Source organism: Paenibacillus plantarum (assembly GCF_013141695.1).
Lineage (GTDB): Bacteria > Bacillota > Bacilli > Paenibacillales > NBRC-103111 > Paenibacillus_E > Paenibacillus_E plantarum.
Genome location: NZ_WHNY01000005.1, coordinates 230,687 through 288,357 on the forward strand (window position 1 = coordinate 230,687; position 57,671 = coordinate 288,357).

At 45.2% G+C, this 57,671-nt stretch carries 36 protein-coding genes and 2 pseudogenes (2 of these 38 running past the window's edge); 29 read left to right on the forward strand and 9 right to left on the reverse strand.

Features of this window, described 5'->3' with window-relative positions:
- Positions 1–275, forward strand: the final stretch of a protein-coding gene (locus tag GC096_RS02225) for a glycosyl hydrolase family 28 protein (RefSeq protein WP_171628675.1). The gene continues 1,273 nt to the left of window position 1, outside the view; only the last 275 of its 1,548 coding nucleotides appear in the window; the start codon falls outside the window, past its left edge; its stop codon occupies positions 273–275.
- 582 nt (positions 276–857) lie between these two features.
- Here the strand turns inward: GC096_RS02225 and GC096_RS02230 are convergent.
- Positions 858–1,598, reverse strand: coding sequence for an STM1630 family protein (locus tag GC096_RS02230; RefSeq protein ID WP_171628676.1), 741 nt, complete (start codon positions 1,596–1,598; stop codon positions 858–860).
- Between the two features lie 178 nt (positions 1,599–1,776).
- Between GC096_RS02230 and GC096_RS02235 the strand changes: the two genes are divergently transcribed.
- Positions 1,777–2,274, forward strand: a complete 498-nt coding sequence (locus tag GC096_RS02235) for an ATP-binding protein (protein ID WP_171628677.1) — start codon at positions 1,777–1,779, stop codon at positions 2,272–2,274.
- A 161-nt stretch (positions 2,275–2,435) separates the two neighbouring features.
- Here the strand turns inward: GC096_RS02235 and GC096_RS02240 are convergent, their stop codons facing one another.
- On the reverse strand, positions 2,436–4,031 hold the full coding sequence (locus GC096_RS02240; RefSeq protein WP_171628678.1) for a hypothetical protein: 1,596 nt from the start codon (positions 4,029–4,031) through the stop codon (positions 2,436–2,438).
- Between the two features lie 494 nt (positions 4,032–4,525).
- Between GC096_RS02240 and GC096_RS02245 the strand changes: the two genes are divergently transcribed.
- On the forward strand, positions 4,526–5,560 hold the full coding sequence (locus GC096_RS02245; RefSeq protein WP_171628679.1) for a hypothetical protein: 1,035 nt from the start codon (positions 4,526–4,528) through the stop codon (positions 5,558–5,560).
- An 84-nt stretch (positions 5,561–5,644) separates the two neighbouring features.
- Here the strand turns inward: GC096_RS02245 and GC096_RS02250 are convergent, their stop codons facing one another.
- Positions 5,645–6,463 (reverse strand): hypothetical protein, encoded by an 819-nt coding sequence (locus GC096_RS02250; RefSeq protein ID WP_171628680.1) that lies wholly within the window; start codon positions 6,461–6,463, stop codon positions 5,645–5,647.
- Positions 6,464–6,817: 354 nt separating this feature from the next.
- On the opposite strand from GC096_RS02250, the gene GC096_RS38565 reads away from it, so the two are divergent.
- The 13 genes and pseudogenes from GC096_RS38565 (at position 6,818) to GC096_RS02310 (ending at position 28,401) form a co-directional block, all read left to right on the forward strand.
- Positions 6,818–7,459, forward strand: coding sequence for a hypothetical protein (locus GC096_RS38565; RefSeq protein WP_246302520.1), 642 nt, complete (start codon positions 6,818–6,820; stop codon positions 7,457–7,459).
- Positions 7,410–8,468 carry a DUF6119 family protein gene (locus GC096_RS02255; RefSeq protein WP_246302521.1) on the forward strand — a complete coding sequence of 353 codons (1,059 nt, stop codon included), beginning with the start codon at positions 7,410–7,412 and terminating at the stop codon, positions 8,466–8,468. The genes GC096_RS38565 and GC096_RS02255 overlap by 50 nt, the downstream gene beginning before the upstream one ends.
- Positions 8,469–8,625: 157 nt before the next feature.
- Positions 8,626–8,771, forward strand: a pseudogene (locus GC096_RS39640) (GMP synthase (glutamine-hydrolyzing)); the annotation flags it as partial.
- Between the two features lie 1,018 nt (positions 8,772–9,789).
- The gene (locus GC096_RS02265) at positions 9,790–11,979 is read left to right on the forward strand and encodes a helix-turn-helix domain-containing protein (protein WP_171628681.1); all 2,190 of its coding nucleotides are present in this window, start codon (positions 9,790–9,792) and stop codon (positions 11,977–11,979) included.
- 349 nt (positions 11,980–12,328) lie between these two features.
- Positions 12,329–13,948 carry a DUF3502 domain-containing protein gene (locus tag GC096_RS02270; RefSeq protein ID WP_171628682.1) on the forward strand — a complete coding sequence of 540 codons (1,620 nt, stop codon included), beginning with the start codon at positions 12,329–12,331 and terminating at the stop codon, positions 13,946–13,948.
- A gap of 29 nt (positions 13,949–13,977) precedes the next feature.
- Entirely contained in the window at positions 13,978–14,934 is a 957-nt protein-coding gene (locus GC096_RS02275) for an ABC transporter permease (RefSeq protein WP_246302522.1), read from the forward strand.
- Positions 14,935–14,947: 13 nt separating this feature from the next.
- The gene (locus GC096_RS02280; RefSeq protein ID WP_171628683.1) at positions 14,948–15,826 is read left to right on the forward strand and encodes a carbohydrate ABC transporter permease; all 879 of its coding nucleotides are present in this window, start codon (positions 14,948–14,950) and stop codon (positions 15,824–15,826) included.
- 44 nt (positions 15,827–15,870) lie between these two features.
- Positions 15,871–18,951: an Ig-like domain-containing protein gene (locus GC096_RS02285; protein ID WP_171628684.1), complete on the forward strand. Its 3,081-nt coding sequence runs from the start codon at positions 15,871–15,873 to the stop codon at positions 18,949–18,951.
- A gap of 114 nt (positions 18,952–19,065) precedes the next feature.
- Positions 19,066–20,460 (forward strand): family 4 glycosyl hydrolase, encoded by a 1,395-nt coding sequence (locus tag GC096_RS02290; RefSeq protein WP_171628685.1) that lies wholly within the window; start codon positions 19,066–19,068, stop codon positions 20,458–20,460.
- A 55-nt stretch (positions 20,461–20,515) separates the two neighbouring features.
- On the forward strand, positions 20,516–21,730 hold the full coding sequence (locus tag GC096_RS02295) for an amylo-alpha-1,6-glucosidase (RefSeq protein ID WP_171628686.1): 1,215 nt from the start codon (positions 20,516–20,518) through the stop codon (positions 21,728–21,730).
- Complete coding sequence (locus GC096_RS39280; protein ID WP_171628687.1) at positions 21,730–23,841, forward strand: beta-galactosidase; 2,112 nt, start codon at positions 21,730–21,732, stop codon at positions 23,839–23,841. Before GC096_RS02295 ends, GC096_RS39280 begins: the two co-directional genes overlap by 1 nt.
- 8 nt (positions 23,842–23,849) lie before the next feature.
- A complete protein-coding gene (locus GC096_RS02305; protein WP_171628688.1) occupies positions 23,850–26,921 on the forward strand; it encodes an FAD-dependent oxidoreductase in 3,072 nt (1,023 codons plus the stop codon).
- A gap of 307 nt (positions 26,922–27,228) precedes the next feature.
- A complete protein-coding gene (locus GC096_RS02310) occupies positions 27,229–28,401 on the forward strand; it encodes a Gfo/Idh/MocA family protein (protein WP_246302523.1) in 1,173 nt (390 codons plus the stop codon).
- Between the two features lie 970 nt (positions 28,402–29,371).
- Here GC096_RS02310 and GC096_RS02315 read toward each other — a convergent pair.
- From GC096_RS02315 to GC096_RS02325, 3 genes are all read right to left on the reverse strand, one after another.
- The gene (locus GC096_RS02315) at positions 29,372–30,202 is read right to left on the reverse strand and encodes a carbohydrate ABC transporter permease (RefSeq protein ID WP_171628689.1); all 831 of its coding nucleotides are present in this window, start codon (positions 30,200–30,202) and stop codon (positions 29,372–29,374) included.
- Positions 30,203–30,204: 2 nt separating this feature from the next.
- Positions 30,205–31,092, reverse strand: a complete 888-nt coding sequence (locus tag GC096_RS02320; protein WP_171628690.1) for a carbohydrate ABC transporter permease — start codon at positions 31,090–31,092, stop codon at positions 30,205–30,207.
- 67 nt (positions 31,093–31,159) lie between these two features.
- The gene (locus tag GC096_RS02325; RefSeq protein ID WP_171628691.1) at positions 31,160–32,479 is read right to left on the reverse strand and encodes an ABC transporter substrate-binding protein; all 1,320 of its coding nucleotides are present in this window, start codon (positions 32,477–32,479) and stop codon (positions 31,160–31,162) included.
- Positions 32,480–32,696: 217 nt separating this feature from the next.
- Here GC096_RS02325 and GC096_RS02330 point away from each other — a divergent pair, with 217 nt between their 5' ends.
- The 5 genes and pseudogenes from GC096_RS02330 to GC096_RS39475 form a co-directional block, all read left to right on the forward strand.
- On the forward strand, positions 32,697–34,268 hold the full coding sequence (locus GC096_RS02330; RefSeq protein WP_171628692.1) for a response regulator transcription factor: 1,572 nt from the start codon (positions 32,697–32,699) through the stop codon (positions 34,266–34,268).
- Positions 34,265–35,977 (forward strand): sensor histidine kinase, encoded by a 1,713-nt coding sequence (locus GC096_RS02335; protein ID WP_171628693.1) that lies wholly within the window; start codon positions 34,265–34,267, stop codon positions 35,975–35,977. Before GC096_RS02330 ends, GC096_RS02335 begins: the two co-directional genes overlap by 4 nt.
- Before the next feature lie 220 nt (positions 35,978–36,197).
- Positions 36,198–41,612, forward strand: a complete 5,415-nt coding sequence (locus GC096_RS02340; RefSeq protein ID WP_171628694.1) for a glycoside hydrolase domain-containing protein — start codon at positions 36,198–36,200, stop codon at positions 41,610–41,612.
- A gap of 177 nt (positions 41,613–41,789) precedes the next feature.
- Positions 41,790–43,205 carry an alpha-L-fucosidase gene (locus GC096_RS02345; RefSeq protein WP_171628695.1) on the forward strand — a complete coding sequence of 472 codons (1,416 nt, stop codon included), beginning with the start codon at positions 41,790–41,792 and terminating at the stop codon, positions 43,203–43,205.
- A gap of 729 nt (positions 43,206–43,934) precedes the next feature.
- A pseudogene (locus GC096_RS39475) lies at positions 43,935–44,248 on the forward strand (cupin domain-containing protein); the annotation flags it as partial.
- Positions 44,249–44,862: 614 nt separating this feature from the next.
- Here GC096_RS39475 and GC096_RS02355 read toward each other — a convergent pair.
- Both GC096_RS02355 and GC096_RS02360 read right to left on the reverse strand, forming a co-directional pair.
- Positions 44,863–45,147 (reverse strand): hypothetical protein, encoded by a 285-nt coding sequence (locus tag GC096_RS02355; RefSeq protein ID WP_171628696.1) that lies wholly within the window; start codon positions 45,145–45,147, stop codon positions 44,863–44,865.
- A gap of 30 nt (positions 45,148–45,177) precedes the next feature.
- On the reverse strand, positions 45,178–46,062 hold the full coding sequence (locus GC096_RS02360) for a helix-turn-helix domain-containing protein (RefSeq protein ID WP_171628697.1): 885 nt from the start codon (positions 46,060–46,062) through the stop codon (positions 45,178–45,180).
- A 196-nt stretch (positions 46,063–46,258) separates the two neighbouring features.
- On the opposite strand from GC096_RS02360, the gene GC096_RS02365 reads away from it, so the two are divergent.
- Together GC096_RS02365 and GC096_RS02370 are read left to right on the forward strand one after the other, a co-directional pair.
- The gene (locus GC096_RS02365) at positions 46,259–47,227 is read left to right on the forward strand and encodes a zinc-dependent alcohol dehydrogenase (protein WP_171628698.1); all 969 of its coding nucleotides are present in this window, start codon (positions 46,259–46,261) and stop codon (positions 47,225–47,227) included.
- Positions 47,224–48,072, forward strand: a complete 849-nt coding sequence (locus tag GC096_RS02370; RefSeq protein ID WP_171628699.1) for an NAD-dependent epimerase/dehydratase family protein — start codon at positions 47,224–47,226, stop codon at positions 48,070–48,072. The genes GC096_RS02365 and GC096_RS02370 overlap by 4 nt, the downstream gene beginning before the upstream one ends.
- A gap of 85 nt (positions 48,073–48,157) precedes the next feature.
- Here GC096_RS02370 and GC096_RS02375 read toward each other — a convergent pair whose 3' ends face one another.
- Positions 48,158–49,090, reverse strand: a complete 933-nt coding sequence (locus GC096_RS02375; protein WP_171628700.1) for an AraC family transcriptional regulator — start codon at positions 49,088–49,090, stop codon at positions 48,158–48,160.
- Between the two features lie 252 nt (positions 49,091–49,342).
- On the opposite strand from GC096_RS02375, the gene GC096_RS02380 reads away from it, so the two are divergent.
- From GC096_RS02380 to GC096_RS02405, 6 genes are all read left to right on the forward strand, one after another.
- Positions 49,343–50,593 (forward strand): sialidase family protein, encoded by a 1,251-nt coding sequence (locus GC096_RS02380; protein ID WP_171628701.1) that lies wholly within the window; start codon positions 49,343–49,345, stop codon positions 50,591–50,593.
- A gap of 76 nt (positions 50,594–50,669) precedes the next feature.
- Positions 50,670–52,433: an exo-alpha-sialidase gene (locus tag GC096_RS02385; RefSeq protein WP_171628702.1), complete on the forward strand. Its 1,764-nt coding sequence runs from the start codon at positions 50,670–50,672 to the stop codon at positions 52,431–52,433.
- A gap of 13 nt (positions 52,434–52,446) precedes the next feature.
- Positions 52,447–53,358, forward strand: a complete 912-nt coding sequence (locus tag GC096_RS02390; RefSeq protein WP_171628703.1) for a sugar phosphate isomerase/epimerase family protein — start codon at positions 52,447–52,449, stop codon at positions 53,356–53,358.
- 17 nt (positions 53,359–53,375) lie between these two features.
- Positions 53,376–54,182 (forward strand): M55 family metallopeptidase, encoded by an 807-nt coding sequence (locus tag GC096_RS02395; protein WP_171628704.1) that lies wholly within the window; start codon positions 53,376–53,378, stop codon positions 54,180–54,182.
- 212 nt (positions 54,183–54,394) lie between these two features.
- Positions 54,395–56,236: a cache domain-containing sensor histidine kinase gene (locus GC096_RS02400; protein ID WP_171628705.1), complete on the forward strand. Its 1,842-nt coding sequence runs from the start codon at positions 54,395–54,397 to the stop codon at positions 56,234–56,236.
- 18 nt (positions 56,237–56,254) lie between these two features.
- Positions 56,255–57,671, forward strand: partial view of a response regulator gene (locus GC096_RS02405; protein ID WP_171628706.1) — the 5' portion only. Its footprint extends 122 nt past the window's final position; 1,417 of the gene's 1,539 nt are visible here — the first part of the coding sequence; the start codon lies at positions 56,255–56,257; the stop codon falls past the right edge of the window.

A 57,671-nucleotide genomic window follows, 5' to 3' on the forward strand; every position in this document is an offset into this window, starting at 1 on the left:
CTGACTTGAAAGAAGAGGTCAATGAAGGTACACCTGTTATTCAAAATATATTTTTTAAAAACATAGTTTTGGATACTTATGGAGGGAATGCAATTTTTCTAGCAGGTTTGCCAGAAAGTCCTTTGCAGAATATTTATTTGGAAAATGTAACCGCCATTGGTAAGTACGGGCTTAAAGCATATAATGTACAAGGTTTTGTTATGAAAAATGTGTTAGTCAATTCACGTAATGATGAAGCTTACATGTTCCATTCTGCAGAACTGACGAAGGAATAGCAATTATGCGAAAGCGCAGGTAAGAAATCAAAGTGTGAGGTGCAGGTGATGCATCTCTTTTTTTATACCTCAGAAATCGAACGATTAAATGTCTTCAATGTTTGATAAATTGTTTAGGTGTGTCGCCATAGGTGCGTTTAAAAATTCGAATAAAATAACGGTCTCCATACCTAATTGATGTGCCACTTGTTCAACAGTGATACCTGGATTCTCTTGAAAAAGCTGAAGTGAATTTGCTAATTGGCTGTCCGTACTGAAAAATGATAAGCGCTTGATTGTAGCAGCCGTAGGAGCCGCGCAAAAAGTAGCTGATTACATACAAGGCAAAGCTGTGGAGAAGACGGAAGAACAGACCATCGCCAGCTAATGACTACGTTCACATTCATGGTTATTACTACAGTATCAAACTTTGAATTGCCGCCCCTGGAGTAGGGGGGCAATTCAATTACCATGGATGTTGTTTATCGATTAGAACTTGAAACGAACTCATTATTTAGTCAGTTTACCTAGTACTTCACTTTGTAGCGAAATTATAGACTGGTTTTTATCATCAGGTTTAACAATCTTAATGTTGTTAATTAATCAATACTTTCCATCTGCCAACTTTTCTACCTCTTCAAAAATATACGAGTCTTTATATGTATTTATAAGAACCATCTTCTTAGAATCAATAGTCGAAGTTAGATAGACAGATTCCTGAAATGCGTTTAAATGCCCAAAATAGCTAAATAAAAAGCATAAATAAGTAATTAGGATACTTAGAATTGCTAAAAAAATTGCAAAAAATGATGTGCTGCTATTTCTAGCATGCTCAGTAGCAATATCAATGCCATGATTAATTTTTAGAAATATCCATCTTCCCAAATAAGATAAGATTGTAAGAACAACTGCTACAAAAAAATAAATCCCATATGTTCCCCAGGTGATATCTCCATCTCTTAAGAAAAAGGCAGTTAACAATATAATAAATAGAAATACAATGAATAAAATGAATTTAAATTTATCTAACAATATAATGGCGCTGCGGATAATAACTCCACTTCTTATTGATATAAAGAAGAAAGTTGATAATGTAATTATTGTTGAGATTATTCCGACATAAAAAACGTTCTCCAGTATGCTAGTCATATTAATCTCAATAAACATATTAGGTATTGAGTAATAAGAGTAGAATCCTTCCTGATACTTGTAAGTGAATAAATAAGACAGGAAAGTAAACACAGGTACAAAGATTACTGTTATCTCACCAAGTATTCTTCCTATATGTTTCGAGTTATTTCTTTGATCTTCACTATTATTTGATTGTGTATTTTCGCTATCCATTAAGTCCCCTCCGTATAATTGTATACGCGAAGTATTATCTTTTGTTTCAATAAAAATCTTAAAGACATCTTGATTATATTTGTAAGCAATGAATCTAACAAACTATTAAAAAAGAATATTTTACTTATTTTTGGGCATAGTAGTAATGCAATAATAATTGAAAGGAGAGAGATTGCTAATGATTAGCTCAGGGAATTATACTGAATTTTCTAGAAAAGTAGAGTTATTTAGAAGTTCAGATCAGGATATTCTTTATGTAATTGGTGATTCTGGAGCTGGTAAGACAAGTGCTGCGTTAGAATACATTAAAGAAAATGGAAACAATCATGGGGTATTATATTCAGTGTTACCTCTTACTCCGACTCTTAAAACCTTTGGAACTGAACTATTATCAAGATTTGATATCCCTTCTCAGAAACATATTAATACTAATCAAATTATTGAGAGAGTCGTCATGGGTTTTAAAACAAAAGGGACAAAATTATTGATTATAGATGACTTCCAAAGAGTGCTAGTAGATCATAAGGTATATTCAGAGGAATTTATTAGCTTTATTAATATTTTGAGTGGAATTTCAGAGGTTAAGATAGTTTTACTAGGTCTTCCTGAGATTCGTAGGTTTAGTGGACGAAGAGAAGTTTTTGAACTGAATCAAATGATAATTGCAAGCAGTTAATCATTAAGTTGTTATTTCTCGTCAGTCCTGTAAAGTTAAAATAGGGATGGGCGAATGTTTGTTGTTTATATTTAAAAAAGTCAGTATGCCGCGGCATACTGACTTTTTTACAAAGAGTCGCTCAAGAATGAGAGTACCTTTATATTGGAGTTAAGGAGGTGCTAAGTAGCTGTACTTAACATTTTCTTCAAAGATAGAACAGGGCCTTCACAAATTAATTTCATCCTACCTTGTTCTAATGAATGAACACCGGAGAGTACACCTTGGCATAAATCATGTAAAAACACAGAATCTATAGCTGTAATATAATTATCAGCTAATCGATCATGAATATCTGAGCCCTTATAAAAATCGTGACGATACTGAGGATCTAGTTTAATTGAGTGATTCACGATTAGAAGTGCTGGAACATCAGTTGTTTTGAATTCACGCATATATCGATTAATATGTGTTTGAAGGTCTTGAATCATTTTTTCATTTGCACCTCTTTCAGTTGACTTAACTTCAACTAGTGCAAAGTATTGGTCATAATGGATACGGAAATCCTCACGTTTACGTTCTCCATCAGGAATTGTCTTATCCATATCAATTACATCAAAACCTAAAAATTTAAGAGCAGCAGAGACTGAAGCGGCAAATTCCTCGTCTTTACCAGTTAAAAGTATATCCATCCAAAAAAAATGTTCGTGTTGATTCTTAGACTCTTCTTCAAACATCTGAACTTTCTTTATAGCTTCTTCAAGATATTCTTCTCTATGTTGATTAGTTATTTTTACTGGATATGGTAAGTATTTTTCTAACCAATCATGATTAGGTTTTGAAAATAGATATGGTTCATTTTTCTTGATATCCTCATTTAATAGATCAATTATAAATTCTATCGTCTTATCATTAAAATGAGGGACTAATAATATCCTACCTTTTGTAGATTTCCCATTGAAATTTTCTATTTCTAAACAGAGACAACCGCGATCCGTACTTCTATCATCAGTTACAACCCAGTTTTGACACGATTGTATGATTTCTGCTCCGTTAATCTTAATATCTTTTCGCACACTAAATACTCGCTGGTCAGCTTTTGTAGCATAACGATTGTAGATAGATGATATAGAATTTCTTTCGTCCAACAATATTTGATTGCCTTTATATTCTGGGAAAGTTGGCAAAGGTGCTTTTTCTTTGCCTATTTCATCGATTGCAACTTTTAAGAAACTAGATGGAATATATCGCCTATTAATATTTAATACACCTGTATTATTTATCCCTAAGTATTCCATATCGGATGGATCTACATCTCCATCAACGATCAACACAACTACACCTCCCTTATTCCACACCTCCATTGTCAGGGCATTGAAGCAAGGAGACTCTTCTATTGATTCTTTAGATTTCTTTCTAAGTTCTAACCCATGGAATGTTTCCGGTCTAAGATGAATTAATAATATATCGACATCATTAATTGAACAAGGAATAGAAAAGAACCCCTTTTGACTTTCAAGGGAACCTGTCTGTGCATCCTTAACTGAATAACCAGCGATCCTTAATTTATCTATGCTTTTTAGTGAAAAGTCCACTGTTAGAATACGTGGCATTTCGAATTCAACCAAAGCTACAGGCTTTATCATTTGTTTATAAACGTTCCTTTCTTGAACAAGCTTTAGAATTAACATTACAGTATTTATTTGAATAAAAAAAGAAAGAAAATTCTCCATTATTCTTAATATGAAGTTTAGCCATTTCTTCACCCATACTTTCAATTGCGTACAGTTTCTTATGTCTAAGTTTTCATGTACCGTTTTATAGCTGGCTGATCTCTTCAGATATTCCTGAACAGCAGTTAACTTAAATGCCTATGTGTACTGATTAAATATTTGCCCTTTTATCCATAGAAAAATCCCCTCCAAGTTGCACTCACCTCCTTATGGTACCATAAGGTTTTTTTAGAATGTCTACTTAAAGGGGATATTATTTTATGACATCAAGTTCTTCAAGAGCCAATGAAAAGAATCTTGATGTTAGTTCCTACGGAACAGCTCTCAGCAAACTATCTTAATCTAATGACATCGAAAAATTACAATTCATGGTAAAATAATTGAGAAGATGAGTGCTAAACCAAGCTTAACTGAGAGTTAAATGCATTTGAATTTATCGATGACTGAACAAAAAGAAGCGAAACCAAACACATTTTGCTGAGAATTTATTTAAATATTAATATTTGAAGAAAGTATCTTCGTAATGGGGAGTTGAAGAAATGAGCGTGTTTTCATCAGCATGGGTTGATGGGAAAATAAGTAATATTGATAAGCTATTATCCGAAAATAGTGATAGAAAATTTATGTTTATCCTAGATACTAATTTTGCAATAATGTCTAGGTACTATATTACGGAAAGAGAACAATTTAACAAGTACTATGCAAATCAAATAAATGATTTTTTAAATGTAATAAACGTAATTAAAAATAAAGCCTCAAGAATTGTTTATACCTTGGCTTGTGAAGAGGCATCGAGATCAAAATTGACTGGAAATATTGACGTAGAAAAGTATAAGTTGATGGTAGAATGTGTAGGAAAAGTATTTGATATAGATTTTAGGAGTGACCTTATATCAAAAAACGAGTTAATTGAAGAGGATGTTAGCATTAGTAAAACACCCATTTTACTAAGAAACGGACTGTTTAAAGAACATACTGTGATAACATATACTACTTTGTTAAAGGCATTTTTATTCAAACAATTTGATAGTAGGGCAAGTAAAATAAAAATCAAAGAAATGTTTCATTATTTGGCTGATGAAATAAATGTATTTTCTCCGACAAGCATGTCATTTGTCATTCATTATTTAGGGAATGAACCTTCAATTTTGAAAGGGGTTAAACCCAATTTAGGCATTAAAGAGATTTTAAATAAATTATATGCGGCTTCAATAGATATGATTATGCCTACCCAAGCATCTCAACTTGCAGAACTAACTGATTATCAAGAAGTTCCTTTGTTTATTACTTTCGATAAAGGAATCAAGTTATTATTCGATTCATTGCTGATCATAGATGAACATTATCTAGGAGAGGGAACAAAGGTGCCAAAATACTCAACCATGATTTTTTACAGTTCAGGTTGGAAAGATAAAGATATTCATGAACTATATGGCTATGCCGAACAAGTACAAAAAGCCAATCGGAAAAAAGTAATTGATAAAGATTTTGAGTTGCGTAGACTTAATAAATTAGCAGGAAGATTAGAGCAAGAGTTATTACTTAAGATAGAAACACTTAATGAAAAAGAGTAATTAGTATATATCCTTTATCCATTAACACCTTTTTGCCGCATTGACTGTACAATCTTAACATAACATTCGTAACATGCTTGTGTGTTACATCGACAAACTGTCCTCATCTTTGAAAAACTGACTAATCCATTCTCTGTCTTCCTCGTTATGTTCAAACTTATACTCATTATCACTGATTTTAGTCCAATATTTATGTGTATCAAAGTAATCATAAAAAGCAAGTTCGCTTGTTACAAACAAACACCATATACAAATTTTTATCATGTTTAGATTTATTGTTAGTGGTGGTGTGATTTCTGTATGCTTTGTAATCCCATTTAGATCTGAATGCAATGAGCTAATATGTACAAAATGATTACTTAATAATCCCTGCAATTGCCCTAAATTAGGTATTAATTGCTTACCGTATTTAATAGTTTTGTTTACATCAAGTTTTCCATCTAGGTAAACCTGATAACCGTTCGATTCCATCATGAAATAAGCTATTGTACTTATGGTTTCAATGGCCGATCTAAGCAGCATACATGGTTGCAATGTGTACCCAATACGTAATAATTCGACTGATGCCTGAATTGTACTTATGGCATTCATTAATAATTTACTGCATGTTTCTTTCACTCTGTCTTCATCGTGGCTTGCTCTAAAAAAGCCGTTACTTATTAGATATGTAGTCTTGCTAAACAATTCCCCCATCTGTACCAATTCATCACCGCATAGTTTATCGAATGATTTTCCAATTACAAAAGAATCTCTTTGTATTCTCTTTTGGAGCATGTCATTTGAATATACACGAATTTGATTGTTTATATTGTCAACCACAGCTCCTAGAAAATTGCCTTTATGAATTCGTCCATCCAAAAACTTTTTTTGTTTAGCTTTTCTATTCTTCTTCATTCTTGTCATATTAATCTCCTTCAAAAATGATTTAAAGTGATTGTTCGGATTGAAAATTGTACAAGGCTGCTTCTTGGAAATTCGCTATTTAAATTATTTATCCTTTAATAATACGCACCATATAGTTTGTATTGATATGAAAACAGGTAACCTAAAAAATACATTTTATTCTGTTTTGGAGAATTGAGGATAGCTGCACTACTGAGAAAAAGTACAGGAATTTATAATCTTGTGCTTTTAATTTCGACAAAAACCACCTGTAATCAACACGTGGATGGTATAATTATGCTATAAATCCAAAATGGGTAAATTGATATTGTTTTATTCATCCCATACAAATAGATAAGGGGATTGGGTGATCTTGTGGAATTTAATATTTGTAAAATTGTAACTAGCAGAGAAAATTACATAGAGTTTTTACAAGAGAAGGATATGCGTAGAATTGGCCAACCGCAAATATATATTAGTCGCAAACTTGTTAGTGACCAAGAAGTAGTTGCTCAAATTACAACTGATTTTTTCTTTAAGACAGATTCAGAAGAAGTGGAGATTGAATGGATAAATTATTGGGGTGCTTTTTTTGGAGATGGCTCAAATAGAACAAAAACTGTTGAATCTACTTTCGGCATGATTATTATTCAACTGGATGATATTCTTTATGCGGTATCCCTAGGAAGAGCGCATAGTTATGCTAGTAGTTTATCAGATATGGACTTTGGATTTGATATTGCAGAGGTAATCCATGATGAAGATTCAATTGAGGTTAAGGCTGCAAAGTTTTTTAAGCAATCAAAAAATAAGTCTTTAACTCAATATAACAGAAACTCGTTTGTTACATCTGAAATAGGTGAAAGTCATGAGTTTTTGATTAGCAATATAACGTTAGATGCAAAATATTCTAATTTTCTTTTATACAAGTATGACGATAAGATGAAGTTTGGGTCATCTGTAAAGTTTGAAGCCAGCGCATACCAGGCCAGGGGATATTTTAGAGATTGTACATGAACTACATTACATTTCGTTACACGAAGAAAAGTCTGGTAAATTGCCGAGAATGTACTTTATAAAAAATAATGAAGATAATCAACCTGTGTTAGCAGATTTGAACAAAGAATTACTTGTGTCTGTAAAGGCAAACGATTCAAAAGTTTCGCTTGCTTACTTCATAGAAGATGATGGCGACATATTAATTGAACCCACTAAAGATGATGAAGTGGAAATTGTATATTCTAAAAGCTATACACTTGAAAATTACACTATAGAGTCAATCGCTAATAAACTTATTGAGATAGAATGTGAAGATATATCTAAAGTTTCAATAAGACCAAAATCCCATAAAGATAAGCAGGTTAATCTTGTTAGGGTATTAGATTTTAGCACTTACTATCGTAGTAAAAATTATTGTCTATTCAAAGGTAAATGGGCTATATTTAATAAATCTTATATAGAATTTATTAAACGTGAAATTCTTAAGGTGAATGAAGTTGCAATCTACAACGAAGAATACCATCTTAATAATCTTGTTCTTGAAGAAGGAAGAAAGATTCAGGCTTCTGATAAAGATGCGTATGACCAAGTAACTTATGCAGAATATCCTTTCAATATTTTTTTGCACAATAAATTCAACTATTTCTTATTGGATAGGAAAAAAGGGCAACAGTATTATAAAAGTGTAGAATTTGCAGACCTATTCGAAGAAGAAGAGAAAATGTTAATACATGTGAAAATAGGGGATACAGCCGATTTGCGGTATTGCATTCAACAGTCGATTCATAGCGCTGAAATATTTAATACACAAAGTGATGCGTTAGAAGTCCATGGTATCGATAAGGTTAGGATAATTTCGATGCTGTTTGTATTAAGTTCACCAAGTGTTATATGTGAAGACGGGTCAATAAATTTTCTTAATAACAAATCAATATACTTCCAAATTGAAATAATCGAATGGTTAATTAAAGTAAGAACATTAGGCTACATTCCACAAATAATTACTGCAAAAGATCTTAGAACGTAATCAAATCATAGAATCTGAAAGTGTGTAGAAGAACTTAATAACTTATATTGCAAAAGTGTTCTTTAGGCTGCATCTAGTTGAAAACACTCGGTTTACCGCTACAATTGATATATACAAAAATACCGTAATAATTGAATAGTAATTTAATCACTTGAAGCACACCGTAGGTAACCGCGCGGTTACTTCCATCGACGGTATGACTGCCGACTGGGCGCGTTTCCATCGGATGTGCTGGAGAAAATCCCGGTTCATATCGTGAACGACATTAAGTCCAAACCGCCTGCTATAATCGAGTTGGAATAGGCTGGGTCTGTAGATTTGTGCTTTGGGATTTAAGATTTAACGCTTCCGAATCATTAATAAGAGGGATCGGTTTGATAATGTAACTGAGATTTTGGAAGTTCGTAAAGTGACAAGTCGTCAGACTTCCATCAATTTGTAAGTAGTTTTTCAAAACTAATTTGTAATTTAAACAATTTAGGCCGAAATCTATTTCAAAACTTTATTTGTCATTATGATTTTCACGAAAAGGTCAGCAAACTCTTGTGTTTGCTGACTTTTTACATTTCAAAACCAATTTGTCATCCAACACACCTGTCGGGTGACAAATAAGTTTTGAAGTAGACAATAAAGTTTTGAAGTGACAAATAAAGTTCTGAAGTAACAAATAAAGTTTTGAAGTAACAAACATAGTTTTGAAGTATACAATACGTTCCGTTGGTGGCGAGATTATACAGTAAGAAATTGTCCTTATTAGTCAGCAGTTGCGTTCACTCTATTGGGTGAGCGCATATTTTATTTAGTAGTAGTTGAATTGGTTTGGCGCCCCTATCCAATTATTATTAAGGAGCTCATCTATTCTCTCTTCACAGCCGCCGCCGCAAATACGACTTCAAAATAATACCTTATTTGGGAATTATAATAAAATACTGGAAGAATACACTATACTGTATATTTGACAATATTTTAAACGACGAAGAAAGATCTCTTGCTAATACTGTGTTTTTCTTACAATGGGAAGGTATTCACCTTTTGAATAATAAAGAAAATATGTTGATGTTGGAAATATGTTTATAGGGTAATCATTGAGATTTTATGTGAACTGAATATAAAGACTTTATAAAGACTCTGGACCTTATTTAATGCATATGACGACTTCTTCTATGCTACAATGAACACAGGCATGGTACTACTGGATGAAAGGACTAAAGCGATGAGAATAATGGAGCGAAAAAGGTCCGTAAAAAATAAGTTTTTAGTTTCATATCTCATAATTTTAATTCTACCTTTGTTGCTGCTTGGAACGTGGGGCTATTGGTGGATGAGTACAGTTATCAAGGAGCAGACGGAAAAATTTTACATCAGCACGCTGAAGCAGGTCATTGATTCGATGGATAACAGCTTTCAGGGCATGAATGCGATGACCCAGACGTTATCCGAATCGCCTTGGGTACAGCGAATCGCTGCCATGGAAGGAAGCAACATCGATTATAGTCGTGTCACGCAAGAGCAACTGGCCGACTATGCAACCTACTTACAAAACTACCAGTCGATTAATACGATGATAGAGCGGATCGCTATTATTTTTAATACGAAAAAGCAAGTGCTGACCTCGAAGGGTTTGGACTCTTTCGATTGGTTTTTTACGAAAGATTATGCGTATGCGAACATGACTGTGGCTGAATGGGAGAAGTCCGTTTCGCAATATACGAGCGGTCAAATTTTAAGTGCGCGGCGTTTGAGCAGCTACGAACGGATAGATAATGTGGTAAGTTACGTCAAAACGATTCCGACATTACTGGATCAAACCCCGAGAGCAACCATCTTAATCGGCATCAAAGAAAGCCGTATTAAAGAACAGCTTAACAATACGTTTCAGCTGCCAGGTTCCTCGATTTACATTATGAACGGGCCTGATTCTTTCCTTACTGGCCAGAACATGCAGGAAAGCATTCAGAGAAAATTGGAATACAAGACAGATAAGAAAGTCGTTGTGGAGCAGCTCACGATGGACGATGGAAGCGCTTCCTACGCATTTTACGCTCCATCCAAGTTTAATGATTGGTATTACATTACAGTTGTGCCTAAAGCCGTCGTGCTGGATAAAGTGAATTATTTTAATTATGCAACGTGGATTTTGATCGCATTGATTCTCGTTTCCGGCATCATAGCCTCCTACTTCATGGCGTTTAACAATTATCGTCCAATACGAAGATTAATTGACAACGTTCAGGGAGAGCTAATTAGCGGTCAAAGAAAAGATGGTAAAGGTACTGCCAAATCCTACTATGAGTACGATGTCATTAAGTCGACGTTCGATCAAATGAAGTTGACTCGCCAAGAGTTGGAGAGCAAAGTGAACGATTATTTGCCGATGGCGGTCTATTCTTTGTTCATCAAACTGCTTTATAACACGTTAAGCTCTGACCAAATCGAGTACACGATGCGAATGATGCACATTGGAAACCGGAACAATAACTGGACAGTAGCTGTTATTTATTTGCCGAACGCTCAGGCGGATACGACGAACCTGCGGCAAAAAATTTCACAATGGACAGCTGCAGAAGGGGAAGAACTCTATATTATCGAGTTGGAAAACGGCCGGTTTGCTGTTGTCGTGAATACCGACAATGGGGACGAGATGAGGAACGCATTAAAGGAAATTAAGAAAAAAGTGTTCGCGAATGAATCTTGGGCTGGAATTGTTACAGGAATCGGGAGTCCGTATAGCGGGCTTGAAGGAATAAGCGCTTCTTATAGGGAAGCTGTAATCGTTATTAACCACACACTAGTCACGTCGGATAATTCGGAAGCCGTGCTTTCATTTAACGACATTTCCAGCAATAACGAACTCCGCTATTGGTTCCCGGCTGAAAAGCAACAAGAACTCCAGCATCGTCTTCGAATGGGCGACTTTGATAAAGTCGAGCCCATTCTCGACCAACTGCTCCGAGCTAATTTTGAACATCCGTCTTTCGGCGCCTTGCCAGCCCAATGTCTATTATACGATCTCATCTCGACGGCATTAAAGGTGCCGGAGAGTCAAGGGATGGGGAAAATGGTGCTGAATGACGAAGGACAATTCCCAGTAATAAGTACAGTCAACGAAATCAAAGCCTACGTCTATCAGCTGTACAAAGAGATCTGTACGATGTTTAAAGAGAGAAGAAAGCTGGAGTCGGCTAAGGCACATCAAGATATTCTTGATTATATAGACCTTCATTATTGCTTCAGTGAATTTTCGTTAAATGCGTTGGCCGAGCATTTCGGTATGTCCGCGTCCCAGATGAGCAAGTTATTCAAGGAATTGACTGGCATGACCTTCGTCGATTATCTTACGAAGAAAAGAATTACTACCGCCAAATCATTCATGGCAGCAAACGAGCTTACGCTGGAGGAGCTTGGCAAAAAAGTGGGGTATGAGAACACGTTGACGTTCAGAAGAGCATTTAAAAAAGTAGAAGGTGTGAATCCGAGCGAATTCAGAGACATGTCGGACGAGTCACAGTAGTTTACTTTCCTTGCGTTGCAAAGACCCCTCATTAATCAAAGCCTGTAAAGATCGCCTTGCGACCTCTACAGGCTTTGATTTTATTCGTTTTGAAAAATATGAACGCTCCTGAAAAAAGTGATCCTTGCCTGCCAGCAAAAAACGATGGCTTGCATTCGAATTTGATTGCAGCTCTTTTTCAAAAATGATCCTAAACACAAATAATGATCGTTGTGATTTGTCGAAAGAAACTTTAAGTTAGATTATGCAAGCGCTATCTTAACTGGATTTCAGGTAGCAAATGCAAGAATGCCCTTATGTCCTTTAATTAAGGAGAGGGAAGCTAGTCATTCAAGGGAGGGTAAAAGTAATGGTTAAAAAATCGTCACTAAGTTTGCTTAGCAGCTGTGTCGTACTGAGTATCGTTATGTCCGGATGCAGCAGCGACAACAAAGAGAAGAAGGTAGTCACATCGGCACAACCTTCAACAGGTGCGTCAGAATGGAAGCTGCCTCTAACGGATTCGGGAGAGACGCTTCGTATCGCGACACTGGATAATGAGGTGCCTGACTTATCGTTTACTACGGGCAACTATCCAGTTTTGCAGCAGATCGAGCAACGTACAGGTGTAAAATTGAAATGGGAAGTCAACAAAACGGACTATGACACGGTGATGAGAACACGTATCGCTGCGGCTTCCAACTTACCAGACATTATCATGCTGCCGAAGGACGCGGATCCTCTCCAATTAAGTGAGAACAAAGTGATTTTGAAGTTGAATGATTTAATTGACCAGTACGCCCCTCATTTGAAAAAGTTTCTAAACGACAATCCGGACGTTCGCAAAGCGTTGACAGCGCCTGATGGTTCGATTACCTATCTGCCGGGAAGCGTAGACTTCTACGCCAATGATTATAATGTGCTTGGGCTGGCGTACCGTCAGGACTGGGTCCAGAAACTGGGTCTTTCCGAACCGAAGACGATCGATGATTGGCATACTGTGCTGAAAGCATTTAAGGAAAAGGACCCTAACGGTAACGGTAAAGACGACGAGGTACCATTCGTTGCAGGCGGCATTGATGCGATCGGGTACTTCACTCAAGCTTATGGCATGGCACCTCGAAGTCAATGGTTCTCCGTAGATGCCAAAGGGAAAGTCGAATACTCGTGGACATCTCCGAAGGCAAAGCAATTTTTAACTGAAATGAATAAGTGGTGGAAGGAAGGTTTGATCGATCAAGGCATGATGACTGCCCACTATGACAAGGCGAAAGCGTATGTAGTCAGCAATATCGGGGGAGCGACAAGTGGATGGGCAAACCGCAACGATGAGAACAACAAGTCGATGCAAGGCAGCTATCCCGGCGCCAACTGGGTGCTGGCGATGCCGCCGAAAGGCCCGGAAGGCGATCAGGCCTATGAAGTCGATTATCCAGTGAAGGACAACAAATTCTCAATAACAAAGGAAGCTAAAAATCCGAAACTGGCGATTGAGTGGCTGGATTACATCTTTGCTAGCGATGAAGGCAAGCAACTCTTCAACTTCGGCGTCGAAGGCACGAACTACTCGCTCGTGAACGGCAAGCCCGTGTTGAACGGAACGATTCTCAAAAACGAAAAGTATCCTAACCCATCCGTTGCTTTGGCGGCATTAGGTGCATCACGACTTCCAAAGATAGTCATGAAGGAAGCGAAAGATCAATTCCAAGCAGCACTGTCTACGTCGGATTCGATCAAACTGGTGCAAAATACGAAGCCGTTTTATAAGTTTGTGTTCCCGCCAGTCATCAGCACGTCAGCTGAGTCGAATGCGATTACCTCAAAAATGGCGGATATCATGACGTATAGCAATGAAATGCAAGTGAAATTCATCATGGGGGCGGAACCGCTTTCGAATTACGATAAGTTTGTGGAGAAACTGAAAGCAATGGGAATCGATGACGTTGTGAAAATCAAGCAGCAGCAATACGATCGGTGGAAGCAAAACTAATTACATGCGGCCTTTGGAAGGAGCGCTTTATGAAAATGGATGCGATTACAGGCGCGCAAGCCAAACATGGCCAAACGAAAACAGCAAAATGGGTGACGCACTTCTCGAAAAACAAATATCTGTATGCTTTGCTGCTCCCAGGAACGATTTATTTGCTGATTTTTGATTATATCCCGTTGGCCGGTTTAGTTCTGGCATTTAAGGACTTCTCCCCAGGAGATTCATTCTTCGGCGGTGAATGGGTCGGTTTGAAATGGTTTAATGAGTTTTTTAATTCTATTTATTTTTTCCGTTTACTTAAAAATACGATCCTCCTGCACCTTTACGACCTGTTGTGGGGGTTCCCGATTCCAATTGTTTTTGCTTTGCTCTTGCATGAGCTTAGGCGGCAGTATTTCAAGCGGTTCGTGCAGACGGTCAGTTACTTTCCGCATTTTATATCGACAGTGATTATCGCGGGATTGATTGTCAATTTCCTGTCGCCTACGGATGGCATTATTACACGCCTCATCCATGCGTTGACGGGAAGTGAGACGAATCTGCTGGGAGATCAGGGCTGGTTCCGTACCATTTATGTCATATCGAATGTTTGGGCCAGCTTCGGTTGGAACTCTATCATTTATTTGGCCGCTTTGACGGCGGTCGACGTTCACCTTTACGAAGCGGCCGATATGGAAGGCGCAGGACGTTGGAAGAAGATGACCAGCATTACGCTGCCTTCTATTATGCCGACGATCGTGACGCTGCTAATTTTGAACATGGGGAAGCTGCTCAGCGTCGGTTATGAGAAAATCATTCTGCTTTATAATCCGGGGACATATGAGACGGCGGATGTCATCTCTACATATGTGTATCGGCGCGGTCTGCTCGGAGCCGATTACAGCTTCGGTGTAGCCGTTGGTTTGTTCAACTCGGTCGCAAGTTTCCTGATTTTAATCCTCATCAACTATATCAGCAAACGAGTCAATAATGTATCACTGTGGTAAAGGAGCATCACGTATGTCACGAAATGCAAGCCGAATTGGATGGGTGGAAGGCGTCATTATCCTGGTATTGTGTATCCTGGCGCTTGTGACGGCGTATCCATTTATTTATGTCGCCAGCATGTCGCTCAGCGATCCAAAGGCCGTCATCGAGTTGAAGGTATGGTTATGGCCGAAAGGTTTTTCGCTCGAGGCGTACGGTTTAATCTTTGAAAATTCTCGTATCTGGGTGAGTTATTATAACACAATTTGGTATACGGTCGTCGGCACGGCACTGAATATCTTTTTGACGCTTACTTTCGCTTACCCGCTATCGAGAAAAGACTTTTCCGCCCGTGGCATTTTTATGATTTTGCTGGCCGTTACGATGTTTTTTAACGGCGGGCTAATTACAAACTTTCTGTTGATTCAAAAGTTAGGGCTCTACAACACCCGCTGGGCGATCGTGCTTCCCGGCGCAATGGGTGCGATGAACGTGATCATGGCGCGCGTCTTTTTCCAAACGTCCATCCCGGATAGTCTTACGGAGGCCGCCAAAATCGATGGGGCTACCGACATTAAAATATTGATGCGAATTGTGGTTCCGTTGTCGCTGCCCATTATTAGCGTTGTAGCGATTTTCTCATCAGTCGGCTATTGGAACAACTACTTCAATGCCATGATTTATCTGATTGATAAAAATCTTCAGCCGTTACAAATCTACCTGATGGAAGTGCTCATTCAGAACAACGTCGATATCACTTCGGAATACAGCAGTTTCTCACAGCGGGAAGAACTGGCTACCCAATTGAAATACTGCATTATTATGGTATCGATTATTCCCATTATGTGCTTCTATCCAATCCTTCAAAAGTACTTCGTTAAAGGCGCGATGATCGGCGCGCTTAAAGAGTAAATGCTTAACATGTCTGTCCATCTATCGTCATGGGAGGTATTCCTTTGAAAATTAGCGTTGTCTGGAAAAGAATCTGTACGATCTTCTTCATCTTGTCTCTTCTGTTGCCAGTTCTTCCATTAATACCATCGGCTTCTGCAGCTGTACCGCTCTGGAGCGACGGATTTGAAAATGGGTTTAGTGAATGGACGACCGTGTATGGCACCCCGAGTGTAAGTACAGTGCAAAGGCATGAAGGCAGCAACAGCTATATCCTTAATGAGGAACGCGACGAAATTAAGAAAACCTGGACGTCCGCGTGGACGAATAAAGTCCTTTCCGTATGGTTCTACGACAATGCGGCGGATAACAGCATGCAAGCGGAAACGGTTGTACAAGAAAAAGCTTATCTCGGCGTTCGGACGCAGACCAGTACGTTGAACTACGCCTACAAGCTTGGCGGCAACGCATGGGCGGAATCGTCCGTGCCTAGGACAACGGGGTGGCATCAGTTTGTATGGGATATGCGTTCAGGCACCTCGTGCTTGCTGTATATCGATGGTACTCAGGTAGCGTCGACTTCGCTGGTGACGAACTTCACTGTGCTTCGCATCGGAGACGATACCAACGATGGCAGATCGGGGACCGTATACATTGACGATATTTCGATTCTTGATGAGTTGCCGTTGACGGTATCTCTGAACAAGACTGAAGGGACGGTCATAGAAGGCAGCACGGACACGCTCTTCGCAACGGTTGCTCCAAGTACAGCGAGTCAGTCCGTGATTTGGTCGACAAGCAATAGCAGCGTTGCGACAGTCAGCGGCGGCGTCATTTCTGGCGTATCACCAGGGATTGCGACGATAACGGCGACCAGCAGCGTCGACTCTTCTTATTTTGCCTCCTACACAGTCACGGTAGAAGCGCTTCATCCACCCGTAGGTGGTGTTCATCTGAACAAGGGAACAACCTCCATCATGGTAGGTTCCACGGACTCGTTGACGGCAACAGCGAAGCCGGCCCGTGCGGATCAGGATGTTGTTTGGTCGACGAGCGATAGCAGCGTCGCCACTGTTGCAAATGGCGTCGTAACCGCAGTTGATGTCGGCATTGCAACGATCACTGCGACGAGCGTTTCGAATGCCGTTTACACGGCTTCCACGTTCGTTGCCGTTACCTCCCCGATGTCGGGTACTAGCGACGTACTGCTTCAATATTTGGTGCCAGGTTTCGTGCAGCCGGCTGACAACTACACAGTCAAGGTGAATGGTCAGCCGGTCATTGTGCAGAAGACAGTCGAGGGCGGTTATGCGCACTTCGCTTTCTCAGGCACGGCTGATATTACGGTGACGGTAGCGGACGCTTCGGATTTTGACGACGACTGGACGCTCAGCCCAGAGAGCTACGAAATCGCGACGACGCAAAGCGGTCGTGATATCAGCTTCTCGATTGATCGTCCGATGCAGTTGCTGCTGCAAAAAGATAAATCGTATCACTACGATGCTCCATACGCCGACGCAGCGTCCGCCAAGGCGGCGAACGATGCAGATGTAATCGATAGGATCCGAGATAAGTTGTATCTGATCGCGGATCCGTTGGAGGATGGGGATACACCGCAGCTTGGGGACGCAGACGTGGTAAACGTGCTTGACTACGGCATCGACAACACGGGGGTTGTACCTGTCGCCGATGCGGTCTCGTCTGCCCTGACTTTGGCGACGGCTGACAGCAAAATACTCTATTTCCCTCCGGGTGTGTATAACTGGAGGAAGACGGTTTACGTCCCTGACCATGCGAGAATTTATTTGGCTGGCGGTGCTTATCTGTTCCTCGACACAGATGCGCTTCCGATTGTGGATGGGAAGATTCAGTTTACGGGATTTTTTGCGGTAGGCGGGAAAAGCGATGTCAAGATCTACGGCCGAGGCACGCTTTTCGGCAATAATCATGCGCGATCAGATGGCCTCTATTTCAGAACGGCCGCCATCAACGGTATCAACGAGTCGAAAGCTGAGGCGCTGTCCGATGACGTAACCATCGAAGGAATTACAATCACCGAGTTCTCGGGTCTTCCGGCCTCCATCCGAGGAAGCGACACGACGATTCGGAATGTTAAAGCAATTTTGGCCGCCAGAACGCACTTTGACCCTGTTGGTAACGGCCGTGATCGAACAGAGGGCTACAACTTCCAGGGAGGTTCATCCAATGTCTTGGTCGAGAACAGCCTCATCGTTGGCGAAGATGATGGGATCAACTTCTCGAATTCTATCGGCAGGGAGTTGCCGAACGACGGGTTGACGGTCCGCAATACGATCATCATCAATGGGTCGACGGGCAGTCCGATCAAGGTGATTGATCCATATGGAGGCTATATCCGCAATATCGCTTTCGATAGTGTCGATGTCCCGTACGCGGATCGAGCTGTGTCGATCTATTCGTGGCCTTCAAAGAACGCTGGCGATATCTATGACGTTTATTTTAAAGGGTATCGGGTTGAGGAGATCAGCTATAAAACGGGGAATGAATTTTTTGGAATCAAGGATTCAGCCCAGTCAGCCACGCCTCCGATTGTAGTCGGGCCTCTGCATGATATGTACTTTCAGAATACAGAAGTGGCACGAATTTCTGATTATCCGACACCGCAGAAGCTGTGGTTATACGGTTATAACAATGACGCCAAGACCGAAGACATTCATTTCTATAATCTCAAAATCAACGGCCAGACGGTAACGGAAACGAACAAATTTACGACGGGTAAGGTCAACACCTCAATGCCTTATACGACAAATATTACGTTCGAGGAGAACGATCCGAACGTTGTCTCGATTGAAGCGACTGACCCGTATGCCGGCAGCACTCTCTTAGATACTGGAGAATTCACAGTTAGCCGGACTGGCAGCACGACTGCAGCGCTCACGCTCCATTACCAGATCCGGGGCTCTGCCATGAACGGCACAGACTACACAACGATAACCGATTCCATTACGATACCGGCAGGACAGAGCTCCGCTGCAATCTCGATTAATCCGCTCCTACTTGGCAGTGGAGAGGCGAAGTCCGTGTATCTCAGCTTGCTCGGCAGCGGCTATAACCATGCGTATACGCTCGCTCCGAAATCGGAAGCCGTCGTGACGTTGGCACCATAAGCAGATCATGAAATCCGGCAAGGGGCGCTGTGAGCGACTCTTGCTGGATTCAGCCTGCCCGATATAGTGCGTACATACACGGCAACCAAATGTAAATAAGGGGGACATAGGAAGATGCATATGCAAAATGAACACGTATCTGAGCTTAAAATCGCTTATATCGGTGGAGGTTCTCGAAACTGGGCTAGGAAGCTAATGTGCGATCTGGCTCTTGAGCCGCAATTATCCGGCGTCGTTTCGTTATACGACATAGATGGGGGTGCGGCTGGGCATAATGCGCAGATTGGCAATACAATTACGGACTCAAACGAGGCAGTAGGCAAATGGCGTTACGAAGCGGCTACGACCATGGAAGAGGCGCTGACCGGTGCTGATTTTGTCATCTTGTCCATCCTGCCAGGCACATTTAAGGAGATGGCGGTGGACGTACACGCGCCGGAAAAGTACGGCATCTATCAATCCGTAGGCGATACGGTTGGGCCGGGCGGTATCCTAAGAGCTCTGCGAACCATTCCTCTCTACGTGAACTTTGCACGTCAGATTGAACGTTATTGCCCGACAGCCTGGGTTATCAATTACACAAATCCAATGACGCTCTGTACACGTACGCTTTACGAGATTTTTCCTGGCATTAAAGCATTCGGGTGCTGCCACGAGGTGTTCAGTACGCAAGAGGAACTATCCGCGATCCTTGAGATATTCGGAGGTGTCAGCGGAGTCGAACGGTACGAGATTGAAACGAATGTCAAAGGCATTAATCATTTTACCTGGATTGATCAAGCTTCTTATCGAGGCATTGATCTGTTTGAGCTCTATCGCGAAGCGGCGCAAAAATTCGATGCAGAAGGCTACAGGGCGAGCAAAGAAGGGCGGGCAACACGGCACTATGGCGACTGGCGCTGGCCCAAACCGCTGCACTTCGAGCTATTTGGCAGGTATGGCCTGATTCCAGCAGCCGGAGCTAGACATATGGTCGAGTTTATGCCCCACGACTGGTATATGAACCAAACGGATCCCGTCACCTTAAAAAACAAGTGGGGTTTTGAGCTCACTACTGTTCACAGCCGAATTGAATACCAGGATAAACAAATAGAAGAGACAGAACGCATTATTGCAGGCACTGACAGGGTTGAATTGAAGCCTTCAAAAGAAGAAGGTGTGCGCATTATCAAAGGATTGCTCGGTCTAGAGACATTCGTAACGAATATCAACTTCCCGAATCGGGGACAGTTGCCCGATATACCCGAAGGGGCGATCGTCGAAAGTAACGCACTGATCCAGGCAGGACGCATCACACCGGTCCATGCGGGCGAGTTACCGCTCGATTTGCTTAATTGGGTAGTGCGTCATGTCTATAACCAAGAGCTTGTTCTAAAGGCGGGCATCAGTCAAGACTATGCGCTCGGGTACAAAGCATTCGTGAACGACCCGCTTGTCGCGATGGATTTGAAGAGCAGCAAGGCGCTTTATGAAGAGATGCTGGAGGGTACCGGTCTGTTTCGGTTGTGAACTTCTGAATGAGGTTTATGTTTAGATGACACCGAAGACAAGGAGAGTGATCTGGATGTGGAATATAGATGAAGTCAAATGGGAACAGATTGTCGCCAGGCTTCGAGAGGATCTCACCAACGCGCTAACACTTGGCTTGCATAACGTCGACGGACGCCGATGCCTGACAGGTTATAGCTACAGCGAGCTATTTGATTGGGATCTTTACTTTGAAAATATCGTTTTATCCTATTTTGGAATTTATGAATTCGGTAAATCCGGCGTCGCCTTTTTTTTGGATCGGCAGCAGGAGAACGGCTTTATTTCCAGAACGGCTGGCGTCGTATGGCCTAAGAGCGGACAACATTTTAAACCGTTTCTCGCGCAAACGGCATTGTTGTACGTCAAGCAATCGGACGATGCCGATTGGCTGAAAGCCGGCTATTTTGAAAAGCTGGAAATGTATCTGGCCTATTGGCTCAGCAACGAATACGACGCGAATCGAAACGGATTGCCCGTGTGGAACAGCGCGGATCATAGCGGTATGGACAACCAGGACGAGCGGGCGGGGGCAATCGACGCATATGTTTGTGAAGGCGTTGATCTGGCGGTTTTTCTCGTTCGAGAGTATGACGCAATGAGCCAGCTTGCTTCAAAGCTGGGCTACATTGTCGAACAGAAGGCCTACCAGGCTAAAGCGGAGGCATTGAAAACTAGGATTCAAACGGACTTTTGGCATGAAGAAGACGGATTCTTCTATGACATTAATGTCAGAACGGGGCAGCACATCCGTTGTAAGACGGTTGCCGGATTTACCCCTTTATGGATCGGAGCGGCTTCCGCAGATCAGGCGACAAGGCTGGTAACAGAGCACTTGACGAATAAGGAGCGGTTCTGGCTGGCCTATCCTGTTGCGTCGATGGCGAAGGACGAACCGGGATACCGGCAAGATAAGTACGATGATGAGACGTGCTGCAACTGGAAAGGGACGGTTTGGGTACCTTCAAATTATTACATTTTCCACGGGCTGTTGAACTATGGGTTCGACGGAATCGCAAGGGAGCTTGCCGAAAAAACGATGGAGCTCCTCTTGAAGAACGAGCGAACTCGCGAATATTTCAACGCGGAAACAGGCGAGGGAATGGGTTTGGATCCATTTTGGGGCTGGAGCGTTCTAGGGTATGTAATGCTGATGGAATATGAGAAGGCGTACGATCCTTCCGATCCAGCCACTGAAATCATCGTACCCTATTTTAAAGACATATTAGAGCCAAGGAGGCAACGCAGCTAGTGAAATCTTTTATACATGGCAATACCTATTATAGTCACGCGCATCCGCCTGAAGAGTTAGAACGTAACTTTGTCAAAATGAGAGAAATGGGAATTAACGCTGTCCGAGTGGCTGAAATTTGGCCTGGATGGTCGGTCATCGAGCGCAAGCAGGGAACGTACGAGTACGGTCTACTTGACGATTTCGTAGAAAAAGCGGTCAGAAACGGGATACAAGTCTGCATGGGCGTCGGTATTAACGATACGCCATTCTGGTTGTTTGACAAGTATGACGACCTACGCTGTGTGAGTTGGGAGGGGAAAAAGGCGGCGAGGCGAATCCACTCTGCATGTGTAGATCATCCAGCGTACCGACGGCATATGGAAGCATTTATTGAAAATATTACCAATCGGTATGCAGGATATGAGGGTATCTTCTCCTGGCAGCTTGGTAACGAGATTAGATGCGGGCATGCCTACTGTGACTGCGGCTCCACGCGGATACGATTCCGACAGTGGCTGAAGATGAAGTATAGTGGCAATCTGGCAGCTTTAAATCGGGAATGGGGAGTCGAATATTCCGCTTGGGAAGAGATCTATCCGTACAAATCATCGGAAGGAGCGCCGACGGAGGGCATCATCGGTCATTATCTAAATACGATGGCATTTACGAATTGGTCGTTGGAGGAGCTGTTGTCGTGGGGGGTTGCCATAATGCGGCCTATTACAGATCTTCCGATCTTTCACAATCATTTTCAGCAAGTCGGCAGCGGAAACTATTGGAAGCTGACTGAACCGTGTGATGCTTCTGTCATGGACATCTACGCTGTGACTTACGACGAACCCGGCATTTATAACGGTTATTTGCTCGATATCGCTGGCAGCATTGCGAGGCAGACGGGGAAACCGCTGTGGATTGGCGAGACGACGGCGGCGCAGTATGGTACCTTTCAACGGATTCCGGTCGATCAGCGTTTGATTGAGAACTGTGTCATGGAACAGCTAGGTGCCGGAGCGAAGGCGATTTTCTATTTCAGGCACAAGTCGCCGATCTGGGAGCAGCCGCATAAATTTACGGGTTCACAAGCATTCCTCCGCATTGACGAATCGGAAACGGCGTATGCGCAGACGCCTCGCAATGTAGAGCGGTTCCTACAATTGCACGAGGAGACTATTCTAAAATGCAGCCCGGTGGATGCGGAAATAGGCCTCTATTATCCGGAAGAGTCGCTTCTGCTTGGCAGCGAAGCGGGATTCCGAGAGGATGCCTTGAACAGCGCTTTTGGCTCTAGGGCAATTTGGGCGGGGGCACAGCTTGCGGTGGAGTTGCTGGACACCGACACCCTGATCGGAACTGATCTATCGCGGTTCAAGATCATTCATCTCCCGCTCGCTTATTTGCTTCCTTCCAAAGTAGGTGAGGCGTTACGGAACTATGTTCGGGAAGGCGGCACCCTCATTAGCGAAGGCAGACTCGGCTATGTCAATGAATTCGGGCAGCTGTACGACGTGCAGCCAGGAGCGGGATTGGATGAAGTGTTCGGGGCGCGGGAGGACTTATTTTATAATACGTCGCCGTTTTTGGCCGATTATGAGTTGGAAGGAATGGAAGGCAGGGCAGAGTTTCACACCGTCAAGCAGACATTCAGATTGCAAGGCGGTCAGCCGTTTATGAAGAGTGAGGATGGCGAAGTGTGCGGCGTGCGTCATACGTATGGCAAAGGAACGGCCTATTTGCTCGGCGTAGCGCCTAGCTTGCACTTTAAAATCGGCAGCGGCAAGTATGACCGTGCCTCAGAAGCTCGCGCTCACACGACGGCTGCTCAGCGTGAAGCGGTATGCCGATTATTCAAGCATATCGCACAGCTGCATCATATGGAGCCGCCGATCACGATGACGGGCGGGCATCCGAACCTGACCGTTCGCTATTTGCAAGAAGGGAAGTCAAAGCTTGCCTTCTTTGTGAATTATAGCAAAAAGGAGAAAACGGTCATTTCACTCAAACACCCTGCTATGCGGTGCTTCCAACTCGATCATGAGGGTCAACACGCGCTGCGAGTTGGCGAAGACGGCCAAACCGTCCTAGAAATCGATGAGATGAGCTGGAAGGCAATTTTAATAGAAGGAGAGTGAGCGTACGAATGAGGACACATCACTATGATATCATCGTCGTTGGAGCCGGCATTGGCGGAATTTGTGCGGCTTTGGCTGCCGCCAGGCAACAATGCTCTGTTCTGCTAATTGAAAAGGACGAGGAGATCGGGGGGACGGGCGTTCACTCTCCCGTAGGTTTAGTCTGCCGGTTCTGGGACGCCAACGGCCGTCCTGTTGTAGAAGGTATCCACCGGCAATTATTTCCGGAAGCTTACTCGATTTTGGAGAATCAGAGCAGTCAGGTGCCCGTTTATGACGAGGCTGAGCTGAAGGAAACCTACATGCGGCTCCTTCGCCAAGAAGCGTCATTGGACATATGGTCCGGAACAGAGGTGACGCGGGTACACGTTAAGGACGGACGAATCGTCGCGCTGCAGACCGAAGGCGGATGGTGCGCAGAGGTAGCTGCCCAAGTATTTATTGATGGGACTGCTGATGGCAATCTTGCTGCGCTAGCCGGGGCTTCTTTTCAAATGGGGCGTACGGAGGACGGCAAAATGATGTCGGCTACACTGACATTTAAGCTGTCGGGTTTTGATAAGACGCAGCTTCGGAATCCGGATATTACCGATTGGCATGGCATCAGGCAGCTGCGGGAAGAGTTGACACCTTATTATCTCAAGCTGAAATTGAGTGGCGGAACTCGCAATACGAGGGATAAAGTATTATGCTTCCCATATCCTGGCGGGGAAGCATTGCTATTCAACTCAACTGCTTTGCTGAATGTGGATCCGACGCAGCCGGAGACAGTGAGGGAGGCGCTGGAAGCTGGCAAGCAGCAAATTGAAGAACTCTTAAGCGCAATTCGTGTGCATCCAGCATTTGCTGAATCTAGTGTAGACTTCGTTTCCAGAAAACTCGGCGTTCGTGAGGGTCGAAGGGTCGAAGGGGATTATCGGCTAACGGGGGAGGATTGTATCCGCGAGGCAAGATTTCCAGATATGATTGCAGCCGGTGCTTATGACATTGATGTGCACGACCCCGAAGGGGGAAGTGCGAAACCGATGGGGATCCCGGGATCCGGATACTATCATATTCCGTACAGGAGCATCATCGCGAAGGGATTCCACAATTTGCTGCTGGCTTCACGCTGTATCAGCGGCGATTTCGTGGCGCATTCCTCTTACCGTGTGATGTCCAACATCAGCGGTTTTGCGGAAGCGGCAGGCATTGCAGCGGCCTTAACAGTCCGAACGCAGCGGCGCGACGTGAGGGATGTACCGGCCTCCGAGATAAGATATATGCTGCGACAGCAGGGGCAATTTATCGAGGGGGAAACGGAGCCTCCCCTAATGAGCGCCGAATTCGCCGAGGAGGAGAAGCAGATAAATCCGGTGGCATGGCCCAATGTGTGGGGGCAGGGCAGTTTGTTTGCGTATTCGGGACTTGATGGGGAAAATACACATGGTGACAGCCTGGTAGGTACCTTATGCGGGGATCGTCTCGGCGTCATTTTCCAGCGAGCAAAGAAACAGTTGTATGTGATGCCGCATCAGATCGGAAATATCGCGTACAAGATCGTAGCTTCGGATGTCATACATGCCGTTCTGCACCGTAAGGGAGATGCGCATGCGGAGGATCTTATCCTCGTGTTCTCCGCTCAGGATATAGTGATCGGTCAGACCGCGGCCTGGGCTGCTCCGATTGTCGATAGCATGGGTGAAAGGATACACGTTGTAAAAGACTGCGAGTTGTACGAAGCGGAGGGAGAATACGCAGCGTTTTGTCGAGAGCAACGCGACGGGCGGGTTTGCTTTACATTCGCCTTTAGCTCACTTTCTGCGGAGGATGCGGTGGAAAAGGCGAGGAGCGCTCTGCAGATCGACGCTGAGCAGGCACTGGCGGCCAAAATGGATTTTTATAATAACCTTCCCGTGCCTGCAAACCTCGATCTTCCTACGATGAGAACGCTGAATAAATGTTATTCGGTCATGAAATCTCAAGTCTACACGCCCGAAGGTCGATTCAGCACACGCTGGACCACACCCGATCGTCTGCCGCATCGCAATTTGTGGCTCTGGGACTCGGTATTTCATGCTCTCGGTAACAGGTTCATGAATAAGAATCTCGCTTGGGAGACGATCGAAGCCGTATTCGCTACGCAACGGGGGGATGGTTTTATTCCCCATATGTCGACTCCGTTCACTTCCTCGGATGTGACCCAGCCTCCTGTACTGGCCTGGGGAGTCTACCAGTTGTACGAAGGAGAGATGGACAAGAAGCAAGTAAAGGAAATCTATCCGAAGCTAAGCCGATATTTACGGTGGAATGTCGACAACAGGGGCTCTAACTTGAACAACCTCTTCGAGTGGTATGTGGAGGCGAACAGCGTTCATTGCCGATGCGACGAGTGCGGCATGGACAATTCGCCTCGGTTCGATGCTGTGACGCAGATGGCGTGCATCGACTTCTCCTCCTTTATGGCGAACGAAGCTCGGCATATGAGCAAACTTTGCGATATTTTGAAGCTTCCTGAGGATAAAGCCTACTGGGATCGGTTGTACGAGAGCATCAAACTCGCCGTCAACACATGGCTGTGGGATGAGGAAGACGGCCTTTACTACGACCGGCTTGTAGAGGGGGGAGCTTTGATAAAAGTTAAATCGGTATCGTCTTTTTTACCTTTGTTTGCTGGCATCTGCGATACCGGGAAAGCCGAGAGGCTGGCACGCCATTTAGAGGATGAAGCAACATTCGGCTCAGCGTTTTCAATACCGAGCATAGCTGTCGACCAACCGAGCTTCGGAACCGACATGTGGCGTGGGCCCGTCTGGATCAATTATAACTATATGATTGCTAAGGGGCTCACCGAAAACGGATTCGATGAGGCGGCTGCAGCGCTTATCGACAAAACAATCGACGTTATTACGTTCTGGTATCTCCATGATGGTGTAATCTATGAATTTTATGATAGTACGAACCGCGTTTCCCCCAGCAAGCTGAATCGCAAAGGGAACGCCGTTGCCCCTTACCAAATGGAAGTTAAGCTTCAAAATATAAGAGACTATGGGTGGACATCCGCACTTTTTGTTTCTATGGTGATGGAAAAGTGGGGGTGAGAGTAAGGATAGCCTGGTTGGGAGAATAAGTGGAACGTCTGTAACGCTTGGGTCTATTTCTTAAGGGATTCTCATTATTTATATGGAAAAATATATAATTTCTTCCAATTGATATGGTGCTACTGATAATTGCCGACGTTGCTGTAGGCAAAGCCCAGTATTTTTTCTAATAGTTTATTGGTAATACCGGCCACGATCCTGTGTAATTCCTTACACCGTATGCTGGGTGCGTGCCGCTTCTTCATCTGAAGGACACGATGCTGGACGTTGATCAGGCTTCGATAGAAATCGGCGCGGATGTACAGATATGGTATCTGTTCTAGAGGGTGCGAAGCATCCGGTGTGGAGAGGTACTCGTCGAGCAGGACACCTGATTGGGTTCGTCGATCAGATGCATTTGTACAAGTCTGGTGAGATTGACGTGGCTGGTCAAATAATGGAGGATGGAATTATGAGCACTCTGTATCGAATTGGCATCGCTGGCGCGGGCGGTATCTTCAAAGAGGCGCATTTACCTGCCTGGCTGGAGCATCCGGAGGCAGAGATCGTTGCCATTTTTGACGCTAACGAAGTACGTGCTCACGAGATGGCGGTTCAAGTGGGAGCTTCTCTTGTTTACACGGACTATAAGCAAATGTTGGCGGAAGCAAATCTCGATATTATCGATATTTGTACGCCGAACCTGTATCATTCCGAAATTGCGATTGCCGCTTTGGAGGCCGGTGTTCATGTCATTTGTGAAAAACCGGATGCCGTGTCCCCAATTGAGGCGCAAAAAATGGCTGATGCCGCTGCACAAAGCGGAAAATTGCTGATGGCGATTCGGAACAATCGCTTCCATCCGAACGTGCAGTTTTTACAGAAATTTGCGCAAGAAGGTGGGCTTGGCGAGATCTATACCGGTCGCTGCGGCTGGATTCGCCGTAGGGGGATTCCCGGCAAGGGCGGCTGGTTTACGACGAAGGAGTTGTCAGGCGGAGGGCCTCTCATCGATTTGGGAGTTCATTTTATCGATGTTGCGATGTGGGTGATGGGCAATCCTAAGCCGGTAGCCGTCAGCGGGGCGACGTACCGCAAATTTGGCGATGCGCAAGCCGAAGGGATGTTCGACGTCGAGGATTTGGCGACGGGCTTCATTCGTTTCGATAATGGAGCGACGCTGCAGATCGAATTCAGCTGGGCCTCCAATATTGAGGAAGAAGTCAATTTTGTTGAACTGCGGGGAACGAAATCCGGAGCAAGTCTTCGTATGGGCGAGCTAAGCTTGTTCTCGGAAATCAATGGGCAACTGCTTGACATGAAGCCTTCCCGAATCAAGAGGAAGCCGGCTAAAATGCACAACGAGAATATCAATCACTTTATCGATTGTCTAGCGGGCAGAGCTGAACCGATTATTCGTCCGGAGCATGGCGTCGATATGATTAAAATATTATCGGCCATTTACGAGTCTGCTGAAACAGGCCGGGAGCTGCGTCTCTGAACGGGCGAAGCGTAGTCGCCTTTTGTAGCATGTCAGCAAGCAGTTTGCAATAGTAGCGATGTTTACGGTGAGGAAAAAAGTTTATTGCAAGAAGCGCTGAGTTTTACACATGCATTGCAAGAGGGAAATAAGTAGACTCGGAACACAGCGGTGAGCGTTGTAGAAATCTGTGCCGGTGCTGGTAATTATTTTACCTATCACGCTACAGGCTACGCGAATTGGAGTGACTACGACGGTTCCATTGCTTGGGAAATCAACATTTTCTAGTCCAATACGGACAAAGTAACTCGAATAGATTTTTTAATTCTAAATAATTTGTCAGAATCACTTCAAAACTAATTTGTAATTTAGACAATTTGCCTCAAAAACCACATCAAAACTTTATTTGTCATTTTAATTTTCACGAAAAAGCCAGCAAACCCTTATGGTTGCTGGCTTCTTGCACTTCAAAACCAATTTGTCATCCAACACACCCACCACCACAAACAGAATTATCTATCTATCCCCGTAGTATTGGTTGACAAATAAGTTTTGAAGTGACAAATATAGTTGGGTGAACGCATATTTTATTTTAATACCTTGTTAACTCAAGGTTTTTTTATTTGTATGGATATTTTTGTAGTAGTGCTGCTAAACGATTGCCGTTCGTAGTGTAATCTATTTTTGAACCCGATATCATTCTGATGGATATAGTGATGCCACATATGGACGGGCTAGATTTGATCGCACAATTAAGCCACTGTTCAAAGCTTCGGTGTTTATTATGTTTTTCCTCAAAGACCGGCAGTCTCATTGCTCAGACTTCACCAATGGAACTTATTGTAACCTAAACAACCATAGACAAGAAAAAGACGAATACATGAAACCTTGACCCATTCGGATCAGGGCTTTAATGTATTCGTTTCAAACGACAACCTAATGAATAGAAGTATTCAGCTTCAAAGGCTTTCTCTTGCAAAGCTTTTAGCTCCTATCCCTTTAGCGAGCCGGATGTGATGCCGTTAATGATATATTTTTGCATGAAAATGTAGAACAGAATGAGTGGTGCAACCGCCATGAGCATCATTGGGAAGAAATTCGTCCAGTCGGTTGAGAATTGTCCAATATTGCGGAACACTTCTAGGAGCAATACACCCTTTGAACGGGATTGCAGGAACAACAATGGCGTCATGAAATCATTCCACACACCAAGTGTATTCAAAATCGCTACAGTGGCAATTACCGGCGTAAGCAGCGGAAACACAATCTGCCAGAATGTTCTCCAAATCCCACAGCCATCTACTCTTGCCGCTTCTTCCAGTTCAAATGGAACGGTAGTGCTGATAAAACTTTTAATTAAAAAGATAGAGAACGGAAGGCTGTAACAAATTTCTATTAAAACAATGCCCGTTAAGGTATTCATAAGCCCAAGCTGGGCTACCTGTTTATAAAGTGCTAAGATCCCCATTTGGTACGGTACCATCATCCCCACCATGAATAAAAGGAATACGATCCGGTTGAAGAGATTAGTACGTCTTACTAAACTGTAAGCAGCCATCGCAGAAAACAGAACAATACCCGCAACGGAGGAAATCGTAATGATCAGGTTGTTTCCCAACACATGCATGTAGTTCATTGCCTTAAAGGCGCGAATGTAATTAACGAACGTGATGTTGACTGGAAGACCCATCGGATGAGAGACCGCATCTGCTGGCGTCTTAAATGTCGTGATGATCAAATAGTAAATAGGGATCATAAAAATCGCCGCTAAGACGAGCATGAGAATTTCAGTGACGGCAGTTTCTTTTGTGTATCGATTCATGATTACCGCCGCTCCCACATCTTAATTAGTGAAATGTGAATAAAGGTGATGATGCCAACGAGGATTACGAAGACGATACCGAATGCGGCCCCGTAGCTATAGAAACCCTCACTGAGCCCTTTCTTCAGCATGAGTGATACGATCGTTTCCGTAGAATACCCAGGGCCTCCGCCTGTCAAGGCATAGACAATATCAAATACTTTCATACCGTTGATCATCCCCATAACCGTATTGAAAGTGATCGCCGGAAGCAGAAGAGGAAGTGTGATGTAGCGAAACATTTGCAGCCCACTCGCTCTGTCAATCTTCGCCGCTTCGTAATAATCTGTTGAGATGCTCTGCAAGTTGGCCAAATAAATAACCATTGTGTAACCAACCCACTGCCATATGGAGGCGATGATGACCGAATAGAGTGCAAGATGAGGATTTCCGAGAAAATTAATGCGTTCAAAGCCAAGAGCGACTACAAGTTGATTAATTAAGCCAAAGTCGGAGGGTGAGTACATAAAATTCCAGAGAAAACCGATAACCAATACGCTGAACACCGCAGGTAGGAAGAACGCAGCCCGCAGCAGATTTTTTGTTTTTAATTTTTTATTGAGAAACACCGCTAATGGAATGGCTAGTACATTCTGTCCAAGCATCGCGAGTACCGCATAGGTTAACGTATTTTTAATACCTGTCAAATAGATTGAATCTTTAAATAGAGCTATATAATTGTCTAGACCAACAAATTTGACAACAACCGGATGCACATCCGACCAGTTTGTAAAGCTGTATAAAGCGGTCTTTAACGTCGGAATTATGAAAAAGGTACAATAAATAAGTAAGGCAGGAAGCAGAAGCAGAACATAATTGATTTCTCGTTTGAAAATGTTTAGTTTGTTCATGTGCAACAACCTTTAACTTATAGGATATACAAGGGGCAAAGCGATTTTCCCCTTGTATTAACACGGCCTATTTAGATTTCTCCAGCAGTTCAGTCGCTTTCTTGTCTACCGCTTCTAACACTTGATGAGGCGTTTTGATACCAGCTACTATTTCTTGAATACCTTTTCCTAAATCTGGGAAAGCAGCACCAGCAACGCCCCAATTATTAACAGGGTACATGACATTGCCCGCCTTGAAAGCTTCTTGAGCACTGTTGTACTCTGCTGGCATTTCAAAAGTAACCCCTTTCAAGAAAGATGAACCGCCTTTATTATCAGCCCAGTAAGCATTCTGACCTTCTGGTGTGGATAACAGATCAAGCACCTTGTACGCTGCATCTTTGACTTTGGACTTTGCATTCAAACCAAACGATACCCCTGGACCGCCAACCATCCAACCTGGACCGCCTTTTGTGCCCAGGTTAGGGAACATATCAATCTTCATGTTAGGCGCTTTTTGCTTAAAGGTTTCCATGTACCAAGGTCCTGCTTGGAACATAGCTGCCTTGCCGCTTGTAAATTCATCAATGGCTTGTTCTTCTTCAAGCCCAAGCATATCTTTGGTGAAGACACCATGTTTCAAGTATTCGGTCCAAGCCGTCAAAGCAGGTTCCAGCGCATCGACCATTTTCGCGGTGCCTTTGCCGAAATTTTCATTCCATTTTTTCCCTTCTGTTGTGCCGATATAATCATTTAATGCCAAACCGAGGAAGGACTGGCCCGCTACGTTAGCATTCTTTAGACCGATTGCTTGGGGTTTGATGCCATTCTTCTTCAGCACGTCCGCTACTTGGAAGTACTCATCAAGCGTTTTTGGTATTTTTAGGTTATATTTGGCGAATAGATCAACGTTATAGTAAACCCCGTTAAACCAACTAGCTTGCGGCAACCCGTACAGTTTATTATCAAAGGTTACGGTGGATGTGCCGGTTTCATAATATTTGCTAGCGTAGCGTTCTGTTAAATTTTCGAAATAACCTGCCTTGACGGTATTGGCGTCTATGATTCCACCGATAATGTCAGGACCTTCGCCTGCTGCAAGTTGTGTTTTGATAACATCAGGGTAAGTTTTGTTATCAATAAATTGATACTCCACAGTTACATCGGGGAGTTTATCTTTGAATAATTGCAGAAGTGTCTTTACACTGTCTTCTTTGTTCCAATACGATAATCTGACTTTTACTTTCTTTGCCGGTTCTGGATCTTTGGTTTCTTTCGTTTGCGTTGTATTCTTTGGTGTTACAGGTTCCTTTGTGCTGCTGTTGTCCGTACTGTTCGTACTGCAGCCTGTAAATAGGATCGACATGGCGAGTATAGCGGTAGTGGAGACTGACCATTTTCTCTTCATACAAAGACCTCCCAAATTTAGATGGTTTGTTTCTCAGTTCTGATATCATTGTAGTATAGATGCCATATTAATCGAAATAACAGATTTTTTCGAAAACTAACAGAATTTATCTGGAAATTGGCAAGAGATCGTGTGATTCATGCAAAGTGGTATGAATTGGAATACCCGGTGTGCTATGCTTTGAATAGCTCTCATATGAACGGATGGGGAGGAAAATATGTATCATATACTAGTAGTCGATGATCAACAAGCAGAAATCGATGCCATTGAATGGCTTATTCAGAAGTATGCTCTACCATTTTCTGTTGCTCAGGCCAATGATGGGGAAGTAGCGCTGGAATATATAAGGGGTCATCATGTCGATCTGTTACTCACGGATATTCGCATGCCATTCATGGATGGTCTAGAGTTAATTAGGCAGGCAAAAGTAGTCGTTTCGGATCTTAAGGTGATTATTTACAGTGCTTATGGGGAATTTGAATATGCTCAAAAAGCGATTCAGCTTGGGACGGTTAATTATATGTTAAAGCCGATCGATGTGAAGGAATTCCTTAAGGTGTTTCATTCCATAATCGCTATACTAGAGGACGAACGACTTCAGAGGGAGAAAGATAAGCTGCTGATCAAAGGCTTTCATAAAGGAGTGGCTTATGAGAAAGAAAAGCTCCTGTTCGATCTCCTTCAAGGCCGCGAGAGAGACGCTCATTACGAGGAACGGGCAGATTTTGCAGGTCTAAGTCATCTGGTAAATAAGCGGATGTATATGATTATGATTGGATTGCTTCATCATTTTTTTGATCTGCATCATACTGAAGTGTTCGAATTCCTTCAATCGACTTGTAAACATGAAATGCTACTTCTAAATATGAATGAGTATCAAAGCATCATGCTAGTCGCAATGGAACCAGCTTCAACGATCAGCGATAATCAGCAAGAGCTTATGGCTTATGGGCATTGTATTAAAGAATGGCTGGAGACTCGCTTCGATCGGCGAAGTTTCATTATTGTTGGTAGTCCGATCGATAAGCTAGATGGACTTCATGACGAGTTCACCCAAATGGAAGAGTTAATGAATTCTCGTTTTTTTATGGATAGTAGTGTCGTTTGTTCCAAAGATGATGAAAATATTCATGACCATTTAGATGACGAATCGATAGAGCTTATGCTGAAGGATATTTATGCTTCCATTACACGAAATGAATTTCGTTCACTTGAGCATCAAATAGAGTTTCTCATTGTGAGTATGCGCAGTAGTAAGCGCTTTAGTTCTTTCTATGCCAAACACTTATTTACAGAAATATTGAAAAAAATAGTAGAGCTTCAAGGCAAAAAAAACAGCAATGTACTGAAGGCTGGTTTGGAGCGAATCGCACTTTGCAATTCGATTGCTGAGTTGAGGCAAGTCATTTTATCCGTTTTTCAGGAGCATTTGGTGCGAATCGAACCGGCGACAGATGATCAATGCCGCAAAGTAATTGAAGATGTACAGACGCTCATCCAGATGGAATACGGGAGTGATATTGGGATCGGCTATTTAGCTAATCGCGTCTTTTTGTCGCCAAGTTATTTAAGTTTTCTGTTTAAAAAAAGTACAGGCCAGAGCCTAGTCAAATATATAACAGCCGTTCGAATGGAGCGAGCAAAGGAGCTGCTGCGTGATTCAACAATTAAAGTTGTTGATATTGCCAGTACAGTTGGATTCTCGAACACGTCCTATTTTAATTTAATGTTTAAGCAATATAACAGCTTGACTCCTGTTCAATATCGAGAGCGTGGTGGAAGGAGTTGACTCTGCTCAAATTTATTCGTAATCTCCGCCTGCGCCAGAAATTATTACTTTCTTATGTGATTGTCATTTTCTTGCCAACCATTGTACTGGGCTTGTATGCCTACCATAGTTCCAAATCTTCATTGGAAAGCCAGTTTTTGCAAAGTGCGGATAACGAGGCGAAGAGGGTCACACTAGAAATCGGTTACCGACTTCAGAGGCAGGATGTGTCAATGAAATCGATTGTTTTCCATCCTGCGCTTATTGATTTGATGAGTAACCCAAATCAGGATGTGTACACACAATTTAAGACGATGAATGATAAAATTGAACCTATTTTTTTTAATCTGATGTATATGGTTAGAGATATGAATGAGATTATGTTGTACTCCGAGAGTGGGCTAACTGAATTAGGAAACTTCATTACTCCTTCTACAGCAGTTAAGGATAAGGATTGGTATCTAGAGACAAAGGGCAGTGATACAACCAAGTGGTGGTTCGAAGATGGAAAATTGTTTGCCACACGAGTGATTTACAATATCGAGTTTCAGACCGTGAGCGGTGAACTTTATGTCAGGTTTGATTACAATAAAATCTTTGGTGATTTCATTGGCAAGGTGAATGAAGGGTATGGCATCATTATTACCGATAGACAGAATCGGCCCGTTTTAACAGAGCATGTTGGGCAGATGGATGATGATCAACTACAATCACTTTCAAAGGAGGGTACTTCAAAAGCGAGCATAGGCGGCGAATCCTATTTAGTTGTAAACAAGGACATTCCTCAAACCGAATGGATATTGCATTATTTGGTCCCTGATAATCAGTACAAAACAGGCATTGGCAATATATTAAGCGCAACGGGTATCATTGTACTAATCTGTATGGTTTTCCTCAGTATCATTATCTTCTTGTTCTCAGAAACGCTGTTAAGAGGAATCGAGAAATTAAACGCCAAAATGAAGATGGTGGAAAATGGTGATCTTACTGTTGTTGTATCAACGAATTCGAAAGATGAAATCGGGCAGCTTACCGATCAATTCGGTTCAATGCTTAAACAAATTAATCAGCTCATTTCGGAGGTATATCAGACAAAGATTACTCAAAAGTCAGCCGAACTCAAAGCGCTGCAAGCTCAGATCAATCCCCATTTTCTATACAACTCTTTATCTTTAATTAATTCAAAAGCGCTGCGTATCGATGCCCAAGAAATTAGTGATTTGGTGAATTATCTTTCTAGTTTTTACAGAACGACGTTAAATAAAGGGAAGCAGATTATTTCAATTCAAGATGAATGGACAAACGTCCAAGCGTACATACATATTCAAATAGCTATGCACAATACAAGATTTGAAGTAGAATTCGATGCAGACGAGAGGGTATTTCAATTTGAAATGATCCATTTGATCTTGCAGCCGATTGTTGAAAATGCGATTATGCATGGCATCGATCTGAAGCGTGAGGGGCGAGGCAAACTCATCCTGCGGGCAAGTCTCGACGGTGAGGATATTGTTTTTGCCGTGGAGGACAATGGCGTCGGTATGGAACCGTATATCATTGAGCGTATTTTTAAACATGAAAGTACTGGTTATGGCATGAAAAATGTGCAAGATAGATTACAGCTCTTATTCGGGTCCGAATACGGGATCATTATTCATAGTCAACCTGGGATTGGCACTTCAGTACTCGTACGCATACCGCAGTATCGTCACATTAGAGAAGAATCATGATCATATAAGGGCCAATGTTCATAAGAGCATGGCCTTTTTTCTTTGTTCGTTTTTTTGTTTCCAATCGAAAACTGTTAGATTTCAAAAAATACTATTATTTTGCAGGGGTTCAAATGATAATACAATGTAAATAGGAACAGATGGCATCTCCAACCGCCATTGCAAGCGCTTTAAATGATGGTTTCTGACATTAAATAAAGAACGAGAGGATTGTTGATCTATGTTCAAACGAACAATGTGTAAGATGATCTGTTTTATGATTCTAGCAAGCTTCTTTATTCAAAACAATGCTCCTCGTATCTATGCTGATAGCGGCCAGCTGGACGTGTGGGTGGTAAATGCATTGAAAGCCGTATATAGGACCAGCACGATCCCCGCAAATCCTGGGAACAGCATTGATCTTGTTTCAGCGAAAAACGAATACGAAAGTGAACAAATTGCTGTAAGAAGCACTAGCAATTTTGAGATTACGGGAATTGAATTTTCCGATCTTTTATCTTCTGGCAATACGATCTCAAACAGCAACTTAAGCTATCATTTTGAAGAATACGTGCTTGAGGATACCGTGCAGCCCAATCAGTATCGACCGGATTTGGTAGGCACGCAAATCTACCCCTTATCCGAAATTCCTGACCCGCTGTCCAACGATACATCTATACAAGTGGCGGCAAATTCAACTCAGCCCATCTTAATAACGAATTATGTCCCTGCCGATGCTGTTCCTGGCCTCTATCACGGTATGGTTACGGTGAAATCGACTTTGGGCGATTATCAAGTACCAATTAACGTTGAAGTAGCTAACGCTGAAATCCCTCAAACCTCTAAGGCTAACTTCGTTAATTATCAGTGGTCGATGACGAATGGTTTTATGATTGGAGGTTCTCCACCTGAGATTGCTGATGATCCTCTAACTCAGTCTAGTTATGACGTTGGTCAGAACTACTACGGAGTGGAGACGTATAGCGATGAGTGGTTTGAGCTTATGGATAATTTCGCCAAAACCATGACCGACTATCGTCAGAACATGATTTGGGTTCGTACAGACTTATTATTAAACGCAAAGGGTACCAAGATGGTGTCTTTTAAAGACGGGATACCGGAGAATATCGACTGGTCTTTGTTCGATCGATATGTTCAAACCTTTATGGATAGAGGAATTACTCATTTTGCGAACATTCACTTGATCCATGCCTTAGAACAAATGCCACAAAGTGAGAATCCAAACAATGATCTTTGGAAAACGTCCATACCCGATTCACTACCTGTTACAGATGCTTATCTTACTAACTACTTGACGGCATTGCACGATCATTTAGAGGATAAAGGTTGGCTTAACGATAATGGTTTCACTTGGTATCAGCATACGAAGGACGAACCCAACGGTGCTAGCATTACAAACTATATGACGTATATCGCTAAAAAAGTAAAAGGGATCGTTCCGGATTTCAAGACATTGGACGCTGATGCGGCCGGTACTCTAATGAACGAAACCATCAAACCCTATGTGGATGTGTGGGTCCCGTTAACGCCGGTTTTCCAGGATAAGAAAAATCAATATAAAGCGGAGCAGGCGCTAGGCAAAGACTTGTGGGTGTATACTTGCGATGCCAATCCGGCTCCGTGGTTGAACAGATTCTGGACGCAGCCCATATTGACTGGCAGGTTGTTATTCTGGAATCTTAGTCAAGACGGTGTACAAGGACACTTACATTGGGGTTGGAACGTTTGGTATGTCCCTCATTATGGCGACTCCACAATCGTATATCCGGATAAGGAACATCTGACGGTGAAGAGCTCGCTGCGCTACGAGGCCCAAAGGGACGGACTTGAGGAATACGAACTAATGTACCAACTTAAGCAAACCAATCCTGATCTTGCCAAACGTATAGCGGACAGTGCTGTTAACCCCTCTGATCCGAGAAAATATACCCTTGACCCTGAATATATCAGCATGCTTCATAATTATCTGGTTAAAGCGACTGCCGGAGAAACTGCGGGTGCAATTCCTGTGCCAACTAGTCCCTACGATGGGCAGGATGTACCCAAGACCTACATGACTGATAACGCGACCGGCGAGATCACCTTCAATGGTGAATGGTTTGCCAAAAGCCGGAAATACGCTTATATGGGCGGTGTTCAAGGCACGTTGAAAGCGGATGATGATTTGACCTATACCTTTACAGGGTCAGGTATTGATCTCATTGCGGAGAAAAATGAAGGCTCCGGTACAATTGCCGTATCCGTCGACGATTCCGCTCCGGTAATTATAGACCTATATGAGAAAGTTCAACTCGATTCCGTATCGGTATACAGCAATCACAATCTATCAGCAGGCAAGCACACGATTAAAGTAGTCAACCTGGAGAACAAAAACCTATTCGTTGACGGCTTTAGAGTAAGCATATATGAAAATCAGATGATCTATGACGGAACGCTGCAAAGTTTGGAGCTGACTAACGCGCCTTCGGTTCTTTTTAATAAAAACAATATTAATTACCAGGCCATCATTCCCAACGATGTAGACGTGATCACGATTACGCCAACGCTTGCGGATGCAAATGGCACCCTAGATGTTAACGGGCAACGTTACGGCAGTGGTAAGAGGCTTACATTCAACATCCCTACAGGTAAAAGTAAGATACTTATTCGGTCTACCGCAAGTGATGGGGAAACCTCGAGACTCTATACGTTGAACTTTCTCAAAGGCAATGTAAATCAACCGACCACCAATATTGCAAGAAGCTATTCAGATATTACAGCAACAGCTGCCAGGGCAAACAATAGCGGTTATGGTGTTGCGAATATGGTTGACGGCAGTTACGGTTCCATGTTTGCTAGTATTAGCGGGTATACGAACACCCATCCGTTCCCACATGAGATCAATCTTACTTGGGATCAAAAGCAGACATTTAATACGATTGTCATGGCGACGCCATCAGGGTTATTACAGGGGATAACAGATATTGATGTTGAGGCTACTTCAGATGGAACGAATTGGATCACAATTGCGAAGAGGGTTCCGATTCAATGGCATAGCAGCACAGACGACAACATCATGGAATACGCGTATGCGAATATCCCTACAGTTACTAACGTGTTGAAGCTGAGGTTAAAGATCAATGACGCTAACAATACGTATTGGGGCATTTATGCTTTATATGAGCTAGAGCTTTATAACCTGCCAGACAACGGAGAGATAAGTCCTGTAGCTGATGGAACGCTGAAGAATTTAACAATCTCTAATGTTCCTTCCTTTACGTTTGACAACAGCACGACGACCTTCCAAGTCATAATTCCTAAAGATGTCAACACCATCGCGGTTACGCCAACGCTTTCGGATGATGGGGGTACTCTGCAGATCAACGGAAAGCGGGTCGCCGATCACACAGATCAGACGATTGACATTCCAGTCGGTAAAAGCGTGGTTCATATCAGATCCACCGCAAGTGACGGGACGACTACAAAGCTCTACACGTTGAACTTTCTCAAAGGAAATGTGAATGAGCCAGGCACTAATATAGCCAGAAGCTATTCTACTATTTCAGCAACAGCAGAACGCGAAGGCGAAGACTATAGTGCCAAGAAAATGGTCGACGGCATTATTTATACCATGTTCGCGAGTTCGCGAGGCTATAATACCGATCATCCGTTTCCGCATCAGATTAATCTTACCTGGGAACAACCGCAGAACATTAACACGATCGTCATGGCTACAACTTCTGGATTAATTCAGGGTATTTCCAATATCGATGTGCAGGCTTCTACAGACGGAATAAACTTTGAAACCATAGCGAGTGGGGTACCCCTCCAATGGAAAAGCAACACAGATGACGGCATAATGGAGGTCACCTTTGCCAATATTCCTGAAGTAAGAGATGCACTTAAGCTGAGAATACAGATCAATGATGCCAACTATTCGACATGGGGCATGTACGCTGTGTATGAGCTGGAACTATATAACCTCCCGGAAAACGGAGAGATTGGTGATATTCATACAAACACGATCATAGCGAGCGCGGGGGAAAACGGAACGATCAGTCCGAATGGAGCCGTTGTAGCCAATGAGGGTGCTGATCAAACCTTTACATTTAATCCGCACAATGGATACGAAATCGACAAGGTGTGGTTAGACGGTACCGCCGTGTCGGTGACCGGAAGCGTGTATACGGTTGCCAACATAACCGCAGACCATATGATCAATGTTACTTTTAAGAGAAAGGTCACTGGTGGCGAGAACACTAACACGATCACAGCGAGCGCGGGGGAAAACGGAACGATCAGTCCAAACGGCGCCGTTGTAGTCAATGAGGGTGCTGATCAAACCTTTACATTCAATCCGCACAATGGATACGAAATCGACAAGGTGAGGTTAGATGGTACCGCCGTGACGGTGATCGGAAGCGTGTATACGGTTGCCAACATAACCGCAGACCATATAATCAATGTTACTTTTAAGAGAAAGGTCATCGATGGCGAGAACAGTAACCCTCCCACTGGTGGTGGAAGTGGTACAGTCACTGGAAATACCGATGGCCATACGCTTGTATTGAAAACGGATGACCTTACCACTCCAGCTTCCAACGGAGTTGTGACGATCATAGCCAAAGATAAAGAGAAAATTGTACTTCCTGCTAATGCAGCCGAGCTGCTCGGACATAATCAATTAGTAATTCAGACGGGGCCATTTACGTTGGAAGTACCCACTGAATTGCTTAAACAGTTGGCAGATAAATTGTCCGCAAAAGATAAACAAAACAGTTCGATAGCGTTGATCATGACTCCCTTATCCGAGTCCGATGCTAACAACCTTCTAGCGATAGGGCAATCTTCCACAAATGCACAAATTAAACTTTCAGGCAATGCGATCAATTTTAGCTTATCGATTGTCGGGAAAGACGGTAAAGTGACAAGCTTGAGCAGCTTCGATAAACCGATGACGATTCGATTCAAAGTGGATCCTTCCCTAAATTCGAAACTGACGGGTATTTACTATTTGGCAGACAATGGTACGTTGGAATATGTGGGAGGCTCGCTTATTAACGGAGAAATGGTCGCCAAGATTCACCATTTCAGCAAATATGCGGTGCTCGAATTCAAGAAATCATTTACCGATGTTAAGTCTACTCATTGGGCGGCAGATGCAATCCAACAGTTAGCAGCGAAGCACATTATTGACGGTACTAGTGCTGCAATGTTCGAGCCAGAGCGTACCATAACAAGGGCCGAATTTACAGCAATGCTTGTCAAGGCGTTGAACCTGACATCAATGGGCGAAGTGAAATTTACGGATGTATCGAAGGGTGCCTGGTACGAGGAAGCGGTTTCCAAAGCGAGTAAAGCAGGCATTATTAATGGAACAAGCACAACGACTTTCGATCCCGATGCGAGAATCAAACGTGAAGAAATGGTCACCATGATGATGCGGGCGTACGTTATCTTGAAAGATGTTAAGTTAGATGTAAATACTGCTTCTTTCTTTACTGACGAATCTGCTGTGGCAGCCTGGGCGCTTGATTCAGTTAGAGCAGCGGCGGCACTTGATTTGATTAATGGACGCGATGCAAATAATTTCGTTCCGAGCGGTATCACATCCCGTGCAGAAGCAGCAGCTTTGCTCAATAGAGTCTTACAGTAATCTCATTGAAAACCTGCCGCTGTAATTTGCTAAAACATTGGCAAATTACAGTGGCATTAATATTCCGGGAATCCGTTCAAATGCTGGTAGTGATTGAGTTAATAAATTGTGGAAAGTCTGCGACAATCGCAATAATTTCAATTCGATGTGACGCGGAGAACCGAAGGAGGCAACCCGATGAATGCTATGGAAATCAAGGAATTTCAGCAAGCAGAAGCGCAGGAAGTGAAAGAAGGCATCCACGGTTACAGCAACGAGACGAATTGGGTGAAACCGGAAAATCCTATTACACTGGAAAGATTGGAATGGTTCAAGGATCAGAAATTGGCCCTAATGATGCATTGGGGACCTTATTCGCAGATCGAGGTCGAGTCATGGATTCTCAGCGACGAAGACGGTGATTGGGCACGTAAAGATGTCGACTGGACGAGCGACTACGAAGAGATGAAGCGCGAATATTTCGGTCTGAACCGCACGTTCAATCCGTTTCGCTTCCAGCCGGAGCTATGGGCAGAAATCGCCGCCGAAGGCGGATTCAAATATTTGATTTTTACGACAAAGCATCACGATGGATTTTGCATGTGGGACACACATACGACGAACTACCGGATTACCGGCTCCGAAACACCGTTTCATGCACACCGCTATGCCGACATTTGCAATCATGTTTTTGACGCTTTCCGCAGCAAGGGGCTTGCGATCGCTGCTTATTTCTCGAAGGCGGATTGGCATTCGCCGTATTACTGGGCGCAAGGAATGGAGCGGAGCCGCGATACGTGGAGAGGGCCTTCATACTCTCCCGAGGAATATCCGTGGCTTTGGGAACAATTCGTCGATTTCACCCATGAGCAAATCATGGAGCTGATGACCCGTTACGGCCGGATCGATATTTTGTGGCTGGATGCGGGCTGGGTAAAAGATAGTGACCAGGTTAGGCAGGACATTCGGTTGGGTGAGGTCGTCGAGCGCGCCCGTCAAACGCAGCCGTGGCTGCTGTCCGCGGACCGTACAGTCGGTGGGCCTTACGAAAATTATGTGACGCCAGAGCAAACGATTCCGCAGCGTCCGCTAAACGTGCCGTGGGAAAGCTGCATTACGATCGGCACACAGTGGGCCTTCAAATACGATGACCAGTATAAATCGGGGAGGGAGATCGTTCGCATTCTGATGGAAGTCGTATCAAAAGGCGGCAATTTGGCGCTGAACGTAGGTCCTCAGCCCGACGGACGTTTGCCGGCCGGAGCGGTCAAGAGCATCAAGGAATTGGGCGCATGGATGAAGGTTTACGGCGAAGCGGTATACGACACACGCGTGTGCGGGCCGTATTTTGCCGGTTCCTGTGCGTTCACCTCGAAAGGAAATACCGTGTACTGTACGTACTTGTATGAAAGCGCAGATGAAGCCGTCTCCAAGGTCGTTCATATTCCTTATCAGGAGCCCGTTTCTAGCATCGAGCTTGTCGGAAGCGACGCCTTGCTGCAGGTTGAGCGTACGCCGGAAGGAGTCTCGATCACGCTTCCGGATTGCGAATTGAACGGGCAGGCTCCGATCGCCCATGTTTTCCGTATGCAGAAGGGCGAGGAGGCAAAGTAAGCAATAAAATTCCTTTGCTTTAAGCTGAAAAACGGGCAGCCCATTTTCTCTCGTTTTTGACCGTCGAAGAGAAAATCAGCCAGTTGCTTCAGCGTTGGGGTTGAACGGAGGAATGCTTCGGAGACTGCAAAGTGAGCGTAGAATTTTTAAAGGATTTAACCCCCTTGTCGAAATGTAGTGAGCATACCATCCACCGACAGGGGATTTCCAATTGTTAAACAACATGAGTCATTATACGATATCCGAATGAGGTCCGCGAAAACCGCGGACTTTTTTAGAGTTATCGGACAGCTGCATACCCATTTATTTCATAGCACCAATTACCGCGGTGATAAGCCGATACTTGAAGATCAAAAATGGAAAGATTCGCGAGGAGACATTCCGCTAACGGGAGGATAGTGTAATCACTGCAAATAAAGAATCATATTACATCGAATATGGCTGATATTGCAGAACTTAGACCACATATAGGTATGGGTGTATATTCTGAGCTTTACATTGAAGAGTTCTTAGTTCAATTTGATGTAGTCACAAAAAAATGAATCAACGATTTAAAAGAATACCAGAAGACTGCATTTGAATATTATTCACCTCGAAATTGGTATCCACACTGTACTTTTGCTATTCAACTTGATAAAGAAACACTGTTAAAGCACTTCAGTATTCTATAACTCATTTCCAGCCGATTTTAAAAATCAGGAGCGCATAGGATATTGTTAATCTTTAAATTCAGGAAAAGGAACATCTGACTATTTTACAGGCACGGTTCGCATCGATCCATTGTTTGAAGCTGCGGATCCTGCGTAGCTGGAGCTAGCGTAACGTCTGAGCCAGATACAAGGACAGCACGGCATACATATCCACTAGGGCAAACACTTATTGTAACGGCAGGCCAAGGAAGGGTTCAACGTTGGGGAGGCCAAATTGAGGAAATTAATCTCGGTGACGTGGTTTGGTTTCCGCCGGGCGAGTAACACTGGCATGGAGCTTCACCTACTACAGCAATGATACATACAGCCATTCAAGTAAGGTTTGACTATTAAGGTTTGTAAAAAGTACTTCAAAACTTATTTATAATTCAGCTTTTTTGTCCAAATCACCACTTCAAAACTTAATTTGTAAATCACTTTTATAAGAAAAGCCAGCAAACCCTTGTGTTTGCTGGCTTCTTGCACTTCAAAACTTATTTGTCACCCAACAACAATATCGGGTGACAAATAAGTTTTGAAGTAGACAATAAAGTTTTGAAGTGACAAATAAAGTTCTGAAGTAGTGGGTGGGTGTGGTGGTGGTGCTAACAGATCATCAGACGTTGTAATAGCATAGGTGTCAGAAACGACAGGTTACATCACAGTAGGGCAGCAACAAAAGCAACATTCCAGCATTTCAACCAAAAAGATCGATACAAAGAATTTCATATCAGTAGTAAGAAATGACTGAGTTTTGTTATGCCAACCGAGAAGTTTTCACCCTACTTGCCTTTTCGACACGGTGCTATATTTGAGTTTGATAGGTACCGAAAGGAGAAGCGCGAGCTATCCAGGGTGGTGAGATAACCGAACTGATGTTTTGTACAAAGGAGAGGATAACGAAATCGTAAATGAAGGAAGTTAAGCCCATTAACAAGAAGATTTGGTTTTACGGACTAGTTCTTACTTTATTGTTTCTCCTCAATATGTTCGCTCAAAAGGCATCCGCAGGAGTCGTCGAAACAGTACTGATCGACAACGGGACCCCCGGCTATATAATTGGCAAATGCCGTACGCCCTTCGTCCGTATACGGTGTGCTGTTCTGGTCATAGAGCGGATTGTTCAGTCCGAGCGCGCCAATCATTTGGACTTGATTCTGGCCAAGACGAATCATCTTATCCCGATAGTCTTGATTAAATTGGTATTGATCCAGAATCGATTCAACTGTACCCCAGTAAAATCCGTCTCTCACCGACTTCTAGATCGGCGACCAATCCACATCCTAGTAGCCTTTTTTGTATTCGTTTGGAGAAACACCTGTTTGCTTCTTAAATGCAACGTAGAAGGCCTTATAGTCGGAGTAACCAACCTCTAGCGCGATTTGGACCCATGTTTTATTAGTAGTGGCGATCATCTTGCAGGCCTCATTAATCCTTATCTGACGCGTATATTGGGACAGGGTCATACCTGTGGCTTCTTTGAACAATTGGCAAAAATAATTTTTGCTGATGAACGTTTTGTGCGCTAGATCACTGAGATTGACAGGCTCATGGTAACTATCGTTTAGGTGTCGAATAGCCGATTCGATGGCACTGGCTTTCTTTTGCTGCTGATAATCACCTTCGCTTCGGCGGTTAAAACCACGCATGATTTTAACGATCAGCTCAATCATATAGGCGCGGATGATCGCATTATAGCCCTCTTGGCGCTGGTTGTATTCATAATCCATCTTTTCAATCAATTGATCGAAGTCCAGTTGTTCCGCAACACTGAGCCGCAAATCAGAACGTATTAAATGATCGTCCCATTCATTTTTGAATAGGTAAGATAGGGCCAAACTTGAGAAATCATGGAAAGCGAGCAGAGATTCATCAAGGAAGCTAGGCTTGAACAAAATATTATAGGTCACGAGTTCCTCATCATCGGCTTCTCGGTAAAAAGCATGAGTAATATCATAATTGATTAAGAACAAGTCGCCCTTGGATACCCGATATTGTTTATTGTCAATCGTATGGTAGCCAGAGCCAGAATACACATAACAGATCTCGACAAAGTCGTGAGAGTGAGACTGTTTCTTCTCTTTGACCGCTTCGGGAAATTGAATAATGCAGAAGGCTTCCCCTTCCCGAAAAAAATTTTCTCCACGATAGACGACTTCCGCTAACATACCTGTTGCCTCCAGTCCAAACGTTGACTCTCAAGGATCGTACATTCGACCATCTTTTCCTTAATATACACCATGGGATGTTATAGAAAAAGGGATTACGATGGAAATAAGGTTAGGGTATAATCACATGACTTTGCAACGGTAGAAAGGAATTGCACTTATGTATCCAGCCATTCGTGAGTAGAGGAGAACATATATGCTGACAATGAAGGCACTTGCTGTTACTGAAATAGGCAAAAGGGCGGAACTGATTGAGATGCCGCGTCCGGAGGCAGATGATAACTCAATCGTGATCAAAACAGTCTATTCGGGCGTCAGCATAGGGACGGAAATGTGGATTGCCGAGGGACGCAGATCAGATTACGGAGATCCTCCGTTTATTAACGGATATCAAGCGAGTGGTCACGTAGTAGAAGTAGGTGCGAACGGTGTGGGACAATATCAAATCGGTGACCTAGTGACCGTTTTTTGTAGCGGCGCTCACGCTGAATATGTCAAAGCAAGCCTATGGATGGTTCATAAACTAAGCAAGGTTGAATCGCTTAAAGTTTGTTCCATGTTTGTGCAGCCATCGGTTGCGGCGAACGCGTGGAACATGGCTGGCGTTAATATGGGTGATGTTGTGTATATTGCGGGACAAGGGCTGATTGGTCAGTGTGCAGCAATGATTGCTCGGCTGCGTGGCGCCTATGTCATCGCTAGTGATATTTCCGCGGATCGTATCAGGCGCTCGCAAGAATACTGTACGGATTGGACAATAGACGCCTCCAAGGAAAACGCGCTTGACGAGTTAAAGAAACATTATCCGAATGGCGTTGATATCACGGCCGAATCGTCAGGTTTTGAAGCGCTGCTTGATGATACGATGTCGGCAACTCGAAATAAGGGGACGTTTGTCTTTCTTGGCTGGTATCCTGATCGTGCAAGTTTTTATTTTAATACGCCACATTCCAAGCAGCTTAATGCCATTTTCCCCTGCTTCATTGGTGAGCGTCCCGTACGGGAGGGTGTCATCCGCCTTATGGAATCCGGCACACTCAACATGTTACCGTTGATTTCGCACGAGGTGAGTTGGGATGAATCTGAGGGTGTTTACAATACGCTCTTCACGAAGCAGCGCAATGAGTATAACGGAATCGTCATTCGTTGGGAGCAGCCCCTATGAACATATTAGTTACTGGAGCAACCGGATTTGTCGGTGAACGATTGTGCCAGCGTTTGGCGGAACGGCATCAACTGATCGGCATGTCCCGCAGCAAGTTTACTGGCGTTGATTTCGCAATTAAGGGAAACTTCGACCGGTTTGAGGATCTCAGATTGCTGGATGAATATAACATCGATATCGTTGTGCATTTGGCAGCGGTCACTGGCGGCAGCAGCGAGGAGGACAGTTTGGCGGTTAATGTGCAGGGAACGAGGCGCTTATATCGCTATCTGCTCGACCGCGGATGCCGAAGATTCATCGCAGCAAGTTCCATTGCGGCCGTCGGCGGTTTGGATAAAGACTTCGTGCCACAGGCGCTGCCGATGCCGGACAACCATGAATGTCTGGCGACCGATGCCTACGGATGGAGCAAATGGTTGATGGAAGATTTGAATCGGTATCTGCATCGTAAGACATCTGACGCCGACTTTGTCAATCTACGCTTAGGTGCGGTCGTACCGGACGACTGGGAGCCTCTTTACGTTGATGGGAGTACGCAGATGAATATTCCTTTCATCTTACTAGGCCGAGTTTACGCCAGCGATGTAATTGAAGGAATTGTCCGTGTGATCGAAGAGCCTTCAAAGCCGAGAGCGACCAGCTATAATCTGGTCGGTCCGGATATCAGCTCGAGCGTACCTGCGACCGAGATATTGCAGACATTGCTGCATGCACGTGGAACAGAGCTTGATCTCAGTTATTATAGGCAACCGGGTAATGAATTTAAGCCGATATATAGCATGGAGCGGATGAAAGAGGACTTCGGTTTCGAGCCGGTCCGTTCGGTGCGTAGGGCTCGGCCGTGAGCTAGAAATGATAAGGATCGCTCTCATCTTCCTTAAGGTGGGAGCGATCCTTATATGGAGAAAATAGATGAAACGAGTTGCTAATTTACTTGGTGAGATTCCAATCACTAGCCAGCGTCGACTGCTTATCTGCCTCTAATTGCTGATGCTGGCGACGATAAAGCAGCGGTGAGCAATTCTCCATTCGTTTAAATAACTTAATGAAATAGGAATGATTGTTAAAGCCGCATTGGTAGGCGATATCTGTTACAGGCAGCTTCGTCTCGCGAAGCAGCTTTTTGGCATGATGCAAGCGCTTAACTGTAATTAGTTTAGTGAGCGTTGTGCCGGTGTATTTATGAAAAATGCTACTCACATACGACGGATTCATATGGACAAGCTTGCTTAGCTTATTCAGCGATAATTCGTGTTGGAAATTCGCACCAATATATTGCACCAAATACGCAATTTCTTCTGGCAAATCGTTGGGTGCCGCTATGCCGCCGCTTAATGCAGATGCTTCGTGTGCCCGGTAGCAGCGAATGAGAAGTTCGCGGATGGCTCCTTGGACGACGCTCGCATAACCAGGACCGCGTCCCGTCAATTCCTCGTTTATGACTGCGTATAGCTGTCTGATCCGCTCGCGCTCGCGCCCGTGGAACTGCATCCTCCAGCAGTCGCCCTTAAGTAAACTTAGTGGGTTCGGCAGATCCTCTTCCCAGCCCTCACTCAGCAGCGCTTCCTTCCACATCAGTACATTTCGGCACAACATTCGGTTCATGTCCGTCTGCATCACCTTATGCAGCGTGAAAGGCTGGATCATCATGAGAGTGCCTTCCTGCAAGGGGTAGGCGTGGTCACCGACCAAATACCTGCCTTGTCCATGTTCGATATAATACATCTCTATGCCGTCATGGCTCTGAAAGCCGGGAAAGGGCGCAATCGAATCGAGCTCGTAATAAAGCAGAACAGGAGATTCCCGGAAAATGAATTCAACCTCGCCGCTCAGTTCCTCGGCCGTTTCAAACGATGCTTGCATAAAGCTCGCCTCCCTGCTTACCGGCCAGACTGCCGGTTGCGAGATCAGTATACTACAAATCCTAAATTTTGTTTGCAAAAAACCCAAAAAAAAGACCATCACTTCGCGCCGCATCCTGATAAGCTTAACGTATGGCAAAGTAATAAAGACGGCGTGTGAAACGTTATGAAACGCAAACGAAATTGAACCTGGCGTAATTTTTACGCACGCTGCAAATCAAAAACACCGTGAACAAAGGAGGGCCATTCTTTTATGGCGGCTATCGATAAAACCGTAGAATGGAAGCGCAGTCATCCCGACATCGTCGTCTATATTCCGCAGGAGGACGCCTATACGGGCGACAATGAGCATTTTCTCGTATTTGAATCGCCAGAAGGCAATGAGCTTCTAGCGCTCTGGACGCAAAGCTCGGTCGAGGGGCATGGCGACAATCATCTCGTGCTGGCACGCAGCCAAGATCTGGTAACCTGGAGCAAGCCGCAATATGTCGTTGGAACGAAACGCGGCGCTCGCGGTGACCAAGCGAGCTGGGGATTTCCCGTCGTCTCTGCGCAAGGGCGCATCTACGTCTTTTACACGAGAGATGTGGGCGTTCACGACCTTGACACGCAGACATCGGGCACGATGGGCTGTGTCTATTCTGACGACAACGGGCACACTTGGACGGCCGGTGCGGACGTGCAGATGAAGCGGAACCGATACGATCACCCGGATCCGAATGTGCCACGCAACTGGATCGTCTGGCAAAAGCCGATTCGAGACAGTAAGGGGCGCTGGATAGTCGGCTATACCCAGTGGAGCAGCCCCTTTCACGCGACAGAAACGCCGCTTGGATGGTACAGCAAGGATTCACGTGCAATGTTTATGCGTTTCGATAACCTTGACGAAGGGCCGGATCCGGCTGAGCTGCGTATCACGTGGCTGCCCGATGACAACGAAGGGCTGGCCGTGCCATTCCCGGACAGGCCGCATCTTTCTGTGGCGCAGGAGCCGGGTATTATACGGCTGCCAGACGGAAGAATCTTCTGCGCGATGCGTACCTTTACCGGCTACATCTGGTACAGCGTATCGTCTGACGACGGTGGAAGCTGGTCAGAGCCACAGATACTGCGCTACCGTGATGGCGGCGAACCGATTAAGCAGCCTATTGCCTCCTGTCCGTTATATCAGCTGGCAAACGGTAATGTGCTTCTTGTGTTTCACAATAACGACGGCCACCTTGGCGAATACAAGCCGCAGCATGCGCTGCATAACCGTCGTCCAGCGTTCATCGCTGTGGGCGAATATCATCCTGAAGCGGAGCAGCCGCTCTGGTTTTCGAAGCCACGGCAAATTCTCGACACTGACGGCGTGACTTTCGGACCGAAGGGAACGAGTGAGATCGCTACGTATCCAAGTCTGACGGAATGGGGCGGACGGCGCGTGCTATGGTATCCGGACCGGAAACACTTTTTGCTTGGCAAAGACATACCGGATGCCTGGTTGGCAGATGAAGAGTTATAGACAAGAATCATTACTCATTTTAATTGATTCATACGGTGTATAAGGTGAAATATACTTGCGCAAAGGAGTCGGAGCTATGAACGAGGAAACGGTCAGCGAGTGGCGTGATGCAAGAAATATTAAATGGGGGTTGGAAATTCCGTGTGAATTTTATTGCGATCAGCCCTATATCGTTGTGACGGAGCGGGGCGAGTGGGTTTGCGTCATGACCACGGGCCAGGGTGTTGAAGGCGAGCGGGGACAGCATGTCGTTTCGACGATTAGCCGGGACCAGGGACACACGTGGTCTGAACTGATTGACATTGAGCCGGCAGATGGACCCGAAGCTTCGTGGGTGATGCCGCTGCTGGTGCGGGGTGGGCGAATCTATGCGTTCTATACGTACAATACCGATAATCGTCAGGATGTCATAAGCGACTCTGGTAAGCTGATTTCGCGTGTGGATACGCTCGGAGATCTGACCTTCAAGTATTCCGACGACGATGGGCGCACTTGGTCGGCTGAGCGATACAAGGTGCCGATCCGGTCTATGGCGATCGATCGCAACAATCCGTACGGCGGGGAGCCGCAATTTTTTTGGGGTGTCGGCAAGCCAATCATTCACCACGACGCGGTATATATGGGATTGGCAAAGGTAGGCAGCTTTGGAGAAGGCTTTATGGCATCCTCGGAAGGTATTTTTATGAAAAGTAAAAATATATGGACGGAACACGATGCTTCCCGGATCGAATGGGAGACGCTTCCGGATGGCGATTACGGTATTCGAGCACCGCACGGGCGAGTGGCCGACGAGCACAACCCGGTGGGTCTCGCTGACGGCAGTCTGTACTGCACGTTTCGCACGGTCGAGGGACATAATGGGCATGCTTACAGCCGTGACGGCGGGCATACATGGACGACCTCGCAGTATGCCGAATACCGCCCTGGCGGGCGGAGGATCAAGCATCCACGAGCAGCGAATTTCGTGCGTAAATTCAGCAACGGCAAATTTATTCTGTGGTTCCATAACCACGGCCGGGATAACCGAGGAACACCGTCACTGGCGTACAACGACCGTAATCCGGTCTGGATGTGCGGCGGTGTTGAGAAGGATGGCTTCATTCACTGGTCGCAGCCGGAAATTGTGCTGTACGACGACGATCCGGCGGTTCGCATTAGCTACCCCGATTTTATCGAAGAGGGAGGGGAGTACTTTATATCGGAAACGCAAAAAACAATTGCCCGCATTCATGAGTTGGACAGGGCGCTGCTAGAAGCCATGTGGGGACAGCATGATTTGAAAGCGGCCAAGCGAACGAAGCGTGGTTTGTTCTACGAAGCTGAGGCCGCTGCGCTTGCCGGTACGCCGACGAAGCTGCCGAAGCTGCCGAAGCTGCCGTCCTTGCAGAACGGCGGAAGCTTTACGGTAGAGCTGTGGCTGCTGGCTGGAAGCCGCAGCGCAGCTGGTCCGCTTCTCGAAACGCGGGGTGCGGACGGCAGAGGGATTGCCATTGAACTGACGGTGCGCGGAACGCTTCGGCTGACGATGAACGACGGTCGTTCGGAATGTTCTTGGGAATCAGACGAAGGGTTGCTGCAGCCGAACCGCTGGCATCATGCGGCAATCATCGTCGACGGAGGTCCTCATATCATTACGATGGTAATCAACGGCGAGTTATGTGATGGCGGCACACAGCGCCAGTTCGGCTGGGGCCGCTTCTCGCCTCAATTGCGTGAAGTTAGTGGCAGTGAGCTGGCGCTCATCGGCGGCGCTCAGTCGGTAACTGTCGGAGCGTTGCGCCTTTACGACCGTTATCTGCTGACGTCGGAAGCGGTTGGGAATTACCAATCCGGGAGATAGAGAGGAGCCTATTATGCAGCAATCATACCGTGATTATTTTAAGCTTGGCATTAACCATCATTTGTTGTTCCCAGCCAGTTTCGATTCGGAGGAGGTGCATCGCTTATCGCTGCCCGAAGTGCTGGCATATCCGGAATTTGAGGTTATCGATCTGTTCGTGTCGGCCCAAGCGGATATCGCTGCTGAGCAGATACGACAGGTGCGGGACAGCGGCCGTGTTCCGGTGTATAACTGCCCACTGTTGAACGGACCGCGGCTTAACCCGAACAGCCCAGATGAGACCATTCGCAATGAGACGGTTCTGGCAGCAGTGTCTCATTTACAGCGGGCCCAAGCGATAGGCGCTCGCAAAGCAGTTATCGCAAGCGGCCCTAACCCGGGATCTGCTGCACAAATTGCGGAGCAGACCGATGCCTTCGTCGATTATGTCGCGAAGCTATGTGCTGCGGTGCCTAATCTAACCCTGATGATCGAGCCATTCGACCGCTCAATCGGCAAAAACTTGCTGATAGGCTCGACCCGCGAGGCAGCCGAGGTTGTGCGACGTGTTCAGGAGATGGGCATACCTAATATCGGCCTTCTAATCGATATGGGGCATGTGCCATTAATGGAAGAAACTTTTGCGCAAGCAGTTTCCGATTCGAGCTCGTACATCCGACACGTGCATCTGGGTAGTTGTGTAAAAAATGATCCAGCTAATCCGCTTTACGGCGACATGCATCCGCCATGGGGTTATCCGGGCGGTGAGAACGACGTACCGGAGCTGGTCGAGTTTATGAAGGCGCTATTTGCATGCGGATATCTTGGAGCAGGAAATGAGAGACAGACTGTGACGCTAGAAATGCGCCCGTATCCAGGCCGCACCGAACGGGAAAGTGTTGACATCTTTTTGGATAAGTTGGAAGAAGCCTGGAGAGCCATGTAACTTGGAGGGAAGCTGCGATGAAATGGATGATTCGCGTGGATATGGAAGGCGTCACCGGTGTCGTCAATATGAAACAAGTTGTACCGGGTGCGGCGGATTATGAATTCGGCCGAGGTATGCTTATGCACGATTTGCTAGCTGTACTGGACGGTCTGCTGCAAACACCCGACGATGAGGTCGTGCTGTACGATATTCATTTTTTCGGAACGAATATTGACCTGCACAAGCTTGACTCACGCGTGACCGCAATTTGCGGCAAGCCACATTATACGCCAGGCAATCGGTCGTATCTCGATGAAAGCTTCGACGGCATGATTTTGCTCGGCTTGCATGCAAGGGCAGAGATGCCGGGTTCACTACTGAATCATAACTATGAACATGACATTCGTACGATGAGCATCAACGGAGTTGTTGTCGGGGAGATTGGTCTTGAAGCGCTGATGGCCGGCGAAGCTGGCGTGCCGCTTGTAATGGTGACAGCAGATTCGGAGGGAGCGAAGGAAACTGCCGAGTTGCTGCCGGGTACAATTACTGTCAGCGTCAAGCAGTCGCTCGGGGATACGGCTGCGGCCTGTCTGCCGCCAGAGAGGACGGCTGCGCTGCTTAAGGAAGGCGCGCTTCGATGCGCGGCTGCTGCAGCCAGGCTGCAACCGTACCGACTCGACGGTCCGATTGAGCTGGATATGCAGTTCAAGCCAGGAGAGCTGCTAAACCGGTTGCAGTCTCGGCTGACGGAATGTTTTGAGGGACCTAATCGGTTGATTTTGCGCGGGGCATCAGTACTAGAGGTGTGGGAGCAGTATTTAATCGCCAAAACGGAGTAACCACGCCAGTTAGAAGCTGACAGGAATTCAGGGAATATAAGGAAGCATGAGAAGGGAATACAGCAAATTTAGCGAATTGAAATGTAAAGCATAGCAACGCCAAAAGACTATAAACCATAGCAGAGCAGCGTGCCCTTCGTCGGTGCGCTGCCGCCTGTCGTTCGGATATGCTATCATTTTACTGGCCTGGCCGGAAGGACGCGAGGTAAAGAATGAATCGCAGAATCAGTTTTCAAACGAAGCTGTTTATCGTCTTTTCCATGCTAATCGCCGGTATTATTATTAGCGCTTTCTCCGTGTTCTATTGGTATTATCAGAAGGTAAACATCGAATCGATGGTTAATACATTTCGCGGAGAATCGCAGAGCCTAGCGCAGCAGCTCGACAATTCGATCTATACAATGGATCGACTCGTCATGCAGATGAAATTTAACCCGACGATAGCCAATACCTTCTACTATCTTCCGTTTACGGCGAATGCGCAGACGTATTTTGACGATCAACCTGAGGCTGCCTACAAGGTGAAGGAAGCGATTTCCTCGATTGTTGGCGTCGATCCACAAATTTTCCACCGGGTATCGATACTAAGTCGTTCGGGTGCATTTCTGGCTACCGGCGCTTATTACGACCGATTGACCGTTCGAGATCGGCTGCAAACAATCGATTGGTTCCGTCAGTTTGAAAAGTCCGAATATCGGCTGCTGTTGCCGCCGCATCGCGACGACTGGGATAGCGCGGGCAAGCTGGTTGTCTCTGTGATTCGTAAGCTTGGCGAGGCGACTGCGCCGAATGCGTTGATTGAAATTCAACTTCCGTACGACTACATTGAAACGTTGACGGCTAAGTCGCAGATGGGTGGTAAACGTGTGCTCATTGCTGGCGGCGATGGCCAAACGATCTATCCGTTTTCACCCGAATCTGGGTTGTCACGTGTTAGGGACGTACTAACTGAGCTTCAGGCGCAAGGCAAAGCCTCGGAGGGAGAGACGTATGTGCGATTGCCGGATCGCTCCCGACAGCTTGTTGTTTATGCCCGGGCGCCGTATTCGGGCTGGACAGTGATGATTGTTCAACCAGAGGGCGAGCTTCTGCGCCCGCAGCGCCAGGCGGGGTATTTGTTCGCGGCCACAGGTCTGATCGTCATTGTGCTAACCATGCTAACTTCCTATTTTTCCGCCAAAATGCTCGTAAAACCGCTGCGTCAGCTGCGCGACTCTATGAATAGGGTTCAGCTCGATTCGCTTCCAGACGCGCATGAGCGGCTGGCTATCGGGAGTGTCATCCCGACCAATACGCATAACGAGCTCCATCATCTCCATCATTCTTTTCGTAAAATGCTAGATCGCCTCGAAGCGTCGAAAGAGGAAGCGATTCTTTCGCGCTCGCGTGAGTTGCAAGCGCATTTTACTGCGCTCCAGGCACAAATTCATCCGCATTTCTTGTATAATACACTTTCTCTGATAGGTGTGCTCGGACAAGAGGCAGGCAACCGGGAGATTGTGCAGTTAACAGCGATGTTGGCGGATATGTTCCGCTACATGACGTATTCGGCAGAGCAGACGGTTACGCTGCGAGATGAAATTCAACATACGAAAAATTATTTGAATATTATGAAATTTAGATATGAGGCGCATTTGCAATTTACAATCGACATTCCCCAAGAAATGCTGGAGCTTCGTCTACCCAAGCTGTCGCTGCAGCCATTTGTAGAAAATTGCTTTAAGCACGGTTTCGCTTCCAAACGGTATCCATGGCGTATTGACATCCGTGGGGCGTTGCTTGAGGACGGCCGCGTTGCGATAGAAATTCGGGATGATGGCGCGGGCTTTCCCTCGGCTCTGCTAGAACGCTTCGGGCGTGGCGAAGTTTCCGAGGTGGGCATGGAGGCGCTTGGCGTAAGCGGCTTGTACAATACCTACTCGCGGCTGCAATATCAGGCGGGTGGCCTGCTAGAATTCAGTCTGGACAACGATCCTGACGGCGGGGCAATCGTGCTTATCCATTGGCTGAGACCGGATTTGTCCGGCGAGCGTGCAAGGAGAGAAGAAACATGAAACGGAGGAGGACGGAGGATGCCGACGGTACTCGTAGTTGACGATGAAATCCGTTTTTGCAGAGCGCTTGGTCGATGGATCGAGGCGACTGATACGCGTTTCCGCGTCGTTGGTGAGGCATATGACGGCGAGGAGGCGCTGGAGAAGATAGCTGAATTGCGGCCGGATGTCTTATTTACCGATATTCGGATGCAGGTCATGGATGGCTTGCAATTGATCGCTGAAATGAAGCGGCGATATGCCGATGTGGTTCCGGTTATCGTCAGCTCGTACGATGATTTCGATTATACGCGAAGGGCGATCCGGCTCCATGCCGAGGATTATTTGCTGAAGCCGCTGCGTGAGGAGGATCTGCGAGAGGTTCTGGAGCGGGTCGCGGCAAAGCTGCACGACGCCGAGCAGCGGCGCGACGCCGTTTGGCTTCAGGAGACGGTGGATCAAGGGGGACCGCTGGCCGGGCAAAAAGTTCCAGAGGGCTTAAGCTATACATCGCATACGCTTTCGCTTTGGTGTGCGGGTCCGTACTGCGCCTCGCCGGACGATGCGCTGCACCCAGGCAAGGCGTTCTGGGCCTCGGCGCCATGGACGTCGAGCTTGCCTGAGCCCAATCCAGGCCAGCTCGGCTGGTGGGTACTTGAGGGCGAGCGCGCCAACGAGCGGCTGCTGCTGGTCGGGGGAAACGGCGGGGAGCTCCATACTTCTTCGTACGCGGAGGCCGTGTCGCATGCACTGCTGGCGCATGCAGCTAGCCGGCGCATGCCGCTGACGGTTGTCGCCGGCAGCCTGCAAGGACTTGGCGAGCTCCGTCGCGTCGCCCAGGAGCTGCGCAGCCGGCTGCCGCTGGCGGCAGGCATCGGCCGTTCGGGCTTCGGCCATCAGGCCGAGCGCGGGCGGACGGAAGCGCCCCGCGACGATTACCGCCGGTTAGCTCAGGCCGTGGTGCGCCGGCAACCGGAGGCGGTGCGCACGGAGTTGGAGCGGCTAACGAAGATATGGGAGGCAGAGGCAGCGACGCAGCTGCGTGTGGATATGCTGCTGAGGCAGACGCTGTACGATTTGAAGGAGCATTGGCAAACATTCCGCGACGAGACGTTCATCCTCGCGAGTCAGGAGTTGGACACGCTCCTGTCTCACTCACTGGATTACGGCGAGCTGCGCGAAGGCGCTGCCTCCCTGTTCGCGGAGCTGATGAAGCTGAGTGAGGACAAGGACGTGTCGCTTGAAGCTCGTTTATCCGCTCATCAGGAGGAAAACGTCACCCGCATCGAGCAGTACCTGCGCGCGCATTACGCTTCACCGATTACGCTTCAGCAGTTGTCTCGTCAGTTCGGGCTGGTGCCGAATTATTTGAGTGCTATGTTCAAGAAGGCGCGCGGCGTGACGCCGGGCGAATACGTGACGGTATGGCGCGTACAGCAGGCCAAATCGCTGATGG

What these genes read in the sequence shown, in the direction of transcription:
- GC096_RS02330 (WP_171628692.1), top strand. Translation starts at nt 32,697, where the DNA reads ATGTATCATATACTAGTAGTCGATGATCAACAAGCAGAAATCGATGCC.
- GC096_RS02290 (WP_171628685.1), top strand. Translation starts at nt 19,066, where the DNA reads ATGCATATGCAAAATGAACACGTATCTGAGCTTAAAATCGCTTATATC.
- GC096_RS02270 (WP_171628682.1), top strand. Translation starts at nt 12,329, where the DNA reads ATGGTTAAAAAATCGTCACTAAGTTTGCTTAGCAGCTGTGTCGTACTG.
- GC096_RS02375 (WP_171628700.1), bottom strand. Translation starts at nt 49,090, where the DNA reads ATGCAAGCATCGTTTGAAACGGCCGAGGAACTGAGCGGCGAGGTTGAA.
- GC096_RS02305 (WP_171628688.1), top strand. Translation starts at nt 23,850, where the DNA reads ATGAGGACACATCACTATGATATCATCGTCGTTGGAGCCGGCATTGGC.
- GC096_RS02315 (WP_171628689.1), bottom strand. Translation starts at nt 30,202, where the DNA reads ATGAATCGATACACAAAAGAAACTGCCGTCACTGAAATTCTCATGCTC.
- GC096_RS02370 (WP_171628699.1), top strand. Translation starts at nt 47,224, where the DNA reads ATGAACATATTAGTTACTGGAGCAACCGGATTTGTCGGTGAACGATTG.
- GC096_RS02320 (WP_171628690.1), bottom strand. Translation starts at nt 31,092, where the DNA reads ATGAACAAACTAAACATTTTCAAACGAGAAATCAATTATGTTCTGCTT.
- GC096_RS02230 (WP_171628676.1), bottom strand. Translation starts at nt 1,598, where the DNA reads ATGGATAGCGAAAATACACAATCAAATAATAGTGAAGATCAAAGAAAT.
- GC096_RS02325 (WP_171628691.1), bottom strand. Translation starts at nt 32,479, where the DNA reads ATGAAGAGAAAATGGTCAGTCTCCACTACCGCTATACTCGCCATGTCG.
- GC096_RS02295 (WP_171628686.1), top strand. Translation starts at nt 20,516, where the DNA reads ATGTGGAATATAGATGAAGTCAAATGGGAACAGATTGTCGCCAGGCTT.
- GC096_RS02250 (WP_171628680.1), bottom strand. Translation starts at nt 6,463, where the DNA reads ATGACAAGAATGAAGAAGAATAGAAAAGCTAAACAAAAAAAGTTTTTG.
- GC096_RS02365 (WP_171628698.1), top strand. Translation starts at nt 46,259, where the DNA reads ATGCTGACAATGAAGGCACTTGCTGTTACTGAAATAGGCAAAAGGGCG.
- GC096_RS02385 (WP_171628702.1), top strand. Translation starts at nt 50,670, where the DNA reads ATGAACGAGGAAACGGTCAGCGAGTGGCGTGATGCAAGAAATATTAAA.
- GC096_RS02280 (WP_171628683.1), top strand. Translation starts at nt 14,948, where the DNA reads ATGTCACGAAATGCAAGCCGAATTGGATGGGTGGAAGGCGTCATTATC.
- GC096_RS02390 (WP_171628703.1), top strand. Translation starts at nt 52,447, where the DNA reads ATGCAGCAATCATACCGTGATTATTTTAAGCTTGGCATTAACCATCAT.
- GC096_RS02265 (WP_171628681.1), top strand. Translation starts at nt 9,790, where the DNA reads ATGAGTACAGTTATCAAGGAGCAGACGGAAAAATTTTACATCAGCACG.
- GC096_RS02395 (WP_171628704.1), top strand. Translation starts at nt 53,376, where the DNA reads ATGAAATGGATGATTCGCGTGGATATGGAAGGCGTCACCGGTGTCGTC.
- GC096_RS02380 (WP_171628701.1), top strand. Translation starts at nt 49,343, where the DNA reads ATGGCGGCTATCGATAAAACCGTAGAATGGAAGCGCAGTCATCCCGAC.
- GC096_RS02235 (WP_171628677.1), top strand. Translation starts at nt 1,777, where the DNA reads ATGATTAGCTCAGGGAATTATACTGAATTTTCTAGAAAAGTAGAGTTA.
- GC096_RS02275 (WP_246302522.1), top strand. Translation starts at nt 13,978, where the DNA reads ATGAAAATGGATGCGATTACAGGCGCGCAAGCCAAACATGGCCAAACG.
- GC096_RS02360 (WP_171628697.1), bottom strand. Translation starts at nt 46,062, where the DNA reads ATGTTAGCGGAAGTCGTCTATCGTGGAGAAAATTTTTTTCGGGAAGGG.
- GC096_RS02400 (WP_171628705.1), top strand. Translation starts at nt 54,395, where the DNA reads ATGAATCGCAGAATCAGTTTTCAAACGAAGCTGTTTATCGTCTTTTCC.
- GC096_RS02245 (WP_171628679.1), top strand. Translation starts at nt 4,526, where the DNA reads ATGAGCGTGTTTTCATCAGCATGGGTTGATGGGAAAATAAGTAATATT.
- GC096_RS02340 (WP_171628694.1), top strand. Translation starts at nt 36,198, where the DNA reads ATGTTCAAACGAACAATGTGTAAGATGATCTGTTTTATGATTCTAGCA.
- GC096_RS02345 (WP_171628695.1), top strand. Translation starts at nt 41,790, where the DNA reads ATGAATGCTATGGAAATCAAGGAATTTCAGCAAGCAGAAGCGCAGGAA.
- GC096_RS02310 (WP_246302523.1), top strand. Translation starts at nt 27,229, where the DNA reads ATGGTATCTGTTCTAGAGGGTGCGAAGCATCCGGTGTGGAGAGGTACT.